The organism is Streptomyces sp. TE5632 (assembly GCF_054061295.1).
In genome coordinates this window covers 457,486-515,156 of the sequence record NZ_JBSSEA010000002.1, presented here as the reverse complement: position 1 = coordinate 515,156, position 57,671 = coordinate 457,486, and the positions used below count along the sequence as shown (strand labels likewise).

The following is a 57,671-nucleotide window of genomic DNA, read 5'->3' as shown; positions in this document are numbered from 1 at the left end:
TCGGCCGCGGCTGGACCGTGGGCCTCGCCCACGAGGCGGCTCTGAAGATGCGGGAGGCCGCCCTGGCGTGGACGGAGGCCTATCCGGCCATGGAGTACCGGCACGGCCCCATCAGCGTCACCACGCGCGGTACGGCGACCTGGATGCTGGGCGACGCACCGGACGGTCTGGCCGCGCAGGTGCGGGACACCGGCGGATCGTGGATCCAGGGCACCCTCGACCCGCTGGCCGAGCTCGTCCGCGCCCAGCGCCTCGCCGTCGCCGTCGCCCAGGCCCGCGGACTCGACCCCGACCGCCCCCGCCACCTCACCCGCTCAGTCGTTCTCGAGCCCTGACCCCCGCCGAAAAGGGCCGGAAAGGGCCGGAAAGGAGCGAACGTGCCCCTCGCCACCACCGGCGAACTCGTCGACCACGCCGTCGCGGCAGGCTCCGCCGTCGCCTCGTTCAACGTCATCACGCTGGAACACGTCGAAGCCGTCATCGCGGGAGCCGAGTCGGTGAACGCACCCGTGGTCCTCCAGGTCAGCGAGAACGCGGTCAAGTTCCGCTACGGCCGTCTGCTGCCGCTCGCCCGCGCCGCCGTCGCCGCCGCCGAACGCGCCGCCGTTCCCGTCGCGCTGCACCTCGACCACGTCCAGAGCGACGCCCTGCTGCGCCAGGCCCCGGACGCCGGCTTCGGCTCCGTGATGTACGACGCGGCCCGGCTGCCCTACGCAGAGAACCTCGCCGCGACCCGGGCGGCCGTCGACTGGGCGCACGCCCGGGGCCTGTGGATCGAGGCGGAACTGGGGGAGATCGGCGGCAAGGGCGGAACGCCGCCGCTGGACGCCCACGCGCCCGGCGCCCGCACCGACCCCGACCAGGCCCGCGCCTTCGTCGCCGACTCCGGCGTGGACGCCCTGGCCGTCGCCGTCGGCACCACCCACGCCATGACCACCCGCACCGCCGCCCTCGACCACGCCCTCCTCGAACGTCTCTCCGCCGCCCTGGACGTCCCCCTCGTCCTGCACGGCTCCTCGGGCCTGCCGGACACCGAACTCACCGCGGCCGTCGGGTCGGGCATCGCGAAGGTGAACATCGGCACCGCCCTGAACGTCGCCATGACCGGCGCCATCAGGGACTTCCTCGCGGCCCACCCCGAAGCGGTCGACTCCCGCGGCTACCTGACCGTGGGCCGGGAAGCGATGACCCGCGCGGTGGCGGACATCATCGCGACGCTGACCCCCAACTGAAGCGGGCCGCCAAGGGTGCTGCGGCGCCGCGCTGCGGCGCTACCGTTTGACGGACTTCAGCACGACGAACTTCGGGTCGCTCGCCACCACTTCGCTGTTCCCGAACAGCCGCCGCAGCTTCACGTGGTAACCCAGATGGCGGTTGCCGACCACCCACAGCTCACCACCGGGGCGCAGGGTACGCCTCGCGCCGGTGAACATGCGCCAGGCCGTCGCCTCGCTGGTCGCCTGGTGGGAGTGGAACGGCGGGTTGTTGAGCACCAGGTCGACGCTGCCGTCCGGCACGCCCGCCAGACCGTCGCCGACCCGGAACTCGGCATGCCCCGGTACGCCGTTGGCACGGTACGTGGCCTCCGCGGACGCCACCGCCTGGAACGACTCGTCGACGAACAGCACCTCGGCCCGCGGGTCGGCCAGCGCCACCGCCGTACCGACGACACCGTTGCCGCACCCGAGGTCCACCACCCGGAGTCCCGTCCGCCCGGTCGGCAGATGCTTCAGGAGGAATCGGGTGCCGATGTCGAGCCGGTCGGCGCAGAAGACCCCCGCGTGGTTGACGACGGTCCGGCCCGAGACCGCGCCGACGCCGTCGGGCAGCGTGTAGCTGTACGGCCAGGGACTGGAGGGCCGGACCAGGGCCGGGTCCGGGGTGCAGAAGACGAGCCGCGCCTTCTTCTCGGCGAGGGAGGTCCGGGTGGGGCCGATGATCCGCTCGAAGAGGTTCAGCGTCGAGGTGTGGATCTCCTTCACCATGCCGGTTCCGACGACGACCGTGTCCTCGTGCACCGCGGGCGCCAGCCGCAGCAACTGGTCCTCCAGCAGCGCCAGACTCTTCGGCACCCGCACCAGCAGCACATCGATCCGGCCCGGCGGCGGGTCCTGCGTGGTGAGCAGCCGGACCGCGCCCGGCTCGACCCCGGCGCGTGCCAGGTTCGCGCGGGTCGCCTCCTGCCCCAGCCAGGAGTCGGTGATCTGCGTCGGCCGGTGCGCGGCGAGCGCCGTGACCAGCGCCCCCCAGCGGTCTCCGACGACCACGACCGTGCCGTCCAGCGGGATCGGCTCCCGGTCGAGGTGGCCGAGGAGGTACTCGTCGGAGGCGTCCCAGGCGCGCAGCCTGTCGCGGGGGTCCTCGGGGAAGCGGGCCAGTACCGGCGCGCCCCACGGAGTCGTCATACGGTCGTTCATCGTGCGACCAGGCTAGCGGAGCCCGGAGTTCCAGCTCAGGCCGTGTCGGGCGGACGGGAGACCTCGGGCGCCGAGTTGCTCCCCCGGACCCGTGCCGAGGCCGCGCACGGCTCGCTCACCACGGGGTCCCGTGCGTGCACGCGGGTACGGCACCACCGAACCACCGAAGCGGGGACCGGCCGGGCGGCTGGGCATCCCGCTCCGGGGCAGCGGCCGGTAGCCCGCCGCCGTTTCGGATCATGGGAGACTCGCCCTCATGAGCGGGAAGGCGGACCCCCGGCCGGCGGGGGAAGGGACCACCTCGAGGACGCGGCTGGACCGGGGACGTGGAGCGCTCGGGCCCGCGTTGGAGCTCGTGCACACCGGACGTGCCCCGACCCGCGCGGTGCTCACCACGGAACTGGGCGTGACGCGGGCGACCGCCGGCGCCGTCGCCGCCGAACTGGAGGCACTCGGCCTGATCAGGGTGGACGCCCGGCCCGGCGCGGCTGCCGGTTCGCAGGGCCGGCCCTCGCACCGGCTCTCGATCGCCGAGGACGGACCGGTGGCACTGGCCGCGCAGGTGCACTCCGACGGGTTCCGGGCCGCCCTCGTCGGCCTCGGCGGCCGGATCGTCGCCACCGCGCCCGGCAGCGAGGTCATCGACGCCGACCCGGCGAAGGTGCTCGGCTCCGTCGTCGCGGCCGGCGCCGAACTGCTCCGCGAGACCGGACGCCGGTGTGTCGGAGCGGGGCTCTCCGTGCCGTCCGCGGTGGCCGAACCCGAGGGGCTGGTGTTCAGCCCGCTGCGCCTGGCCTGGCCCACGGGCGCCCCGGTGCGGGAGATCTTCGCCGAGCAGGTGCGCGCCGCGGGTATCGACGGACCCGCCTTCGCGGCGAACGACGTCAACCTCGTCGCCCTCGCCGAGCACCGGCACGGTGCCGGGCGCGGCGCGCGCGACCTGCTGTGCGTGGCCACCGGCCACCGGGGCGTCGGCGGCGCGCTGGTGCTCGACGGCCGTCTGCACACCGGCAGTTCCGGTCTCGCCCTGGAGGTCGGCCACCTCGCCGTCAACCCCGGGGGCCGTCCCTGCTACTGCGGCAGCCGGGGCTGCCTGGACGTGGAGGCCGACCCGCTCGCCTTCCTCACCGCGGCCGGACGCGAACCCGGTCCCGAGATGTCCCTCCTCAAACAGGCCGACACACTGATCCACGAGCACTACGACGACCCGGCCGTCCGCGCCGCCGTCGCCACCCTCGTCGACCGCCTGGGGCTGGGTCTCGCCGGCCTGGTGAACATCCTCAACCCGGACCGGATCATCCTCGGCGGCCTGCACGGCACCCTCCTGGACGCCGCCCCGGACCGGCTGCGCGCCGTCGTCGCCGACCGCAGCCTGTGGGGCCGCAGCGGCGGCGTTCCGATCCTGGCCTGCGCCCTGGACCACAACAGCCTGGTCGGCGCCGCCGAACTGGCCTGGCAGCCGGTCCTCGACGATCCGCTGGGGGCCCTGGCATAACGGCCCGACCGGTGGGCAGGCGGATGCCCGAGTCGACAGGCGGAACCACGGCCGGACACCGCACAATGATCCACGAAACGTGATCGGCCCAGCACTGACGGGCAGTGCGCGCCGACCGGGCACGGGACACTCGACCCGGACCCGGGACCGGAGCACGAGGCACTGCCCACCGCACAGGAGCGACCGCCCCGACCCGCAGAAAGCCGAGCTCATGACCGACCAGCTCACCGTGACCGTCCTGGGCACCGGCATCATGGGTGCCGCGATGGCCCGCAACCTCGCCCGGGCCGGCCACGCCGTCCGTGTCTGGAACCGCACCCGCGCCAAGGCCGACCCGCTCGCCGCCGACGGCGCGCACGTCGCCGGAACCCCCGCCGAGGCGGTCGAGTCCGCCGATGTCGTCCTGACCATGCTGTACGACGGTCCCGTCACGCTGGAGACGATGCGGCTGGCCGCCCCCGCCCTGCGGCGCGACACCGTCTGGGCGCAGTCGACCACCGCCGGTCTCGAGGGTGTCGCCGAGCTGGCCGGCTTCGCGCGCGAGCACGGCATGCTCTTCTACGACGCCCCGGTGCTGGGCACCCGTCAGCCGGCCGAGGCCGGACAGCTGACCGTGATCGCCGCCGGACCGGCCGAGGGCAGGACCACGGTGACCCCGGTGTTCGACGCCGTCGGCGCCCGCACCGTGTGGACCGGCGAGGACGGGGCGGCCGGCAGCGCGACCCGGCTCAAACTCGTGGCCAACAGCTGGGTCCTCGCGGTCACTTCCGCGGTGGGGGAGACCCTCGCCCTGGCCGAGGCGCTGGACGTCGACCCCGGCGGCTTCTTCGACCTCATCGCGGGCGGCCCGCTCGACATGGGCTACCTGCGCGCCAAGGCGGGGCTGATCCTGGACGGACCGCTGACCCCGGCCCAGTTCGCCGTGACCACCGCCGCCAAGGACGCCCGTCTGATCGTCCGGGCCGGCGAACAGCACGGTGTACGGCTGGACGTGGCCGCGGCCGGCGCCGAGCGCCTGGAACGCGCCGCGGCCCAGGGCCACGGTGATGAGGACATGGCCGCCGCCTATTACGCCAGTTTCGCCGGTCACGACGAGTCCGCCACCTGAGCACCCGGTACGAAGCGTCCGGGGAACCGTCCGACGACCCACCGAGGAGTCCGTAGTGTCCAAGCCCCCGCTGCCTTCCGAGGCCGAGGACCTGCTGCGCCGCCCCAACCCCTGCGTCATGGCCACCCTCCGCTCCGACGGCACACCCGTCTCCACGCCCACCTGGTACGTGTGGGAGGGCGGCCGCGCGCTGATCAGCCTGGACGAGGGCAGGGTCCGCCTGAAGCACCTGCGCCGCGACCCGCGCGTCACCCTCACCGTGCTGGACGAGGACAACTGGTACACCCATGTCACCCTCATCGGCCGCGTCGTCGAACTGAAGGACGACGAGGGCCTGGCCGACATCGACCGGCTCTCCCGGCACTACACCGGCAACGCGTACCCGAACCGGGTCCGGGCCAGGGTCAGCGCCTGGATCGAGGTCGACCGCTGGCACGGCTGGGGCGCGATGAAGGACAGCGACCAGTCGTCCACCTGAACCCGACGGGAGGGGGGAGGGGGGCGGGGAGGGGAGCAGGTGCCGTCGTCCCGGGTACTCCCCGTGGGGTACGCGCGGTGCCGCCGGCCGTACGACGACCCGGTACCCCCTCGGGGACGACTCTCGGAAGTGACGCGTCACCACGACGCGACAGCGCATCCGAGGAGTTGAACGATCATGCAGATCCTGGCGCACTTCGGTGACGGCGGGCCCGGCCCGTGGATCCTGCTCTTCCCTCTGATCTGGGCTCTGGTCATCGGCGGCGGCGTCGCACTGCTGCGCCGCACGGTATGGCGGGGAGGCCGAGGCCCCGGCTCCGGCCGGCCCACCGTGGCGGACGACTCGCCCGTCAAGGTGCTCGGCCACCGCTTCGCCTCCGGCGAGATCGACGAGGACGAGTACTGGCGGCGGCTGTCCGTCCTGGACGAGGAGTTCGGCCGGCACGGCAAGGGCGGTGCGGCATGACCACCGGAGTCACCGCCCGGTCAGCCGGGAACGGCGGACCGGGCGGGCTCCGGTTCGGACCGGTGGCCCTCGACGGCGTGCTCGACGAGTGCGACCTTTGCGAACCGGTGCGCGGCGGGCTCGACGGCGTTGATCCTCGGACACCGCTCCCAGTCCGCGACGGGAATCGCGGACGGCGTCGGCAGCGTGAACCACACGACCTTGCCCGACTCGCCGTCCGGCAGCGCGCCCCAGCTCTCGCTCATCGCGGCCACCATGGCCAGCCCCCGCCCGCAGGTGGCGAGCGGACCGGCGTCCGCCACGACCGGCAGCCGCGGGTCGTGGTCGCGCACCGAGACCTTGAGCCGGTCGAGCAGTACTTCCAGCTCGACCGTGCAGATCTTGTCGGGCTGGGCGTGCCGGTGGACGTTGGACAACAACTCCGTCACACCGAGCGAGGCCCGGTCTATCAAAATGTCCATATGCCAGTAGCGCAATTGCGCAGATACGATTCTGCGGACCTGGCCGATCCGCGAAGGCAGAGCCTGGAGCTCCACCGTGCAGTGTCTGCTTGGGTGAGTGATCACAGCTGCGACTCCCCGGTGTCAGGTCCGGACGGACGTCCGGAAGAACACGGAGTACGGATCCAGCAGGGTGCCCGCGTGACATGACCGCCTGCTGTCGTGGCCGGCGGGCTGGTTCGCAGCGTTATCGCCGGTAAACCCAGAGTGACGTGACAACAGCGTGACGCAGGGCCTGAAGTGGCGCAACTCACGGGCACCTCAGGCGCCGCGGCCCGATGCCCGGCGTACGGCTTCGATGAAGCGGCGGGCCGCGGGCGGTCCCGGCTCGCCCGGCGCCGGGTCGTGGTCACCCAGCGTCAGCAGGTACCGATGGCCGTTGAGGTCGGCCAGGGCCCGGTCCTCGGGTGCGAACCAGGGCCGGGAGGCGCGTACGGCCTGCACCGGCGCGCTGTCGATCTCGGTTCCATGGCTGGTGAGCAACTCGAGCCTGCCGTCGCTGATCCGGACCTGCCCGGCCCGGGTGAGCGACCGCAGCCGCCTGCCGATCCGCACGCCCCTGGCCGTGAACTCCGGCTCGGCCATGCCACCCGCCCCCTTGTGCGCGTCGGTGTACCGGACCGTGTTCCGCGGGCCGGCTCATGTCCAGATCCAGTGTGCCCCCGTCCGGGACCCTGCTCCGCCGGTGCAGTCTGCCCGCCCCCGCCGCCGAGCACCAGTGCACGTGCCCCCGTTCCCCGCGGCGCCCGAAGCACTCGCGCGAATGCGCCCCCACCGCCGCGCCCCGGGCGCCCCCCCGGCAGGGGGCCAAGACGTGGTCCCAGGGTTGCCTTTGAGCCGCTCAAAGAGGTGTTTATGCAGGTGAGGGGCGGTCCCGGGGTGCATATGATCGGTGTGTCGGCCGCGCGGGACGCCGTCGGCGCTCAGCGTAAGGAGCCCTGCCGTGAGTACCCCCCAACAGCCCCCGAGCGGCGTCACCCTCGATGTCGACCACAGCGACCCCGGCTACCGCGACTGGCTGAAAGAGGCCGTGCGCAGGGTGCAGGCCGACGCCAACCGGTCGGCCGACACCCATCTGCTGCGCTTCCCGCTGCCCGAGCGGTGGAACGTCCACCTCTACCTCAAGGACGAGTCGACGCATCCGACCGGCAGCCTGAAGCACCGGCTCGCCCGTTCCCTCTTCCTCCACGGGCTGTGCAATGGCTGGATCCGTCCGGGCCGCCCGGTGATCGAGGCGTCCAGCGGTTCGACCGCCGTGTCGGAGGCCTACTTCGCGAAGCTGATCGGCGTGCCCTTCATCGCGGTCATGCCACGCACGACGAGCGCCGAGAAGTGTCGCCTCATCGAGTTCCACGGCGGCCGGTGCCACTTCGTGGACGACCCCCGCACGATGTACGAGGCGTCGTCCGTCCTCGCGGCGGAGACCGGCGGCCACTACATGGACCAGTTCACCTACGCCGAACGGGCCACGGACTGGCGGGGAAACAACAACATCGCCGAATCCATCTTCCGCCAGCTGGAGTCGGAGCCGTTCCCGGTACCCGAGTGGATCGTCGCCACGGCCGGTACCGGCGGCACCTCGGCGACCCTCGCGCGCTATGTCCACTACATGCAGTACGACACCCGCGTCTGTGTCGCCGATCCGGAGAACTCCTGCTTCTTCGAGGGCTGGACCACCGGCGATCCGGACGTCACCTGCGGCAGCGGTTCCCGTATCGAGGGCATCGGCCGGCCCCGGATGGAACCGAGCTTCCTGCCCGGTGCCATCGACCGGATGATGAAGGTGCCCGACGCGGCCGCCGTCGCCGCCGTACGGGCCCTGGAGCGGGTCATCGGCCGCAAGGCGGGCGGCTCCACCGGCACCGGGCTGTGGAGCGCGCTGAAGATCGTCGCGGAGATGGTGGCCGAAGGGCGGCAGGGGAGCGTGGTGACGCTGCTCTGCGACCCGGGGGACCGCTACCTCGACAAGTACTACTCGGACGCGTGGCTGGCCGACCAGGGCCTGGAGATCGCCCCGTACACGGCAACGATCGAGACGCTGCTGCGCACCGGGGCCTGGCCGGACTGACGGCTTTCGGGCGGCCCGAACGCGGGGTCAGCCGTCCGCGGGATCCGCAGGGTCGCCGGGTTCCCCCGCCACGACCAGGTGCCGCAGATGCTCAAAGACCTCGAGGCGGGCTTCGGCCGGCAGCCCGGAGTCCGTCACCAGCGTGTCCACCTGGTCCAGGGACGCGAACGAACTCAGGCCCACCGTGCCCCACTTGGTGTGGTCGGCGACCACGACCACCTGCCGCGCCGACTGCACCAGACGCCGGTTGGTCTCGGCCTCCGCGAGGTTCGGCGTCGACAGCCCGGCCTCGACCGATATCCCGTGCACCCCCAGGAACAGCAGATCGAAGTGGAGCATCGCGATCGCCTGGTCGGCCACCGGCCCCACCAGCGAGTCCGACGGCGTGCGCACACCGCCGGTCAGCACGACGGTGGCCGCGCCCTGCCGGGGGCCCGAGGTGCGCTGCGCCGTGTGGAAGACGTCCGCCACCCGCACCGAGTTGGTGACCACAGTGAGGTCGGGCACCTCGAGCAGCCGGCCGGCCAGCGCGTACGTCGTCGTGCCGCCGGAGAGGGCGATCGCCGCGCCCGGGGCGACCAGTTCGGCCGCCGCCCGCGCGATGTCGTCCTTCGCGCTCAGCTCCAGACCCGACTTGGCCTCGAAACCGGGTTCGTGCGTGCTGGCCTCGACCAGCGGGACCGCGCCGCCGTGCACCTTCTCCAGGACGCCCTGCCGGGCCAGCGCGTCGAGGTCGCGGCGGACCGTCATGTCCGACACGCCGAGCTTGCGGGTCAGCTCGTTGACCCGGACTCCGCCGCGGCGCCGGACCTCGTCGAGGATCAGGGTGCGCCGCTGCTCCGCGAGGAGGTTCTGATTCTCGCTCACGTACGCTCCGGTCCTTTCGCCGCCAAGCCGTCCGACACGCCGCACACGCCCGGTCCGACTGGCACGTTCTTTCCGTCACCGGTGCGTCGGCGTCCCATCCTCGCATGCCGGTACACGGGCGGCGCACCCGGCTGTTCGCCGTGTACATGCCATTATCGTCCCGCGGGTTCGTCCCGCGGGTCGCCCGAACCTCACCCGGATCGGGGAGATTCCGTGAGAACAGGTGTGAGCCGTTCCGGCAGGGGAGATCCTGCCCGCACGGACGGATCCGACGGCGTGTCACGGGGGAAGTGCGAAGCAGTGGAGCGTGCGCGGGAACACAGACCGGCCGAGGGCGCGGGCGACCCGGCCGAGCAGTCCGGGGAAGCCGGCGCAGCCCTGGAACTCCTGGTCCACGGGGTGGGCGGCACCACCCCGCAGGAGATGCTGAACGATCCGCGCACGGTACGGATCACGGGTGACGACATCGCCGCCGTGTTCCGGCGCGCCGACGACGCCGACGCGGAGCGCCGGCCCGCCGACAGCCGGGACGGCCCGGTCCCCGAGGCGTACGTCTGGTGCAACCTCACCTCCGGCAACGGCACCCGCGCCCTGTGGCTGTTGCTGCTGCCCTTCATGGTGGTCAACCTCGCCCACTGGATGCGCCCGACGGCCCGGGGCCGCGGACGCCTCGTGAGGCTGTACGGACTGCTGGTGCGGCTGGCCGGACTGAGCCTGACGGTGCTGTTCGTCGCGGCCGCCTGCGAGGTCGCCCTGGACCTTGCGGCCTGGCAGTGCGCGGGCACGCACGCGTGCGCCGCGCGGCACTCCTGGCTCGGCTTCCTGTCGCCCGAGGCCTCGGACGGCGGCTGGTGGAGCCTGCCGGGCCGCCGGCTCGCCCTCGCCGCCCTGGTGCCCACAGCCCTGACCGGGCTGCTGTGGTACCTGTCCCTGCGCACCTGGAGCGCGTACGAGTCCCAGCAGCCGATGGCCCACGAGATCGAGCCCGAGGAGCCCGAGGAGGAGGCAGGCCCCACCGCCCTGGGCCGGCCCGGCTTCTGGTACGGCCGTCGCCTGGTCGCCCGGCTGCGCGCCGCGCACACCGCCGCCGGACTGCTCACCGTCGCCGCCGCGGTCGGCAGCGCGGCCGCCCGCCACGACCGTGCTCCCGGCGGCCCCGTGGCGCTGGGTGTCCTCGGCCCGCTCCTCGAAGCGGCGCTGTTCGCCGGAGCGGCCGCCGTGGTGTGGGTGGTCTGCCGCCGCGGCCGCACCGACCGCCGGCTGGACGGCGAACTCGACACCCGCGTGGTGCGCCTGCTGCCCCTTGCCGCGCTCGCCCTGCTGGTCCTGACCCTGGTGTACGCCGGATGGCAGCGCCCCGGCTGGGAGTCGGCGGGCCGGCTGCCCGGCGACGCGACCTTCGGCGCCATCACCCTCGCCCAGGGCCTCCTGGTGATCGTGCTCGCCGGAGTCGCCCACGCCCTGCACCGAAGCGCCCCCGACCGGCGTGCCGCCATGCGGGGACTGGCCGGACCCGCGGTCGCGATGCTGGCCTGCGCACTGGGCGGCGTGATGTCCGGCGGCGTGGCCCAGCGGGTCTCCGACTGGCTGGACGGCACCGGGGCCTCGATCCCCGGCCCACCGGTGGTGCTCACCTGGCAGGCGTCCGTGATCCCACCCCTGCTCGTCCTGCTGCTGGGGCTCTGCGGCTGGCTGGCCCGACGGGCCTGGCGCATCGCCCGCGACGAGTGCGCCACCGTGGCGCACGAGTTCCCGGGTGAGACCGGCGACCCCGCCCGTACCCGGCGGATCGCCTACGCCCGCGCCATGGCCGCCCTCACCGACCGGGCGCCCCGCATCGTCGCCGTCACCTCCGCCGCGACCCTGCTGCTGGGCGCGGGCGCCCTCGTCGGCGCCCTGACCACCGACCGGACGCCCGGCCAGGCCGCACAAGGCACCTACGCCGTGGTGCACGGCGCCGCCGAGACCGCGCAGGCACTGGGTTCCTGGCTGATCGGGCTCGGCTTCATCCTGTTCGTCACCTGGGGCCGGCGCGCCTACAAGGACGCCTCCGCTCGGCGCACGATCGGCATCCTGTGGGATGTCGGCACCTTCTGGCCGCGCGCCGCCCACCCCTTCGCACCACCCTGCTACGCCGAACGGGCGGTGCCGGACCTGACCTGGCGGATCGAGACCTGGACTCGGTCCACCGGCGGACGGCTGGTGCTCTCCGGACACTCCCAGGGAAGCGTCCTCGCCGCCGCCGCGGCCTGGCAGCTCACCCCCGCCACCCGCAACCGCGTCGCACTGCTCACCTACGGGTCCCCGCTGGAACGGCTCTACGGCCGCTGGTTCCCGGCCCACTTCGGACCCGCCGCGCTCGGCGCCCTGCACCAGGAGGTCGACTGCTGGCGCAACCTCCACCGGCTCACCGACCCCATCGGCGGCCCGGTGCGGCTGCCCGGCGACCGCGGCCCCGGGGTGGACCGCCCTCCGCTGGGGGACCCCCTGGCGTACGGCCGCACCGAGGCCCACCCGCTGCCCGCGCCGATCCTCGGCCACTCCGACTACCAGGCGGACCCGGCCTTCGCCGAGGAACGCCGACGGCTGCTGGCCCGGCTGCGGCCGGAGGTCCCGGCACCGCGGCACACGGGAGGACCCGACGGCGGCGTCCGCAGCGGCTCCGGCACGCCGACCGCGTGAGGTCCGTGCCGCATGACGCGCGGCGGCGGGATCAGGGCAGCTCGGGCAGGTCGTCGGCGTAGAGCAGGGTCAGGTCGTCCGTACTCGGTTCCGGCAGCTGGGCGACCCGGCTCGCGTGCCGCTCCACCATCGCCTCGAACGTCTGCCGCGCGGTGCGGCCGTTGCCGAACGCGGGACCCTTGGGGATCTCCGTGAAGTACTTCAGCAGCCCCTCCGAGGCACCCGCCGCCAGCCGGTACTCGTGCTCCTCGGCCTGCTGCTCCACGATGCGCAGCAGCTCCTCGGACCCGTAGTCACCGAAGGTGATGGTCCGTGAGAAACGGGACGCCACTCCCGGGTTGACGGACAGGAACCGCTCCATCTCCACCGTGTACCCCGCGACGATGACCACGACCGCGTCCCGGTGGTCCTCCATCAGCTTCACCAGTGTGTCGATGGCCTCCTTGCCGAAGTCCCGCCCGGAGTCCTCGGGGGAGAGCGCGTACGCCTCGTCGATGAACAGCACACCGCCGCGCGCCTTCTCGAACGCCTCCTGGGTGCGGATCGCCGTGGAACCGATGTGCTCGCCGACCAGATCGACCCGGGAGACCTCGACCAGGTGCCCCTTCTCCAACACGCCGAGGGAGGCGAGGATCTCGCCGTACAGGCGGGCGACCGTGGTCTTGCCGGTGCCGGGGGAGCCCGTGAACACCAGATGGCGCTTGACGGAGGCCGCCTTCAGTCCGGCCTGCTGCCGGCGCCGGCCCACCTCGATCATGTCGGTGAGGGCCCGCACCTCCTGTTTGACGCTCTCCAGGCCCACCAGTGCGTCGAGTTCACCGAGCACCGTCTTCGACGGTCGCAGCTCCTTCTCCGGTTCGACGGCGGGGGCGGGCGGCGCCTGCCCGGCACGGGGTCCGGGAACGGAGCCCAGCAGGCCGGGGGAGTGGGCCACGGTCTGCACGGCCGGCTCCGGTGCCGCCGGCGACGCGAGATGGCCGCTCTCGTCACTGGTGCAGTCCTCCACCACGGGACCGCCCGCGCCGGCCGCTCCGCCGCTCTCGGCGAACTCGTAACCACCGCGCGCGCAGCGCTCCGTGCGGCACTTCCGCAGCGTCGTCCGGCTGCCGTCTATCACATGGAAGCCGTACCCGCCGCTGCCCGTGACCCGGCAGCCCAGGAAGCTGCCGCGGCCACCGGCCGAGACATAGACACCGGCCTCGGCCGGGGAATCGATGGTGCAGCGCTCGACGGTCGGATCGGCGCCCTTGGTGACGATCACGCCGGTCTGCATGCCGTCCAGGGTGCAGTTGCTGAGGGTGCCGCCACTGCCGTGGTCCCGGAACCAGGCTCCCGTGGCCGCCTCCCGGATCCGGCAGTCGTCGAGCTGCGCGGTGGCGCCGTCGCTCACCGACACCGCGGTGTTGCGCACCTGCGACAGGTCGCTGTCGACCACGTCCGCGCGTGAACCGCGGTCGAGGACGAACAGGGCGTCCGGCACGTCGTGCACCCGGCAGGAGTCCAGTACGACGGCCGCGCCGTCACTCACCCACACCGCCGGATAGTCGCCGGTGCTGTCGGAGATCTCGCACTGGTTGGCGTCCGCGCGGGTGCCCGGGTCCCACACCGACAGGCCGTTGCGGCCGAACTGCCGCACGGTGGTACGGGTCATGGTGAGGACGGAGCGGGAACGCAGATCGACCGCGTTCTCCGGGATGTCGTGGATACGGCAGTCGGCCAGTGTCAGTACCGCGTCGGTGTCGAGGGTGACACCGTCGCCGGTGGTCCGGTGCACCTCGCAGTCGGTGAGGTGCGCGGTCGCCCGGCCGGTCACCTGGACACCGCTGCCCCGTACCTCGTAGACCTCGCAACCCACTGCCTCCAGCGCCGAGTTCTCCCCGGTGGCGGTGAGTCCCGAGCCGGCCGTGTGGTGCACGCGGCAGCGCTCGAGCCGGGGGTGCGCGCCCCCGCGCACCGCGACGCCCGCCTGCCCGGCGGCGACGACCTCGCACTCCTCGAACACCCCGCCTGCGCCGTCGAGTACGGCGATACCGACCCCCGCCGGGTTGTCGACCGTGCAGTGGCGGACCGTCGGCCGGGCGCCGCCGCGCACCTCTATGCCGACAGCCGACCGGGTGACCACCCGTACGTCCCGCAGTTCCGGGGCGCCCTCCTCTATCAGCAGGGCCGGCGCCGCGGAGTCCTGCCCCTCCACATGCAGGTCCTGGACCGTCGCGGACGCGCGTACGGTCAGCGGGACCCCGTCCACGGGGGCGATGCGCACCGAGCCGGGCGAGCCCTCGGGCCCGCGCAGGGTCACCGCCCGCTCCACGACGAGGTTCTCCCGGTAGGTCCCGGGAGCGACGGTGAGGATGTCGCCCTCGGCCGCGGCCTCCAGGGCGGCGGCGAGCGACGCGTATTCACCTGTGCGGCGCCGCCATCGCGATGTGCCGGTGTGAGTCACCTGGACCGTGCCCTGTGCCATGGCGTAGCTGTGCCCCCACCTTGTCGTACGCGGGTTTGCCGTCGAATGCTCCGGCCGGACCACCGTAGCGTGCGCACGGCTGTCGCATTGACCAGAGGCACCAGGCCGTCAGCTTCCGGTGCCGGTCCTGCCCCAGTCGGGGCCCGCCCTCTCCCAGGCCCGGTCCAGGCGGACGTACCGGTGGTGGACCATGCGCCGGACGATCAGCCGTCTGACGCACTCGATCAGAACAGCCGTCAGCGGGGTCACGCCGAAGCTGGCGAGCACGGCGTGCGTCGTCGCCGTCGCCGTGTCCATCGGGCGTGCTGTGGGACGGCCCTCGGCGTCGGTCCACAGGGGAAAGCGGTCGTTCGGCCGCGGGTCCTTCAGGCGCGTCGACACCGGGCCGCTGTGCTCGGTGCCGTCGGAGGCGGTCCAGCGGGCGAGGACCCGGGCGCGCGGGTCCTCGCCGACGGAGCCCTCCGGGTCGATGTTCAGTGGAGAGGGGTCCACCTCGCGTATCACCGTGGCCCGCACCTGATGCCGGTTCTCGCGCTGCTCGCGCACGGAACGCTGCAGGACGTCCTCGGTGGCGCCCCCGACGAGAACTCCGGCGACCGGGGCGGCGAGGACGACGAGCAACAGCGCCACGAGCCCCACCCAGCCCTCGGCCAGATCGGTCGGGCGGCACAGCGGGTTGTGCCGCCAGCGCCACAGTCCGCTGATCGCCCGCACCCGGTCGCACCGCCTTCCCACTTCCGTGATTCCCGCTTCCGTGATAGCTCCCGGCGGAGCGGTTCGTGCGAGGTTCCGTGGAAGAGAGAGGGACGTCACCCTTCGCCGCGGCGTCCTCGGTCAGCTGGCGCACCCGGGTCGGCGACAGGCCGGCCGCTTCCGCGGCCTTCCGCACCGGTACTCCCCAAGGGCCTTTCACGAGCGGGAGTCGGCGCGTGAGACGAGGTCGGCGATGCGGGCCCACATCTGCGGCGGGTCGGAGGACATCGGGAAGTGGGCGCGGTGCTCGACCTCGGCGAGTTCGACGCCGCCTTCGGCCAGGGCAGGGAGACAGGACGGGGTGTTGTTCTGCTCCCCGTGCATGAACATCTTCGGTACGGGGAGTCCGAGGGACCGGTAGAGCAGCTTGCCGTGGTCGGAGAGGTCGACCATGGACTCGAAGACGGCCCCGACCGCTCCGGCCCGGACCTTGTGGGGAAGGCCCGACGCGTACAGGGCGCCCGTAGAAGCGTGACCCGCGACGCGTTCGGCGAACCGGGCCAGCAACTCGTCGGGATCGTCGTGGGAGTGGGTGACGATCTGCCGACTGAGGAAGCAGTCCTCGGGTGCGACGTTGCCCTCGATACCGGTGAGGTCCGCGACCCCGCCGGGGTGGCCCTCGGTGAGCAGGAGTGCGGTCGGGCCGCCCACCGAGTGCCCGACGACGTGGCACCGGTCGATCCGCCACGCCCCGCCGTCCGTTGCGGACGGCTCCCTCACGCGACGGCGACCATCGCACTCACCGCCATGGCGACGCGACTGGCCACGGCACAGGCACCGCCGCACGGCTGATCCCGGAGGGCGGGCCCCTGACTCCAGGCGTGGGACGCGGTCGGCGTGCCTACGGGCTGAGTCGACCGGTGTCCCGGTAGAACTGCGCGCCTGCGTGGACCGGCACACAGGGCTTCCGCACCCACGGCTGGGCACTCACCGTTCCTAGTCAGTGAGCAGGAGTGAGTCCTGGACCCGTATCCGGTCACTGCGGACACCCCGAACGGTTTTGGATGTCCTGGTCGCCCGCGTACTCGCCGCGTCCGGCGGCACGGATCGTGTCCGTGGTCCGGGGATGCGGGGACGGGGTCCCTCACGCCCGGGGCACGCCGGTCGGCCTGGACGGTCCGATGCCCGTGCACATCGCTCCGGTGTGCACGAGGCGGTGTCGTCCGTCGCCGGATCCGGTGCCCCTGGGCGCGTCGTCCGATCGCGATGCTCGCCGCATCGTGCCGGGTGGTCTTACGGGTGGGGCCGGCCAGTTGCTTTTGCCAGTGCTGGGCGCCCCACTTGCTGGTGTAGGCCAGGTCCACGGCGATGATCGCGGTACCTGTGGCGTCGGCCATGGAGGCCAGCCGGGCGCGGAGCCTGCCGGTCGGCATGCCGGAGATCAGCTGCCGGAATCGGCGCCTGCGCCCGTGCTTCTCTCTGGTTTTCTCGGCCTGGAAGTCGAGGTCCTCGACCGCGACGGCCTGGACGCCGCAGGACCTGGCCCAGTGCAGCAGCCGCGTGCGGGCGTGCCGTACCTGGGCGTCGCGGTGCTGGGCGTTGCCGGACAGGTCGTAGAAGAACCGGCGTGGCCGGCCAGTCGGGTTGCCGTGGGTGTCCAGGCGCCAGGCGGCGAGGTGGTCGGCGTTGGTGTCCACGCCGATCACGCCGCCGGCGAGGGCGGCTTTGAGGGGGATGCTCTTGGCGGGTGGGATCTGCCAGGAGGCGTCCGCGTACCAGCGCCCACGCCCCGTGTCGTAGTGGATGCGGTAGGCCACCGCCCGGTTGGCCTCCACCCTGTTGGCCCACTCCTGCCCCCGGTGCGGGAACCGCACCTGCGCAGCCAGTACGTACCGGCCGTGCCCGGCGTTCGCCAGGCCGGCGAGCGGGGCCGGGAGCCTGATCGACACTTCGCCCTCGGGCGTGATGCGGACCGTCTCGTTGCCGAACCTCTTGCCCGACTCGCCGTCCGCCTGGAGGAACCAGCGCCCGGCTTGCCACCGCTCACGCCACTCGGCCTCGGTGAGCCGCGCCGCATCGAGGTGGTGGCGGGTGCCCAGCAGGCGTCTGCCGCCACGCACGACGTGCCCCCGGCCCGCTTCCCGGTCGGCCCGAACCTGATCGAGCCGGTCCTCCAGCACACGCAGCCGTCGCGTCTTGTGGAACCACTGGTGCGCGCAGCGGTAGCCGCCCGGGGCCCGCTCGGTGCCCTGCTGGCAGACCGGCAGCGACAGCCGGTGCCGGATCGTGGTGATACCGGCTTCGAGAAACTGCACGTGTGCGGCCTGGCCGCGCCGGGCGAGCGCCCACTGATCATGCGTGGCCCTCGTGATCGACCCGGCCCACCGGGACGACGACTCGGCCGTCAGGCCTTGCTTACGGGCCGCCCAGGACTCGGTGGAGTGCTCCAGCCCCTCCAGGCACCGCGTTTTGAGGTCCTTCGAGGCGAGCGAGCCCAGGTGCGCACCCACCAGGCGCAGAACCTGCTCGTCTTCGGGCGTGAGGTTCTTGAGCCGGGTGCGTACCGCCACACCGGACGGGCCGGGCACGACGAACGGCGCGGCAATCGGGCGGCGGTCAGCCATGTCCGGCGGCTTCCAGTGCCTTGCGGGCGCGGTTTTTCGCCGACCTGCGCCCGTACAGGCGGGCACAGAACGAGGTCAGCACCTCCACCATGTCCCGCACCAGGCCGTCTTCGGCTTCGCCGTCGTCCAGCACCAGCAGGCGACGGCCCGTCGCGGACAGGGCGGCCTCGACAAGCTCGACGTTCATCCGACCGAGCCGGTCCTTGTGCTCGACCACCACGCAGGTCACGTGCGGATCGGCCAGCAGACGCCGGGCCTTGGAACGGCAGCCGTTCATCCCGGAAGCGATCTCCGCCTCAACACGGACGACCCGGTGGCCGGCCTTCGCTGCCCACGCCGACAGCCGAGCCACCTGGCGTTCCAGATCGCTCTTCTGATCGTGCGAGGACACGCGGGCGTACAGGCCCGGACCGCCGACGGCCTCGGGGGTGGCGTTCGCGTCGATGGTCACCAGGATCGTGCGCGGCCCGACCCTCCCCCAGACTCTGCCCGGGGGACCCCCCCCACCCGCCGGTACCGGCAATGTTCCCTCACGGAACCAGCGATACGCGGTCTGCGGATGCACGCCCTGCGTCTTCGCCCATTTCCCATTCCGTCAGATTCACGCTCTGACAACGACACTCACTCATACACGGTTACGCTCACTTATCCGACGTCGAGGACCAGCAGGTGCAGACCCCCGTCGACGAGGGCCGGCACGAGTTCCTCGTTCGCCGCGGCATCGACGACAGCGAACCTCCTGTCCGAAGCCCGAAGGAGCTCATTCGGGTAGGCCGTCCGGAGGCGTCCGGATGGTGATCCGAATGATCAACACGGACGATGGTGCTCGAGTCCCGGCACAGCACCAGGTCCCCTGGTCCACTGCGGGCACCGGATGCTCCGCGACGCCACCGCCAGGTACGTGCCGCGGGAAGCAGTCAGGGGCTCGCCGGACGGCGCCTCACCCGTGCAGTGCCGCAGTGACGGTCGAAGTCGAAGGAGAACCCCGTGGGTCCAGTTGGCGTAGGCCGGTGCCTGTCGGCGGAACTCTTCGCGGTCGGCTTGAGCGTGTGTTCCGGTCGCGGTCCCCGTCAGCGCCTGGTGGACGGCCTGCGGCGTCAGGAGATGATCACGTGAGGACTCCCTCCGGGGCCGGCGTCGGCTCGCGCCTGCGGGCGCTGCTGACCACGACGAGCACCAGGAAGTCACCGGCCGCCATGGCGTTGATCCTGCTGGTCCTCCTCCCGACGGCGCTGCTGCTGGGCTGGTGGGGCCTCGAAGACCTCAGCGAGGCCCTGACCTACACGGGGCGCATCACCGGTGCCATCCTCATTCTGGTCTCAGCCCTCTCGTTGTTGGGCTCCGCCGCGGTCGTGGACCACTGGGGCCGGAACGTCTTCCCCTATTCCGGGATGGTCGCGCTGATCGGCACGGTCGCGGCATCGTTGACCAACACCATGCTCCTGCTCGAGACATTCAGGGACGGCGATTCCACGCTTTACCGGGTGCTGTTCAGCCTGCTCACGGCAGGTTCCGCATGGGCCGTCTTCACGGTGTGGCGGACATCGGTCGTGATCCCCTCTCCGAAGCGGGTGGCCGCGGCAGTGATCGTCTCCTCGGCTCTCGCGGTGGCCAATTTCGGCTACCAGCACCTCTACCAGCCGTCCCAGCACAGTGCCAGGCCCCTCGTCAACATCACCGTGGGAGAGCCTGTGCTGAGCAAGGACCGTAAGAAGTTCGTCGTACCGGTCGACATCAAGATCGAGAACCGCAGCGATATGGGCTTTTACGTGCTCGGCACCGAATTCCACGCCATGGGCGAACGGGTGTCGCTCAGCCGGACGGACCGGCCCCGCGAGCAGTGGCGTGCAGACGCCAAGACGTTCCGTGACTTCCAGGTGCAACATCCGCTCTCCAGAAAGGAGGTCTACCAGCCCGGCCAGTTGGTGTCGGCGCAGCCATGGATGCCTTTCGGGAACTGGATCGAGGCAAACGACGCGTTCGTCACCCAAACGGTTGTGCAACTTCCCATCGACACGCCGTATGACCAGTTGGCGCTCTACGCCTCCGCGCAATTGGCACGCAAGGACCGGCTCGGTATGGACCAGGTCCTGCTGAAGGGGTATTCCTGGGGTGGCGGCAAGGTGCCCCAGTGGGTCAAGGAGGACAAGAGTCTCGACTCCGTCGCCTATCGCGGCCGGGTGTACGAAAACAATGCGGTCGACCGGCACACGATGGACCCCCGCTATGCCACCGTCTATTGGCAGTTCGGCGCGCATGGCGCAGTCTTGTTGGCATCCATCACGCGAAACGGTGAGGAAAGCCGCATCCCGTCCATAGCGGAAAGGCACGAGATGGTGAGCCGGTACGGCTTGGTCACCGCCGAAACGGGTCCGATCAAACGGACGCTCTGGGACATCAAGAAGCAGGGATGACCGGCATGGCCGCACGGCGCACGCGGGAGCGCCGGTCCAGTCGCTCCAGCCACGCCACGAGGGCGAGGGAACTGTTCACACGGTCCCAGGAATGGGAGTCCCCTATGCCGAACTGCGCCTCCCTCACTGCCCTGCACAGCGTCTCGACGTCGAGCATCTCCGCGATCAGCGGATGCCTCGCGGAGCGGCAGAGGTCGATGAGTTCGTCACCGTGTGTCCGCAGGCCGCGGGCGTAGAGCTGGTTGAAGGGGACATTGACGAACCGGCCGCCGATCCGGGGCGGAAGCAGATCCGCCATCGCCTCGCGCAGTACCGCCTTCGGACGGCCCGGTTGGAACGCGGCCTCGGCGGGTAGGCGGCGCATCGTGGCGACGACCTCCGGGTCGAGGAAGGGGTGCGAGAGGAAGAACCCGTCCTGCCGTGCGCGGCGCCAGGACAGCGGGTCGGGAGCGGTGAGGTAATTGGCGGCCTCGTAGAGGGACTGTTCGGGCTTTCGCCCGAACACGAAGCGGCTCTCCGCGATGCCGGCCGCACGGTAGCCGTGAGCCCGCGCGAATCCGGAACGCAGCCATCGGGGGCGGGCGAAGTCACCGAGGCCGCCGAGCACCGTTCCGCGGCGGCGGACGAGCGCCGTGACCCGTTCGGCGGCCAGTGGAAGAGCCGGCTGCACCACGTAGGCGGAGACGATGTCCCACAATCCCCGCTCGCTGCCCGCGGCCCAGTCACGTGCCTGCCTCGTCATCTGCCGGAGCCGTCCCGTACGGGCCAGCCTGTGCAGGTGAAGCGGGTTGGCGTCCACGATCGGATCGGCCCCGCAGCCGGTCAGGAGGGTGTCGCAGCCCAGATCCGCCGCAGCGGCATGGAGCCTGCTCCAGAACGGGGCGCGGAAGGCGTGCGCATGAGGCTCGTCCGGGTCTCCCGCGTGGTGCTGGAAGTCGTCGAAGTCGGCCACGTCGTCGACATCGAGGACCACCGGGCGGGCTGCGGGCGCGTGCCGGCGGATCTCCGCCATCGCCTCGTCTATATAAGGCTGCTCGGCAGCGAGTTCTCCCCTTTTGAAGCGCCCGGCGAGCAGGACGAGGTCCCCGGGGTGGCCCTGTCCCGCGGCCAGCAGACGTGCCGCGAGCAGCGCGACGCTGGTGGAGTCGGTGCCGCCGGAAACATGGCATGCCGTCATCCTGCCCGTACGGCGCCCGACAGCGTCCTCCAATGCGAGGCGCAGGTCCTTCGCGGCCCCGCCGAGGCCGGGTTCAACCGCTGCCCGTACCGGCGGATCGTGGGCTTGACGGACGTGTCGCGGCACCCGACCGCGCATCTGCCCCGTGATCGAAAGTTCCACCACCTCGCCACCGAGTATGCGGTGTACCCCGGCGAAGGGGGTGAGTTCCGAGTGGGGTTGCGCCATGTTCCCGGTCAGGTATCGGCAGAAGTAGCGCCGTTCCGGCTCTGCTCCGCCGCCCAGGTGGCGCGCCGAGGTGCTCACCTCGGTGACACGGCCACCGGACTCCCTGAAGAACAGGGGGATGCGTGCCTGCTCGTCCCGCATCAGCAGGATGCGGTCGCGGCACACCAGGACGGCCGCATAGTCGCCGGTCGGCAGACGCGGTACCGCTTGCGGCCGACCCCAGTCGTCGAGGAGGCCGCGCGCCCCCGCCACGCGCTCACGGACGGAGCCGACCCAGCCGACGACCACCGCGGTCCCGGCCCGTGAGGAAACCGTCGTCACGAGCCCCTGCCGCGCCATGGCCCCGGCTGCCCAGAGCTTCGGGACGCCCCCGTCCCACTCGAGGCGGAGCGCTTCCACGTCACTGCCCTCCGCCGCCGACCGAGAGGACCGGCGCGAACGCGTGCCCGCGCGGATCGGCGTCGGGGATGCACAGGCCGGCCGAAGACGTCCAGGCGTGCAGGGCGAACGGGTGCTCGCGCACCCCGACGTGAAGTACGGCCTTCAAGCCGCGCCGCCGCAGCAGGAGGAAAGCCGTCATGGCCTCGGCCTTGCAGTCGCCGTTGACGAACCAGCTTCTGTGACCGTGTGACTGCACCGCCCGTTTCAGCCGTTCGACGTCCTCCGTGGCAGCGGGGTCCGCGCGGGCGTAATCCGGGGCTGCCAAGGACAGGAGCCGAAGGGCGCGTCCGAATCCCACGGTCCGGATCAGCAGGTGCACTCCGCGCAGCCAGAGCCCGATCGCGACGTCCGACTGCTGCCTCCGGCGGGCCGTCGCACACCCGGCGCGGATGAGACCGGCAACGATTTCGGCGCGTTCCTCGGAGAACCCGTCAGCGAGCTTCCGGATGTCGGCCGTCGCCACTCCAAGGAAACGCGTCCGCCGCCAGTCCGCGATCAGCGCCCCGTCGGACATCCTGGTGACACGGCAATGCGGTGACAGGATCCGCACCATGGCCACCAGGGCATCGGTGTCCTCTGCCACCGCACATCCTCCAAGGTCGGTCTGACCCCGTCTCCGCGGCGGACCCGGTCCGACGTGGGGGCGGGGTCAGGAGTGGTATCCGTGACCGTCGTAGAAGGCTCCGCTGAAGCCCCGGATCATACGGCCGTTGCCGAGAAGGACGAGCCCGTACGGCATACGACGTCGCAACAGTCGGAGAAACATCGCCTACCTCCAGAATCAGGTAGTATCGGTAAATTTCAGGCTACTCTGCCCTGGGCGCCCCGCAACCGGACCGCCGCCACCCGCGCCGCGAAGCGCGAGTGACGTGAACGAGGCCGGGTCCGTCTAGGCGGCTGAGCCGCGGTCGGTGAGGGCGGTGCGGTTGCCGGCCGAGATGGAGCACGCCGGAACAGTTCTCGGCACCGCGGACGCGGCCCACATCCGGCACGCGAACGGCCTTTGGCCGTGCGGGCAAGGCGCCCACTGCGTCGCTGTCGTGAAAGCCAGTCATCCCGGCCTGCTCGAGCAGCGGCCCAAAGGAGGGACGGGCAGTGTGGCGGGATCCGCTCCGGGCGCGGACAGCCGGAGACCGCCGCCGGGCAGGAGGCCGGCGGCGGCCAGGGCGAGGCGTGGATGCCCGCGTGGGGCGACGACCCTCCCCTCGTCGTCGATCAGCATCCAGGGAGCCGCTCTCCGGTCGGTCCCCAGGGCTCCACGGAGACCTCCCGGAGGGACAAGTTCCGGAAAGCCTTGACCGGATGTACGTGAATCGAGTGCAGCAGCGCGTTCCCCATGGAGTCGTCGTGCCGGCCGGCGACGGCGACTCCATGGGGCCGGGCGGTCCGCGGAACGGCTCCGTACCCGGGGAGCGGCGCCCCGGGACGGCTCAGTAGCCGCGGTACTGCTGGTTGTTGTACGGGTCCTGGTACGGGGCGGGCGCCGGCCGCGGGGTCGCGGGGCGCATCGCCTCGTAGCCCGAGCCGGGAGCGGCCGGGCGCGGCGGCTGCGACTGGGGCTGGGGATAGCCGCGCGGCGCGGTCGCCTGCTGCGGGATGTACGCGGCGGCCTGCTGCGGGACGTACGGCGCGTGCGCCTGCTGGAGCGGGGCCGGCTGCTGCGCCTGCGGGTAACCGTAGGCGGGCTGGGAGGGGGCCGCCGGGAGGGCGGGCAACGCCGAGGGCAGCGCCGGGAGATGGCTGCCCGGCACGTCGTAGGCGGAGGGGACCCGGATCGGGGCGATCTGCGGGGTGCCCCGCTCGGCCACGAGCGAGTCGTAGATCGGGGTGTCCGGGAAGGAGGCGGAGTAGTAGCCGCCGCCATAAGTGGAGCGGGGGGAGGTCATGGCCATAAGTTAAGCCCACGATGTGCTGGTTGGGGAGACCGATAAGAGGGTTGTTTTCCGTGTCCTCAGCGACCAGGGATCACTAAAACGGGCGAACTTGGAGGAAACGGCTGTTACTTCGGATGGCCTTCTGGTAAAAGCCGAGTTCCGGGCGGGTTACCGGCTGGTCGTCACTTCTCCGCGCACGCCCCCGTGGGACTTCCCGCGCGCGGGCACTAGGTTGGGCGGACGAGATCCGACGGACGCCGGGTGTGACCTGGCGAGGTGACACGTGATGGGGGCGGGCATGTCAATGTCGAAGGGATCGAACACACCGGTGCCGACCGCGGCACTCAGGGTGGAACTGGGGTGGCGCTCGGGCCCCGGCGTCCCCGACGCGGACGCCTCCGCGCTGCTGCTGGCCGGCGGCAAGGTCCGCTCCGACAGCGACTTCGTCTTCTACAACCAACCCACCCACTCCTCCGGAGCCGTCCGGCACGAGGGCAAGCGGAACACCGGCGGGCAGGTGACCGACACCCTTCTCGTCGACCTCACGCGGGTGGAGCCCGGTGTCGAGACCGTGATCCTCGCGGCCTCCTCCGACGGTGGCGCCTTCGGCCGGATCCCCGACCTGTACATCGAGGTCAGGGACGCCGCGCAGGGCACCGTCGCGGCCCGGTTCGACAGCATGGGCGCGACCAGCGAGAGCGCCTTCGTGCTCGGCGAGTTCTACCGCCGCCAGGGAGCCTGGAAGTTCCGCGCGGTGGGGCAGGGCTACAGCAGCGGACTCGAGGGCCTGGCCACCGACTACGGCATCACCGTGGACGAGCCGCAGCACGCCGCCCCCGCCGCCCCCGCGGCCCCGGCGGCCCCGCCCCCGCCCCCGCCTTCGGCACCCCCGGCCGCCACGCCTCCTTCGGCCCCCGCGGACCGGCCCCTCGCCCCGCCCGCGCCCGCCGCTCCGCCGTCGCCGGTCCGGCTCACCAAGGTGACGCTCACCAAGGAGGCCCCGGCCGTCTCGCTGACCAAACAGGGCGGAACCTCGGGCGCCCTCCGGGTGAACCTCAACTGGCAGGTGCGCAAACAGTTCTCCGGCTGGGCGGGCAAGCTGGGCCGCCCGGTCGCCATGCACTCCGACCTCGACCTCGACCTGTGCGCCCTGTACGAACTCACCGACGGCAGCAAGGGAGTCGTCCAGGCCCTGGGCAACGCCTTCGGATCCCTGCAGCGGCCCCCGTTCATCCACCTGGACGGCGACGACCGCACCGGTGCCGTCACGTCCGGCGAGAACCTCACCGTCAACCTCGACCACCAGCAGTACTTCCGGCGCATCCTCGTCTTCGTCACCATCTACGAGGGCGCCCGCTCCTTCGCCGACCTGCACGCCACGGTCACCCTCCAGCCGCAGCACGGCGCCCCGGTCGACTTCTCGCTCGACGAGTGCACCGTCCCCTCCACGGTGTGCGCCCTCGCCCTCATCACCAACACCGGTGGCGACCTCGTCGTCCAGCGCGAGGCCCGCTATCTGGTGCCCGAGCGGGGAGTGAGCCCCCAGCGCACCGTCGACCACGCCTACGGATGGGGCATGAACTGGACCCCGGGCCGCAAGTGACCCCCGACGGCCGGCCGGCTCAGCCCTCGTCGGGCAGCGCGCCCGGACGCGGGTAGGTGCGGCCCTTCCAGGCCGCACCCCGCCCGCGGTAGTGCCGCACCGCCGAATCGACCGTCATCAGGAGGTACAGGAACGCGGTGAACGGCAACAGGGGAGCGAGCCACAGCGGTTGCCGGTAGTAGCGGAGCATCGGGACGTACGTTCCCGCCATCACCAGCCAGGCCGTCGCACCGACGGCCACGGCACCCCGGTCGCCGGCCGCCAGTCCCGCGACGACGGCCACCGGCGGCACCAGGTACACCAGCGCCAGCCCCACGACCGTCACGGCCAGCAGCACCGGGCTGTGCCGCAGTTGCGCGTACGCGCTGCGCGACACCATGCGCCACAGGTCGTCCAGCCGCGGATACGGGCGCACGCTGTCCACCCGGTCCGCCAGCCCCAGCCAGACCCGTCCGCCGCCGGCCTTGACCGCCCGCGCGAGGGCCACGTCGTCGATGACGGCCTGCCGGATGGCGTCGGGGATCCGCGCCCGCTCGGCCACCTCGGCGCGCAGCAGTACACAGCCTCCGGCCGCCGCGGCCGTCCGTGTTCCGTTCCGCCCGATCCGGCGGAACGGATACAACTGCGCGAAGAAGTACACGAACGCCGGTACGACCAACCGCTCCCAGACGCTCTCCACACGCAGCCGCGCCATCTGCGAGACGAGGTCGAACCCCCCGGTACGGGCTGCCGCGACCAGCCGGCGCAGGCTGTCGGGCGCGTGCGCGATGTCGGCGTCCGTGAGCAGCAGATACTCGGGCGCACGCGCGCGTGCCAGCTCGATGCCGTGCCGCACCGCCCAGAGCTTGCCGGTCCAGCCGTCCGGCGGCTCGCCGGGCGAGCCCACGGTCAGCGGCAGGCCCCCGGGCCGGCCCGCCAGCTCACGTGCGATTCTCCCGGTGCCGTCCGTGCTTCCGTCGTCGACCAGGAAGACCTCCGCCCGCCCGGGGTAGTCCTGGGCGAGCAGCGACGGCAGGCTCGCGGGCAGCACCGCCGCCTCGTCGCGCGCGGGGACGACCACGCACACCGACGGCCACGCCTCGGGCTCCCGCCGAGACGGCAGCCGGACATCCGTACGCCAGAAGAAGCCCTGAAAGAGCAGCAGCCACAGCCAGGCGGCGAGGGACACGGCGGCGGTCCACACTACGGCGCTCACGTGCGCAGTCTGCCCCACGGAAGCGGCCGGGAGCGGCTCATCGTCTATCGTGGCCGGGTGAAGATCGCGCTCATGGACTCCGGAATCGGCCTGCTGGCGGCCACCGCAACGGTACGGCGCCTGCGCCCGGACGCCGATCTCGTCCTCTCCCTCGACCCCGACGGCATGCCGTGGGGCCCCAGGACTCCCCAGGACCTCACCGCCCGCGCCCTGGCCGTCGCCGAGGCGGCTGCCGCACGGCGGCCCGACGTCCTGATCGTCGGCTGCAACACCGCCACCGTGCACGCCCTCACCGCCCTGCGCGCCCGCCTCGAACCGACCCTGCCCGTCATCGGCACCGTCCCGGCGATCAAGCCGGCGGCCGCCGGCGGCGGGCCGCTCGCCATCTGGGCCACCCCGGCGACGACCGGCAGCCCGTACCAGCGGAATCTGATCCAGGACTTCGCCGACGGCGTGACCGTCACCGAGGTGCCCTGCTGGGGTCTCGCGGAGGCCGTGGAGCGCGCGGACGAGAACGCGATCGACGCGGCCGTCGCCGCCGCCGCCGAACTCACCCCGGAGGATGTGACGACCGTCGTCCTGGGCTGCACCCATTACGAACTGGTCGCCGAACGCATCCGGGCAGCCGTGCAGCGCCCCGGCCGGCCGCCACTGGTCCTGCACGGCTCCGCCGGAGCGGTCGCCGCCCAGACCATGCGCCGTATCGGTGAACGGCCTGCCCCCGAGGCCCCGGCGACCGGCACTCTCACGGTGCTGCTGAGCGGCCGCGAGGGCACGCTTCCGCCGGCCGCCCTCACCTATGCGGAAGGCCGGCTGCTGCAGGAGGTCGCCCCCGCCGGGTGAGACCGGTTGCGGGACCAGTCCACGCCCGGTCGGCGCAGTGACGCCGTGCGACCCCGTACCCGCGCGGCGAAACCGAAGTAGCCTCGAGCGCATGAGGGACCACCCCCGCAGTGCCCACCCCCCGTCCCCCCATGTCTGGACCGGCCGCGCGACCAACCGCATGCAGTGGCTCCTGGCACTCATCGGTGCCGCCTGTATGACGCTCGGCATCGTGCTGGCCGTCGACTCGACATGGACGACCGGCGTCGCGCCGCTGGTCATGGCCGTCGTCGGGTGCATCGCCGCCGGGCTGCTGGTCCTGTTCGGCACGCTCGCCTTCGTGCACGTCGCGCTGCGGGTCGACGAGGACCACCTCGAGGTGCGCTGCGGTCACATGGGCGTGCCGCGCCGCCGCATCCCGCTGTCGCACGTCGCCGGAGCCGAGTTCGTACCGCACGTCACCCCGCGGCACTGGGGCGGCTGGGGCTACCGCTGGCGGCCCGAGAAGGGCACGGCGGTCGTCGTACGCCGTGGTGAGGGCCTCGTCCTGAACCTGTGGGACGGACACACCTTCACGATCACCGTGGACGACGCGGAGGCAGCGGTACGCGTCATCCGCGACCGCCTGCACCCGCACCGGCCGGGCCCGGTCCACTGACCTGCCGGGGGGCACCGCGATCCCCGCGGCCGGCAGACGCGGAGCGAACCGTGCCGCCCGGTGGGCCAGGTCCCGGCCGGGCCGCGCTCCGCGGCCGAGCGCTCGTGCGGTCGGCGCCCAGGTCACGCGCCGTAGACTCTCCGAGTGACCGTCACCGCAACCTCCGTCGGCGAGTCGGCCCCGATGCCGCCGCAGACCGCGCCCAGGGCGTGGTCCGGGCGGCTCGCGCGCCTCGTTCCGGCCGCAGCGGCAGCACTCTCCGGGCTGCTCCTCTACATCAGCTTCCCGCCGCGCACCTTGTGGTGGCTGGCGCTTCCCGCCTTCGCCGTCTTCGGCTGGGTGCTGCGCGGGCGCGGCTGGAAGGCCGGGCTCGGCCTCGGCCAGCTCTTCGGGCTGGGCTTCCTCCTGCCACTCCTGGTCTGGACCGGTGTGGAGGTCGGGCCCGGTCCGTGGATCGCCCTCGCCGTGATCGAGGCGCTCTTCGTCGCGCTGGTCGGCGCGGGTGTCGCCGCGGTGTCGAAACTGCCCGGGTGGCCGGTGTGGGCCGCCGCGCTGTGGATCGCGGGTGAGGCGGCACGTGCGCGTGTGCCGTTCCACGGGTTCCCCTGGGGCAAGATCGCGTTCGGGCAGGCGGACGGCGCCTTCCTGCCGCTCGCCGCGCTGGGCGGGACCCCGGTGCTCGGCTTCGCGGTCGTGCTGTGCGGCTTCGGCCTGTACGAGATCGTGCGGGTGACTGCGGACGCCCGCCGTACCGGGACCGTGCGGCGCGTCGCGGCGGCCGTCGGCGCGCTGAGCGTGGCGGTGCCGGCCGTGGCCGCGGTGGCCGCCCTGCCGCTGGTGAGCGACACGGCCGAGACCGGTACGGCGACCGTCGCGGTCGTCCAGGGCAATGTGCCGCGGCTGGGGCTCGACTTCAACTCACAGCGGCGGGCCGTTCTCGACCACCACGCGCGCGAGACGGAGCGCCTGGCCGCGGAGGTCGACGCGGGCCGGGTGGAGCGGCCCGACATCGTGCTGTGGCCGGAGAACTCCTCCGACATCGACCCCTTCGCCAACGCCGACGCGTACGCCGTGATCGACCGGGCCGCCAAGGCGATCGGCGCGCCCGTCTCGGTCGGCGCCGTGGTGGGCAAGGACGGCAGGCTGCTCAACGAGCAGGTCCTCTGGGACCCGGTGAAGGGCCCCGTCGACACCTACGACAAGCGTCAGATCCAGCCGTTCGGCGAGTACCTCCCGCTGCGCTCCCTGGTCGGGGCGATCAACGACGACTGGACGTCGATGGTCCGCCAGGACTTCAGCCGGGGCACCGAACCCGGCGTGTTCACCATGGCCGGAACCGGGGTCGGCCTCGTCACCTGCTACGAGGCGGCCTTCGACTGGGCGGTGCGCGACACCGTCAAGGACGGCGCCCAGCTGATCTCCGTACCCAGCAACAACGCGACCTTCGGCCGCAGCGAGATGACCTACCAGCAGCTCGCCATGTCCCGGGTCCGCGCCGTCGAGCACAGCCGCACCGTCACCGTCCCGGTGACCAGCGGGGTGAGCGCGATCATCATGCCGGACGGGACGGTCAGCCAGAGGACCGGTATGTTCGTCGCCGACTCCCTGGTGCAGGAGGTGCCGCTGCGCTCCTCGCAGACCCCCGCCACCCGCCTCGGCGTCCTCCCGGAGACCGCACTCGTCCTGGTCGCCGCGGGCGGCCTGGGGTGGGCCGTCGCCGCCGGTGTGCGCGGGCGGCGCGCCGGTGACGCGTAGTCGTACGCCCGGCACACACGCCCTGAAGCGCCGCGGAGCGACCCGACCCGCCCGTTAAGGTCGCAGCATGGCTACTCCTGACTTCATCAGCACCCTGCGCGCCTCCGCCGGCCACCAGTTGCTCTGGCTCCCCGGGGTCACCGCCCTCGTCTTCGACGACGAGGGCAGAGTGCTGCTGAACCGCCGGTCCGACACCCGTAAGTGGTCGGTGATCGGCGGCATCCCCGACCCGGGGGAGCAGCCCGCGGCCTGTGCCGTGCGCGAGGTCGAGGAGGAGACCGCGGTGCACTGCGTCGTCGAGCGCGTCGTGCTGGTTCAGGCGCTGAGCCCGGTGACCTACGACAACGGCGACATCTGCCAGTACATGGACATCACTTTCCGCTGCCGGGCCGTCGGTGGTGAGGCACGGGTCAACGACGACGAGTCGCTGGACGTCGGCTGGTTCGCCGTGGACGCGCTGCCGGATCTCAACGAGTTCGGGCGCTTCCGGATCAAGCAAGCCATGGCCGATGCACCCACATGGTTCGACTCCACTGGTTCCGGCTGAACTGTGGGGCGTCACCCTATGGGGCGGGGGAGGGACGCCGCCCAGGGCGCGGTCATGCCGTGGGACAGCGCGGTCGAACGGCTCGTCGAACGGAGGAGATCGCCGAGACGGTGGCGTGTCCGTGCGCTCCGCAGGCGTCCTTCAGGACCGGCACCTCGCTGGTACCGGACGGTGGCCGGACCGTGCACCGAGCCGCCGTCCGGCTCCACCGGCCTAGTTGTCCACAGGGCTGACGAGGCGGCCGCGGGATGAGGAATCCTGAGGCCATGTCCCGCGATCACGTGCAGTCCACCGAGCCCCCGGCCCCCGGTTCGACAGTGCCGAACCGGGCCCGTCCTGACGACCGTTCCGCGTACGGCAGTGCCGAGACACCGTTCCTGGAGCTCCTGGCCCGGGGCGCGTCCGCCGAGGCCTACGAGCAGCCGGTGCTCCTGGCCCGCGCGGAGGGACTGCCCGCCGAGCGGATCGCCGCCCTCGAACAGGCCAGACGGCTCGCCCTGCGCGTCCGCTCCGACCTGGAGGGGCGGCGGCGCAGGGAGGCCGAGCTGTCCGCGCTCTTCGAGACCGCGCACGACCTGGCAGGACTGCGCGACCTGGACGCCGTGCTCCAGGCGATCGTGCAGCGCGCCCGCTCGCTGCTCGGCACCGACGTCGCCTACCTCAGCCTGAACGACCCGGCCCGGGGCGACACCTACATGCGGGTCACCGAGGGCTCGGTCGCGGCCCGCTTCCAGCAGTTGCGCCTCGGCATGGGCGAGGGCCTGGGCGGCCTGGTCGCCCAGACCGCCCGCCCCTATGTGACCGACGACTACTTCCGCGACGACCGCTTCGAGCACACCCTCTCCATCGACACCGGCGTGCGGGACGAGGGACTGGTGGCCATCCTCGGGGTGCCCCTCATGCTCGGGCACACCGTCATCGGCGTGCTGTTCGCCGCGGACCGGCGGGCCCGGGTCTTCGAGCGGGAGCAGGTCGCCCTGGTCGGCTCCTTCGCCGCGCTCGCCGCGGCGGCCATCGACACCGCGAACCTGCTCGCCGAGACCCGCTCGGCCCTCGCCGACCTGGAGCGCGCCAACGAGATCATCCAGGACCGCAGCGGGGTCATCGAACGCGCCTCCGACGTCCACGACCGGCTCGCCGAACTCGTCCTGCGCGGCGGCGGGGTCCATGACGTGGCCGCCGCCGTCTCCCAGGTCCTGGACGGCACCGTCGAGTTCACCGAGGCCGCCACCGCACCGGCCCGGGCCCTCGAGGCGTCCCGCGCGGGAGGACACGCGGTACGGCACGGCCGCGACTGGATCGCCGCCGTGGCCGCGGGCGACGAGCTCCTCGGCGCCCTCGTGCTGCGCGGCCACCCCGGCCTGGACCCGGTCGACCAGCGCACTCTGGAACGCGCCGCCATGGTCACCTCGCTCCTGCTGCTCGCCCGCCGCTCCGCCGCCGAGGCGGAGCAGCGCGTCCGCGGCGAACTGCTCGACCACCTGCTCGACGCCCGCGACCGCGATCCGCGCCTGCTGCGCGAGCGCGCGGCCCGGCTGCACGCCGACCTCGACGCCACCCATGCCGTGCTCAGCGCCCGCCTGGAGGGCGCCGCCGCCGACGCCGACGAGGAGGAGGACGCCCGGCGGCGCCTGTGGGCCGCGGCGTCGCACCTCGCGGCGACCCGCCACGGCCTCGCCTCCGCGCGTGACGGCGGCACCGTCCTGCTGCTGCCCCTCGCCCCCGGTGACACCGCCACCGACCTGGCCCGTCGTACCGCCCGGCACCTGGGAACGGCCGTGCACGAGCCGGTCACCGTCGGCGCGTCCGCCCCGGTCGAGCACCTCACCGCCCGCCCCGACACCGTGGCGGAGGCCTACGCGGAGGCCCGGCGCTGTCTCGACGCCCTGCGCGTGCTGGGCCGCCCCGGCGACGGTGCCGCCGCCGAGGACTTCGGCTTCCTGGGTCTGCTCCTGGCGGGGGAACGGGACATCACGGGCTTCGTCGACCGCACCCTCGGCCCGGTCGTCGCGTACGACGAACGGCGCGGCACCGAACTGCTGCGCACCCTCGACACGTACTTCGCCTGCGGTATGAGCCCTGCCCGTACCAAGGACGACCTGCACGTGCACGTGAACACGGTCGCCCAGCGCCTGGAGCGCGTCGGCCGCCTGCTGGGCGACGACTGGCAGAGCCCGGCCCGCGCCCTGGAGATCCAGCTGGCCCTGCGCCTGTACCGGTTCTCGGCACCGGCGGACCCGTCGGCGCCCGGACGGAGCTGACGGGTGGACCTCTCGCGTGTTACTCGCCGGTACGGAATGATGCCGGGCAACCATCCGTACGGCCGGGAGCTGAGGTAGCGATGACGACTTCCGAGGAACGCGGCGCGGTGCACGCCTTCCGGGACGACGCCCTGGGGGAGCACGACGCCGTCGGTCTCGCCGCGGCGATCCGGCGGGGTGAGGTGAGTGCCGCCGAGGTCGCCCGGGACGCGGCGGAGCGGGTGCGGTCGGTCGAGGCGAGACTCAACGCGGTCCAGACGCACGCCGACGTGCCGGCGCACGTCGGCGGGGCGGGTGGTGCCTTCGCCGGGGTGCCGACATTCGTCAAGGACAACACCGACTACCGGGGGCTGCCCACCGGCCACGGCAGCGCCGCTTTCACTCCGGCGCCCGCGCGGCGGCACGCGCCGTTCGCCCGGCAGTTCCTGAGCACCGGCGTCACGGTGCTGGGCAAGACCCGGCTGCCCGAGTTCGGGTTCAGCCCGACCACCGAGTACGAGGGCGCCGAGCCCGTTCGCAACCCGTGGAACACGGGCTACTCGGCGGGTGGTTCCTCGGGCGGCAGCGCGGCGCTCGTCGCCGCCGGGGCGGTACCGATCGCCCACGCCAACGACGGCGGCGGCTCGATCCGGATCCCCGCCGCCTGCTGCGGACTCGTCGGTCTCAAGCCGACCCGTGGCCGGGTCGTGGCCAATGCACAGGGCCGTCAACTGCCTCTGGACATAGTCTCCGACGGCATCGTGAGCCGTTCCGTGCGTGACACCGCCGCGTTCCTCGCCGCCGCCGAGGCGTACTGGCGCAACCCCGAGTTGCCGCCCCTGGGCCTGGTCGAAGGCCCCTCGGGACGGCGGATGCGCATCGGATTCCTGCTGGACTCGCCGAACGGTGTCCCCTCCGACACCACCACCCGGGAAGCCGTCACCGAGACCGTGGCGACACTCGAACGGCTGGGCCACACCGCGGAGCCCGTGGAGTTGGCCATCGACCCCCGCTTCACCGAGGACTTCCTCACCTACTGGGGGCTGCTGTCGTTTCTCCTCGGCGTCACGGGCCGGACCCTCGGCGCGGACTTCGACCGGCGCCGGATGGACGGCCTCAGCAGGGGCCTGCGCGAGGAATACGTCAAGTCCTGGCGGCGTACTCCGGGCATGCTGCGGCGGCTGAAACGTACCCGGGAGGCGTACGCGGCGGCGTTCCACGGATTCGATCTCGTCCTTTCCCCCGTGCTCGCCCACACCACGCCGCCGATCGGTCATCTCAGCCCGGCCGTCTCCTACCCGGCACTGATCGAGCGGATTCTGGCGTACGTCGCGTTCACACCGGTCGACAATGTCGTCGGTACGCCGTCGATCTCGGTGCCCGCCCCGGGTGCGACGGAGGACGGGTTGCCCGTCGGCATCATGTTCTCCGGTCGCCCCGGCAGTGAACGGACGCTGCTGGAGGTCGCGTTCGCGCTGGAGGCGGACCGCCCTTTCCGACGTGTCCAGGACGTGTGAGCGCGGTCGTCGCGCCTGACGCCCTGTCCGTTTCTGATCGGTTGAAGGTGATCACCTTTCCGGTTGGGCGATTTATGCCGTGACTGTGCCTAATTCGCGAAATGCGGGGTGATGCTCTCTCGTGTCGCGCTAACGTTGGCGGCCGTCGCGGTGTTCGTGGCCGCGACGCCGGGGTCGGGGGAATGCGAGAACGAGTGTGAAAACAATTCTGTTCGTTCACGGAACGGGCGTCCGGTCGAAGCGTGAGCGGGAAGCGCTCGACAAGATCGGGGACGGTTTCCGGAAGGTCTTGCCGGACACCGTGGTGGAGACGTGCTCCTGGGGAGACGTCCTCGGCGTCGCGCCGGCGGACGGGACCGACGCGCCGGACGGCGCGGGACCGGCCTGGTCCCCCGACGGGCCCGGAGTCACCTGGTCGGACGCGGAGCGGGCGGTGTGGGCCCGGCTGTACGACGACCCGTTCTACGAGATCCGGACGGCGGTCCTGACGGCACCCGGTGACGCGTCCGCCACCTCGCCGAGGGCGCTGAATCTGCTGAGAAGCCGCGTACGGGATCTGGCGGACGATCCCGATGTCGGCGAATTGATTCCGGACGGCGAGCCGAGGGAACAGTTCCGTGAAGCCGTCGCGGAACTGCTGCGCGCCCAGGAGTTCGCCGCGGCCCTTCCCTTTCTCGCCGCAAGGGCTTCGCACGACCTGGTCGCGCGGTCCGTCACCTCCGCCTACATCCGCTTCCGCGAACGCGACGACGGTCCCGGCCCCGGCCCCGTTCTCGTCCCCGCCGCGGAACGCGACGCGCTGTGGCGTGTCGTGGAGAAGACCCTGGGCGGAGCCGCCCTCGGCCTGGGCGACAGGGCCCGGGCCGTCGCCTGGTCCACGGCGCAGCACATGGTCCGTCCGGTGGTCCGGCGGCACCGGGGCGCCCTCCTCACCCGCGCCACCCCGGCTCTCGGCGACATCCTGCTCTACCAGGCCCGCGGCAAGCCCCTGCGGACCTACCTGGCGGAGCGGGTACGGGAGATCGGCGGGCCCGTGGTCCTGCTGGGCCACAGCCTCGGCGGCATCGCCTGCTTCGAGAGTCTGGTGGCCCACGACCTGCCCAATGTACGGCTGTTGGTGACCGTGGGCAGCCAAGTGCCCTACCTGTACGGCCTCGACGCGCTGGCGACGCACCGCCTCGGCGCACCCCTGCCGGGCCACTTCCCGGCCCGCTGGGTGAACATCGTCGACCAGGAGGACCTCCTGGCCTTCCCCGCCGACGACCACTTCGCCGGCCGGGTCAGGGACGTCGCCGTCGACACCCGGGAGCCGTTCCCCCGGGCGCACGGCGCCTACTGGACCACACCGCGGGTGTACGACGCGGTCCGCACGGCCGTCGAGGGGTGCTGATCGATGGTCGTACGCGCTCTGGTGGTGTGCCCGGAGACGTACGAGGGCTCGTCGCTGCGGCCCATGTCCGGTTCCCTGGCCTCCGGCGTCCGCTTCGCCTCCTGGCTGGTGAGCCATGTCGCCGAACCGTGTTCCATCACCTTCCTGAGCAACGCCGGACCGCTGCCCGACCCGCTGCCGGCCCGGCTGAAGGCCACCTCGGCCGATCTGGTGGCGGCCGATCTCGGTTCGATGGTCAAGTTCTTCGCCCGGCCCAGACTCCTGGACGGCCTGAAGGAGGCTGACGCCTTCGTCCTCTACTGGATCGGACACGGCACGGTCAGCCGGGAGGGCCGCAGGCACTTCCTGTACCTCCCCTACAACCAACGCGTCGAACTCGAGGACCTGCAACGCGGAATGGCCGGACCGGGCAGACCCGAACGCCAGTTGTTCGTGATCGACGCCTGCCGGGAAGCGGACTTCGCCCAGAGCCCGGACGGCGGCGTCCAGACGCTGGTCACCGCGGACGGCGTCGTACCCCACCCGGACTGGGACCCGCTGGTGCTCTACGGCGCCCGCCACGGCGAACAGGCCCTCTTCGACGAGGGCCGGGGCGGAGTGTTCACCGACCGGCTCCTGGACGAACTGGAAGCGCTGCCGTCCGGCGACCGACTGGACCTGGAACAGATCGAGCAGACCGCGGTCGCCCTCGAGGACCGCTTCTGCGCGGCCTATCGGCAGGAGGACCCGGGCTACGGCCAGATCCCCACCCACTACTGGCTCTCCCGCCGGGGCCTGTCCCTCGTGGACCAGGACTTCCTCCCCGGCGTCGCCGTCACCGCCGCCCAGGCCGAAGCGCTGCGCCGGGCGGTGGAACGGGCCGAACTGACTCCGCTGGAGGAGAGCGGGGTGTGGGAGTGGCTGCACGCCTTCGGCCCGCGCATCGCCGACGACCTGTCCCTGCCGGAGACGGCCGTGCGCGTGACGCGGCTGCCCCACCGTGCGGACGGCGGCCACTGCATCACCGACCTCTGCGCCGTCCTCGCCCGGATCGAGCGGCTGCGGGACGACATGCACCAGTGGTACGCGTCCTGGGCCACGGGCAAGGGCCTGCCGCCGCTGGCGACCGTCTCCGTGCCGCCCGCATCCCCGCGGCAGCGCGGCCACCTGGTGATCGACCTGCAACGCCAGGACGAACTGAGCCACGGCCCGGCGCCCACCGCACCCGCCGAGCCCACCGCGCCGTGGGACGCCCGGGGGCCGAGCTACCGCGCCCAGGCGTGGTTCTACACGGAACACAAGCGTCAACGGATCCGGTTGCAGCGGCAGAGCTGGCGCAAGGACGAGTTCGCCACGCTCGTGGAGCAGATCCACCACAGCGCTCCCACCAAGGTCCGTTCCGCACTCGACGGAGCCTGGGTCGAGTTCATCGTCGACCGGGACCTGTTCGGCCACCGCTTCGACACCCTGCCGAGCTTCGCCGTACCCAGCGGGAAGGCACCGCTGCTGGGGGACAGCGGTCCGGTGGTGCTGCGTGACCGCTGGCGGCACCGCAAAGGCCCCCAGACACTGCGGTGGCAACGTGGGGCGTCCCTCCTCGACTCGGTCCCCGCGGCCCGTCTGCAATGGAGTGTCTGCACCACTTCCTGCGCGACCGGGGGAGCGGAGCTCGCACGGCACGCCCAGGCCGTGGAGACCGCGTTCCTCAGAAACGGTGCCAAGGGCACGAACGGTGCGGCCGAGCCCTACGCCGGGATCGTGCTCTCCCGCCCGCTGACCGAGTCGGCTCACTTCGACCTCGTCGGCACCGCCCTCAACAACGGCGCCCTGCTGGCCATCTGGCCGGACCGGCCCCCGGCCGACGGCTGTGCGCGCGGCGGTGACGACGGCGCGGTCTGCGACGGTGCGTTGGTACGGGAGAGCCTGATGCGAAGACTCGACGGCCGTCCCCTGCACGACCTTCCCGAGATCGTCTTCGACCTGCGCAGCACCGGAGGCGACGAGGGCGGAGTGTTCCGGGACATGGTCGTGCTCTTCGACGACCCGCGTCGTTCTCCGTTCGTCCCGACCTCGGTGACCATGCCCTGACCGGAGCGGCCGGCCCCACGCGGCCGGAGCGACGGTCCCACGACAGAAGGGAAGTGCAATGACGGAAGGGACGGCCACCGGCACGACGGCTCCCGACTGGTGGGTCTACCGGGGGCACTGGGGCGGGCCCCGGACTCCGGGCGGTGCGGTCCCGGACATTCCCCAGCCCCCGCCCTGGCGCTCCTTCGGACTGCGGGCGCTGGTGCCTCCCTGGGCGGAGGCCTCGTTGCGCGAGCGGGACCCCACGCACCGCAGTCTCCCGGTGCCGCCGCCCGGAACCGAGGAGGAGGAGTGGTGGGACACCCAGGGGGCGGTCGCCTACCGCGGCGACCGGGAGGCACACGACCTGGTGAACGCCGCCATCCAGCTCCGCCGGCCCCTGCTGGTCACCGGTCCGCCCGGGACGGGAAAGACCACCCTGGCCTCCTCCGTCGCCCGGGAGCTCGCCCTGGGTCCCGTCCTGCGGTGGGGCATCACCAGCAGGTCGACCCTGCGCGAGGGGCTCTACGACTACGACGTGCTGGGCCGCCTGCACGACATGAACCTGCGCAAGGACGTGCCCGGCCGCCCGCAGGGCGACCGGGCGGAGGGCGATCACGAGGACATCGGACAGTACGTCAGGCTCGGCGCGCTGGGCGACGCGCTGCTGCCCAGACGCCGGCCCCGTGTGCTGCTGATCGACGAGATCGACAAGAGCGACGTGGATCTGCCCAACGACCTGCTGCACGTCTTCGAGACCGGCGGCTATGAGATCCCCGAGCTGCGCCGGGTCGCCGAGTCACCGGTCCACGTGCTCAGTGGGGACGGAAACGCCCGGGTACCCGTGCACGACGGCCGCGTCCGGTGCGCGCAGTTCCCCATCGTCATCCTCACCAGCAACGGCGACCGGGAGTTCCCGCCGGCCTTCCGCCGACGGTGCCTCTTCCTGACCCTCAAACGTCCCGAGGGGACTCGTCTCCACGAGATCCTCCGCGCGCACGTCCCCGAGATGAAGGACCTCTCCCAGGTGGAGGACATCCTGGAACAGTACGAGGGACTGACCACCGCCGGCCGCCAGCTCTCACCGGACCAGCTGATCAACGCCGTACGCCTCAGGCTCACGGCCCAGTTGGGACCGGACGACATGGAGACGATCGCGAACGCCGTGTTCCACTCGCTCTCCGGGGCGTGACACGGTGCACCCGGAGGTCGCGAGGGCACTGCTGGACTCCCCGGCCGGAATCGGGTTGAGCGAAGTCCTCGACATCGCCTGGCTGGCCGCACGACTGCCCCAGGCCGGCGCGCCGTCGACGACGGGCGGCCCGGGCCGCGACCTCCGGCCCACGGGTCCCGCACCGGGCGGCGGGACCCCCGCGCACCACGGTACGGACCCGGGAACCGGTGCCACGGGCCGGGCATCGGGCGACCGGGCGGACATGGGGCTGTGGCTGAGGGACGCCGAGCCGCTGCTCACCGGAGCGGGCGAGATCACCGCCCTGGTCGACGCGCCCCTGCCACCCCGGATGCTGCCCGGCCGCCCGGGGCTGGGCAACGCCCTTCGCCCCCTGCGCCGTACCAGCCCCTCACCCGTACGGACCGTGGTGGACGAGGTGGCCACCGCCGAGTGGGCGGCGGCCACCGGCATGGTCGTGCCGATGGTCAAACCCGCCGAGGAACCGCACTTCGACCTCGCGCTCGTGTGCGACACCGGCTCGTCGATGCGGCTGTGGACGCCGCTGCTGCGCGAACTGGCCCGAGCCGTCGCCCAGTACGGCGCCTTCCGGTCGATCACCGTGCGTCGGCTGGACTCGCGGACCGCCCGCACCGTGCCCTCGGCGGCCGACGGCGGCTCCGGCAGCCTGCGCACGCTGCTGGAGCCCGACGGCAGACGCCTGATCGCCCTGGTCACCGATGGCGTCGGGCCCGGCTGGCACGACGGCCGGATGGCGGAACAGGTCCATCTGCTGTCCTCGTACGGACCGGTGGTGATCGTCCATCTGCTGCCGCGCTATCTGTGGGGGCGCACCGGGATCGACCCGCTGCCGGTGTCCTTCCACCCGGAGACGCAGGGGGCCCGGCCCGGGCGGTTCACCGGCCTCGCGCGGCGGTTCACGCCGGCCGGCTGGTCCTTGGGGGACCTCTGGCCCGATGGCCGCCCGCCCTCCGGTGGCCACCCGCACGCGGTCCCCGTCGTACCCCTCGCGCCCGGACCGTTGAACCGCTGGGCCGCAATGGTCACCGGGGCGTACGACGGCACGGTGTCCGCCTCGGCCTGGATCGTCGCCCCCGGCCCGGAACGCGGGCGGAAAGGCCCTCCCACCGCCCCGGACGCCGCGCCCGGTTCGGGCACCCGGCCGGGCACCGTGTCGGGCGCCACGTCGGACATCGCCCCGGATGCCGTACCGCTGAGCACGGCCACCGCCGGTGAGTTGCTCGACGACTTCGACGCCGTCGCCGGCAAACGCGCCCGGCGGCTGCTGCGCAGCCTTGCCGTGGTGCCGCTGAGCCTGTCCACCATGTGGCTGACGCACATGGTCACCAGCAACTGGCGCAAGGAGCCCTACGACCCCACCCCTTTGGCGGAGGTGTTCTTCAGCGGGCTGCTGCGTACCCGGCGCGCGCGGGAGGGCGTCGGGACACCGGCGGACGATCCCGCCTACGAGTTCACCGGGGACGCCCGGCAGATCCTGCTGGAGAGCATGGACCGGGTCGAAGCGGTGCGGGTCTTCCAGACGGTGTCCGTGTACGTGGCCAGGATGCAGGGCCGTGCCTCGCTCGCCTTCCCCGCGCTGCTGGCCTCCCCACGGGATGCCCGCCTGATCGGTCAGATCGACCCGGAGACCCGCCCGTTCGCGGAGATCGCCGCCCGCATCCTGCGGGGGATGGGCCCTTCCTACGAAGGGGCGGTGCGCCGCATCGAGACGGCCGTCGACGGACTCGACCACCGGACCGGCGAAGCCGCCCCCGCCCCGCCCCCGCGGGTCCCAAAGGCCCCCGTGCCGGCCCCGGCGGCCGACCGTACGCCCTCTCCGGTACCCGAGACCGCGGAGCCCGGGGACGGCATGCGGTCCGGGGACGGCGTGCGGTCCGGGGAACGCGCCACGCGGGAGGGCGCGGCACGGCAGACGAGACACACCATCGCCGTCCTGGGGGCCGCGCACAGCGGCAAGACGACCTTCCTGGCGGCCGCGGGACTCGCCGCCGCGGGCGCGCCCTCGGACCTGGGCCGTTGGAACGTCATCGCCGAGAGCGAGCGGGCCGAGCAGTTCCTCGTGCAGCAGACCTACGCCCTGGCGGTGGCGCGCCAGTTTCCCCAGGCGACGCTGGGCCCGAGTTCGTTCTCGTACGTCTTCCGCGCCGAACTCGCCGGCGGGCGGCGGCCGGAGCGGATCGACTTCGCACTGGACTTCTGCGACGTCGGCGGTCACGAGTACCAACGGGAGAACTACGGCGACAACCACATCCTCGACGCGCACCTGGGCCGCGCCGGGCATCTGGTGATCCTGGTCGACCCCACCGGCAGCGGCCCCCAGGCCGAGTTCCTCGCCCCCCACCTGGAGCGACTGCTGCAGGAGTTCCACGAACAGGGCCGGCTGGTGCGGGGACGCCTGCCGCACCGCGTCGCCTTCTGCGTCACGAAGTTCGACGAGCCCTCCGTCTTCCAGGGCGCCCGGCGCGGCAACTGGGTCGGTCAGAACACGCAGGGGGACCCGTGCGTACCCGCCGTCGACGCGGAGGACTACATCGGCTGGCTGGCAGACCGTTCCGCCTATGTGGCGCGGGCGCGGGCGCTGACGAAGGCGTACTTCCTCCCGGACCACGTGCTCTGGTACGCGGTGTCGGCGATCGGCTTCCACCGCACCCGCGGCGGCACGCTCAACCTGGACGACTGCTCGAACCAGACCCACGACGAACACGGCCTGCCCGCGCTGCGCGGACCCGCCCGGCCGGTCAACGTGCTGGAACCGCTGATCGCCCTGGGGCGCGCCTCGGGAGGGAACTGACATGACCCCCACTCTCCGTCTGCGCGCGCGCTGGGCGGTGCTGTCGAAACCGCCGGGGGACAGCGGCGACTACCGCGTCCTGCGGTGCAGCGACGGCCCCTCGGCCGTGCCGTGGTTCGAACGGGTCATCAGAGCAACGCTGTTCGGCACCCCGCCGCCCTGGTCCACCGCGGGACGCCCCGGCGAGGTGCTCCCCTGGATCTCCTTCGGCGTCTGCGGCGCCGCGGGGGAGGACACCGCGAGCAGGTGGATCACCGTCTCCGTGACGGACTGGAACAGCTTCGCGGAGGCGACCTGGGACTCCTCGGGCCGGCGCTCCGCCACCACCCGGTGCTTCCTGCTGCCCTACGAGGAACTGGCCCGGCACGGGCTGGGACTGGTCTCCCTGTGGAACGCGGTACGGCCGGTACCGCTGCCCACCGAGGCCGACGAGGACCCGGCGCCGGCCCCCGTGCTCCTCACGGCGCAGGCCGACCACATCGAGCGGACCACGCGCCTGGTGGAGAAGGCCGGCTTCGGCTGGACGGCCGCCACCGCCGCCGTCGCACTGGAGGCGCCGGTCGCCCTGCGGGCCCCGGGCGACCGGTTCGCCCTCGACCGGATCGGTGTCATCGACGCCGTCGTCTCCCTGCTGTCCTACGGACACCGGGCCACGCTGACGGCGGCGACCTGGGCCCCCGACGCCACTGAGGACATGCCCTGGATCTGCTACACGAAGGCGTCGTCACCACGGCGGCGTGTCGTGGACGAGGGAATCCCGCCCGAGCCCCTTTCCCCGACCGCCCGCACCCACCTGGCCCGACTGCGGCTGCTGCAGCAGGAACTGGGCACCGACGGCATGCTGCGCGCACTCGCCCTGCGCACCACCCCCGCCCCGTTTCCCGGCGGTGACGGGGCGCGGCACCGGCCGGGCCACGGGGCCGACATCCACGGAGAGGCCTGACCGGTGCCCTCGATGGAGACACTGAAACGTGAGGACCCCAGGCAGCTGGGCCGGTTCCGGCTGCTGTCCCGGATCGGCGCGGGCGGATTCGGTGAGGTGTTCCTGGGCCGGGAGGAACCGGGAGGACGGGACCGGTTCGCCGCGGTCAAACTCATCCGCACCGACGTCGCCGAGTCCGAGCGGCTCAGGCCCCGCTTCCACAGTGAGATCGAGGCCGTCGACCGGGCCGGGGGAGAGGGCATCCCCGAACTCCTGGGCGCCGACCCGGACGCCCGCCGCCCCTGGCTGGCCACGCGGTACATCCCGGGCCCCTCACTGCAACAACTGGTCGACGGCTCCGGCCCGCTGCCCGAGGACACGGTGCTCGTACTCGGCCGCCGCCTGGCGGGCACCCTGGCCGACCTGCACGGCTCCCGGCTCTACCACCGGGACCTGAAACCGAGCAATGTGCTCGTCACCGCTACCCGCCCCTGGATCATCGACTTCAGCCTCGTACGGCTCGCCGCCAAACCCGGTGTGACCGTCACCGCGGACGCCATGGGCAGCTTCCAGTACGCCGCTCCCGAGCAGGCGAGCGGCCTCGGCCGCGCGCAGGGGCCCGCCGACGTCTTCGCCTTCGCCGCGACCCTCCTGTTCGCCGCCACGGGGCATCCCCCCTACAACGGGCACAACCAGTTCGACATCCGGCTGCGGGCCCTGACGGAGCCACCGGACATCACCGGCCTGGAGGACGGCCCGCTGCGTGAGATCGTCACCGCGTGCCTCCGGTTCACCGACACCGAGCGCCCGACGATGGACGACGTGCGCGCCGCGCTGGCCCGCGCGACGGACGCGGACCGCATCCCCTACCCGCCCGCGGCGCTGAGTGTGTTCAGGCGTCACCTGGACGCGCTGCGCTCCCTCATCGGGCCGTGCGCCGACCGCCTGGCGCGGGAGGAGGAGACGGGGGAACGGGAGAGCGGGCGGGCACCGGACGGGACGAGGGAGCGGGTACGGTCGCGCCCCGGGAGCAGGGCGGACCACAGCCTCGCCCCGACGGTGCCCGTCCCTGCCCCTGCCCCGGTGCCCGCACCCGCCGCCGGTGAGCGATGGGTGTGGCACTGCCACGACTGGTTGCGCGTTCCCCCCTGGCTGATGGGGGACATGGTGCTGATCGCCACGGCCGGCGGGGTTCTCTACGGCGTCGAGCACCGGAGCGGGCGGCCCCTGTGGCGCCTGGACCTCGGCGCACCGGTGCGAGGAGGGCTGGTTCCGGCACGGGACGCCGTGGTCCTGGGCGCCGCCGACGGAGCGGTGCACCATGTCCGGCTGGCCGCGGCCGGCCCCGCGCACGCACGGCACCGGTACACCGCGGCGGTCCACGCGGTCGGCTGGTCCGGGGCCCTCGGTGACGACCCGGACCGGCTCTTCGTGGCCGAGGGAACCCGCGTGCACGCCCTCGACCTCCGTTCCGGGGACCGCGGTTGGGCCGTCGAGAACGCCGGAGCGGTGACGGGGCGGCCGGTGGTGGCCGTCGGCAGGGCGGTCTACTGCACCGACCGTGGCCAGGTGGTGTGCCGCCGGATGGACGACGGGAGCCGGCTGTGGAGTGTGCACCTGCGTGCCGCCGGCCCGGCCGGCGTGACGGCGCTCGACGAGGTCGTCGTCGTGCCGGGGGCGGACGGGAGGGTGTACGCGCTCCACCGGGTGACGGGAGAGCACGTGTGGGCCGCGCCGGTCGGCGGCACCGTGCACCTGGCCGCCGTCGGATGCGACGGGGCTGTCGTGGTCGCGACCACGGAAGGGTCGGTGACCGCTCTGGACGCCGGGGGCGGCCGCCCGCTGTGGACGACGTCGGTGCTCGGCGGGGTGGCCCCGTGTGCCCTGGACGTCCTCGTGGACGGTTCGGCCGTGTGCGTCGCCGACCAGGGCGGGATCCGGCTGCTCGGAGCCCACGACGGCCGTCCGCTGGGACGCTGGGAACTGCCCTACGTCTCGGGACTGCGCCCGGTCGAGGACGGTCTGATCGCGGTCGGCCTCGACGGCGCGGTGCGCAGGCTGTCCCTGACCGGCGGCAGGTCTCGGGCCGCGGACTGAACTCCGTCATATCTGCACACCCTGTGATGTACACGCATATCAGGAACGAGAATGAGAGATTTTGCCTTTTCCTCTGACAGAGGGGTGAGGGTCCCACTACGATCGCTGACGCGTTCTCAGCTCACAGCCCGTGACCGGGGGTTCTGTGGTCCGGGGCGGTGGCGGGGACTGCGGTCCGAGGGGGGAACCGTGAACAGCGACAGGTGGCCGGGGACCGGACCGGCAGCCGTGAGCGGTGACCCCGCCCCGGCCCGTGGACGCCGCGCGTGACGAGCGTCCGCCGCGACGGACCCGAGCACATCCGGCCACGGTCCCGGGACGTCGGGCACGACGACGCCACGCAACCCGGCCACTGCCCCGTCTGCTGGTCGGGCGATGCCGGGCGGCGATGTGCGGCCTGCGGCTGGGAGCGGACGACGGCGGCCGTCGGGCCGACGGCGCGGGACGCGGAGATCGCCGCCTGCTGGTCCTGGGACATGGCCGCGGCCGTCCTCGCGACCCGGCACATGACGGCGAGCGGCCGGGCCCGCGGTGTGCCGCCCGGCGGCACCGTCGACACCTGCCTGCGCCCCCTGATCCGCCGCGCCCCCGCAACGGCGCCCGGAGGCAGCCCGCGCTTCCCCCGCCCGCTCGGCTCCCTCGACCCCTTCGGCCCGGGTGAGTGGAAGGACGCCGACCCGGGCAGCCCCACCGGCGCCCTGTCCGTGCTCACCGCGCTCGCGGCCGGAGAGTACGACGCGGTCTGTGTCCTCGGGATCTCCGTCTCCGGGCTGGCCCTGCGGGAGCTGGGCCGCTGCCCGCAGGGGACCGGATGGACGCACGACTCCCCGGGCGGTGACGTACGGTGGCCGGACGCCGTGCCCTGGCTGCCCGCGTCGACGACGGAACGCGCCTTCCTGCTGGCCGGCGGCATCGGCGCCGCACCCCCCTACGGGACCCATGGGGTGCCGCGGGCCACCGACGAGGCGTGGGAGCCCGCAGTCCACCGTGCGCTGGCGACGACGCTGGCCCCCCTGCACGCCGCACGTGCCCAGGGCCGCGCGGTGCCGCTGATCCTCGTCGGCCAGGCCCACGGCTGGCGCTGGCCGGGCTACGCGGCACAGGCGCTGACGGCCAGGGCGCCGGCGGCGGCCCGGATGCTGCTGGACGCCTCCGACACGCGCACCCTGGACGACATCGTGGCGAGCGTCTGCCGTCGGGTTCCGCTGCGGCACGGCTACGCCCTGCTCACCCGTCCCGCCCGCGGTGGCCCGCCGGACCGGCGGACGGCCGCCGAGGCCCGCATCCTCTTCCCCGGCGGTACGACCCTGCCCCGGGAAGGCGAACTGTTCGCCTCCGTCGAGCTGTTGGCGGACACGGACACGGACACGGACACGGATGCGGACACGGATGTGGATCCGCGCGTCGGTGCGGACACCGGTACCGGTGTTCCCGTCGGCCGGAGGGGGGAGGGCGTCTTCGCCCTGCCGTTGGTGGCGGCCAGGGAAGGAGTCCGGACCGAGGACTGGCCGGTGCTGCGCGCCGCACGCGCGAGGGTGCGGCCGGGAGGCCGGACCACCGTCACGGTGGCCCTTGACAGCAACGGGCAACTCCGTTTCACGGAGCCGGAGTCGTTCACCGAGGACCGCAACGGACGGACGCCGTCGCACTCCGCCCGGGCAGCGGGGTCCGCAGCCGCCGCGGCCGATGTGCTGCTGCTGCTCGAACTCGGCGGCACCGAGGACGAGTCCGAGCGCCGCGTCCGCTTCCTGCGGTCGGTGCTCCGGCACCTCGGGAACGCCTTCCCCCCGGACTCCGAGCCCGGCCGCCACGGCGCGAGAGGCGCAACGGGGACGGGCGGTCCGGAAGGCCGGGGCGATCCGAAGGGCCTGCGGGTCGGACTCGTCGGATACGAGGACCACAAGGTGCTTCCCGTGCGCGCGGGACACGGCGGGGGGGCCGTCCTCAGCGTCTGGGGTCCCGGCTCCGCCGAGGCAGCGGCCGAGGCGGTCCGCCGCTTCCCCGTACGGCCCGTACGCCACGACTACGGTGCGCCGCTCGAGGACGCCCTGCACGCGGCCGCCCACTGGCGGCACTGGCGCGACGGGGCCCGGCACCTGCTGATCGTGCTGGCCCGCAGGCCGCCCCATCCCGCCCGTCAGCAGGCCGACCTCAGCCTGCCCTGCCCCGACCGGTACGACTACGAGGAAGCCCTGCACCGACTGCGTACGGTGACCTGCCCCGACCTGACCGTCATCGGCGTACGCGACACGGCGGGCGTGGACACCTCCGGAAGCTGGCGGCCCAGGACCCGCGAGCGGCTCCGGCAGATCTGGCGCGACCTCGGCCGCGACCACCTGTTCACCCTCGGGACACACACACCCGACGACGTCGCCTCGTGCGTCAACGGCACCCTGGGCCACCCCGCCGAAGCCCTCGGGCTGCTGACCGACCCGGCCACCGGACCGGCGGTCCGCGGACCCGCCCACCGCCATGGCGCGCGACTCGGTTCGCCGGCGGTACCACTCAGCCAGAAGGACAGTGAGCACGATGACTGAAAAAGATCCGGACGAGACCCGGTTCCCACCGTCCCTGTCGTCGGCGGATCGCTTCCGGGAAGCCGGGCCGGTGCCGATGGAACACCTCTGGCGATCCGAGATCCGTGCCGCGCCGGTCGAGCAGGACGAGCGGACTGAGAAACCCGATCAGCACGGGGAGGCCGAGGAGGCCGAGAGCGAGCCGGCCCACGCCGCACCCGTCGAGTTCGCCCCCGCCCCGCAGACCAGGGAGGTGTCGACCCGGATCGGCGTCTGGGGCTCCCCGGCCTCGGGCAAGACCACGTTCCTGGGCGCCCTCCGGCTCGCCGCGCTCGACCCGGCCGGGCCGTTCGGACGCTGGCAGGTGGTGCCGTCCGACGACGTGTCGGAGAGGTTTCTGGTGGAGACGGCGCGGAAGCTGGCGATCGACAAGGTCTTTCCCCCGGCCACCCAGGCCGTGCGCCCGTACGCCTGGCGCTTTCGCGGTGACCTGAGCGGTACCGCCTTCGGCAGGCGCCGCCTGTGGCGCAGGCGGCCCGCGAACCGGCTGGAGTTCGAGCTGAGCGTGCTCGACGTGCCCGGCGGCGCCTACGAGGATCTCAGGAGCGACGGCATCGCCGCCCGGAGCATAGACCACCTGGCCAGGGCACAGGGACTCGTCTATCTCTTCGACCCGCTGCGCGAGGCGCAGGACAGCGACTCGTTCGCCTACCTCAACGGCACCCTGACCCGGATCACCCGGCTCTGCATGCAGGAGAACCGGCTGGACGGACCCTATCTTCCGCACCATCTCGCCGTGTGCCTCACCAAGTTCGACGACCCGGAGGTCTTCGACCGGGCCCGGCGCGGAGGCTGGACCGACCTCGGGCCGAACGGCGTGCCCGTGGTGTCCGACCCCGCCGGTTTCTTCGACTGGCTCGCCGACGACCTGCACGGCAGCACCATGCGACTGGTGGGGCAGACCCTGCGTGCCAACTTCCATCCCGCGCGCCTCCACTTCTTCACCACCTCGGCGATCGGGTTCGGCACCATGCCCGGCGGATCCATCGACCTGCGCCGCTTCGGGAACGTCAACGTCGTCGACGGGGAGTACCGCATCGTGGGCCCGCTCCGCCCGTACAACGTCATGGACCCGCTGGTGGCCCTGCTGCTCGGCATGCGGAACGGGAGCCGTCCGTGAACGACACGTTCACCGTGAAGGCATGGTGGGCCTGGTACAGCAAACAGGCCGGCTCACTGGACGAGTACGACGTGCTGCGCTGCACCGGAGGAGCACGGCGCCGCGCCACGTTCTCCGACTACATCACCGACGCCGGCCTCGGCAACCCGCCCTCCGCGGCGGCCACGCGCGACCGGCTGCCCTGGGTCTCCGTGGTGGGCCTGTCCTTCACCGACCAGCAGTGGACGGGCATCTCCGTGATGGAGTCCTCCACCCTGCGCGACGGCGCGAACCGGGACATCACGCCGACGCGCTACGTGCTGCTCGAATCCGCCGAACTGGTGCGCCGACGGGTGGAGTACGTCACCCTGTGGGACGCCGTGGCCTCCCTGCGTCTGCCGCCGGAGCACGACGAGACCATCCCGTTGGAGGTGCCCGCTCCGGCCGGCAACGGCCTGCTGGAGGGGTTGGAGACCATCGCCGACCATGTGCCCGGCACCGCCGGCGGCAGCGACCGGCGGCGGGCCGCGGCCGTGCACTGGGCCGTGGCCGTGGCCGCGCTCCTGCTGCAGGGCGGTCCCGTCGTCATCACCGGCGGCGGCTCCCTCGGCGCGCGGGCCCGGCTGGCCGTGTTCGACGCGATCGTCGGCTTCCTGCCGTACGGGGTACGCGGCGGGCTGGCCGTGGGCAGTTGCGTCGACGGCGGTGACGAGCCGCACACCCACCTGGCTTTTGGACCGGCGCACACGCCGTCCGCCCGCTGCGTCGAACTGGGCACCCTCCCGCAGGTTCCGGCCGGAGCCCCGGAGGAGTACCGGCGACGGCTCTCCCGCCTGATCGAGGGCCTGGGATGCGACGCGGTCACCGCCGGCCTGCGCGAGTTCGACGCCTCCGTCGCACCGGCCGACCCGGGGGCCGTCCTGGGCGTCCTCGACCGGCTCGACCCCTTCCGCGCCGCGGTGCACGCCGTGGAGGCCGGGAAGCAGTCCGTGCAGCTGGTGACCAGAGGGCTGAACAGCCTGACGGACGGCGAGGAAACGGACTCCGAGGGCTTCCTACGGCTCGTCAGGTGCGGGATCGACTACGCCGTCGAACCCGGGGGCCGGGAGGTGCACGACGCGCTGAGCCGCCACTGGGTGCACGAGAAGACGGGACCGCGGGTGTCCGCGTTGATGGCGGAAGCCCTGCTGAACGTGGTGCTGAGCGGTGTCTCCGCCGCCGCGGACAGCACCTCGTGCCGCGCCAGGCTGGACGAACTCTGGCGGCTGGTCGAACTGTGCCGCAAGGAGGCCGAGGTGCTGCTGCTGCTGCCCGGGAGCGGGGGACCGGCCGATGTGCAGCGCCTGCGGTACGCGGCCGACTGCCTGTGCCTGCTGGGCCCGGGCAGGGTGGCCGACGGCCGGGCCGACGCCGTGCACGTGCTCCGGGACACGCGCCGGCTCACCCGTGCGGTGCTCGTGCGGGAATCGGCCGACCCCAGGCGGCTCGCGGACTGGCTGACCCTGCTCGAGCCCACCGCGCACGAGGCCCCCGCCTGGCTGCGGGCCTGGGCGGTGCTGGCGGTGGGCGAACGGAAGAAGGCGGCCCTCGTCGAACCGCGTCCCACCGTCGAGGACGCCCTCCACGTGCTCACCGCCACCGTCCGTTCGAGGCAGCCCGACTGGACGGCCGAGGCCGTCCGGTGGCTGTGGCCGCAACTGTGTTCCGTCGCCGCCGGGCGAGGGGAGAGCGGACGGACGGGGGACGACGGAGCCACCTCCAGGCTTTCCTTCCGGGGCCGGGGCGGATCGCGGAAACCCTCGGCCCGGACCCCGGAGCACCCGGGCGACCCCGCGGAGCCGGGGGACCCGGCGGGCCGGCCGGACGCGCGCGGCGCCTTGCGGACCCTGCTCGCCACCGACACGGACGTGTGGCAGCACTGCCGGGCGCGGGCCGACGTCCTGAGCTGCCTGCTGGGCGCCCCGGCCGCCGGGCCTCCGTGGCGGGAGTCGGCGTGCCACGCCTACGCACAGAGCCTGCACCGCATCCTCCGGGAGGAGGGGCTGGCGCCCTTCCTGGCACTGCTCGTGGAGGAGCTCGCCACGCCGGTACTCGGCGAACCCTGGGGCAAGGAGGGCGAGTCCACCGTGCTGACGGTCCTGCTGCGGGTGCCGGACGAGGCGGCCGCGGAGAAACTGCGCCGCCGCGTCGACGCCCGGAACGGGGCATGGCGGCGACGGCAGGACGCCCTGGAGGCGGACCGGGCCGTCCAGGCCCGGCGCCTCGCCGATCAGGAAGCCGCCCAGAACACCCAACTGCGGGCCGCCCGGCAGACACAGCGGGACCAGGTCGTGCACCGGGCCGCCCTGGAACGGCACACCGGGACCGGGACCGGCTCCGAGGCCGGCACCGGGACCGGCGCCGGCGGGGCGGCCGTACCCCGCGAAGGCCGCGGGCGCCCGCCCGTCATCGGCACCGGCAACCGGACCGGCGACGGACCCGACCCCCTGGACGTCCTCGCCGGGGCCGTCCGACAGCTCCGCTCCCCCCGGGACATCGCGGTGGTGTGGGCGCCCTTCACCTTCGACCTGGACTCCGGCGCGGGCCGCCGGGCGCTCGAACTGACCGGCCGCTGGTGGGAGAGGGCCCCGGAGGAGGAACGCGGCGCGCTCTTCGGCCACCTGGAACGCACGCTGCTCACCGATCACCAGTGCAGCGTCGACGTCACCGCGGACATCCTGCACGAGATCAGGAGCCTGATCATGGCCGGCCACGCCTCCGGCCACAGCGGCGGCGGATGGCTGGCCGGGCCGGTGTTCCGAGAGGCGAAGCGGGAGCTCAGGGACCGCCGCTCCCGGGTGCGCGAGCTGCGGCGGATACGGCTGATGTCCGTCTTCAACCTGGCACCGAGAACGCCGCGCAAGCACAAGAAGTGGAACAGAGGGAGCAGCGACCGATGAACGACAACCCCACCCGGCCGGCCCGGCGCGCACTCGTCGCGGCGCTGGCCACCGCCTTCCTCACCCTGGGGCCCGCGCTGAGCCCGCTCGCCCCCGCGCGGGCCGCGGACTCCGGTGATCTGGAGCAGTTCCTGGACACGGTGGTGGGCACCCGCGGGGCCAGCTACGCGATCGCCGTCGACACCTCGCAGTCCATGGCGAACGGCGGCTCGTACGCGAAGGTCCGAGCGGTGCTTCCCACCTTCCTGAAGTCCCTGCACCCCGAGGACCTGGTCTGCCTGATCCCCTTCAGCGACGGTGCGCGCACCTGCGAGATGGTCTCCCGCGACGAGGCGCTCGCGGAACTCGACGAGGCGCTGCCCGCCACCCCCGACGGCTCCGCGTCGAACTTCGGGCGCGCCTTCGAACAGGCGCTGGACGGCCTGCAAAGAGCCGGCACCGACGTCGGCGGGGTACTGCTGCTGTCCGACGCGCAACTGCACGCACCCGACGACCCCAAGTACCGGGACTTCTCCGCGAGCGGCTGGTCCGACCTGCGCAAGCAGGCCTCGGGACTGCCCGCCGACCGCACCCTGACCGGCTACGGAATCGCCCTGGCCCCCGGCGCCGAGGTCGAGGACGTCCTGGCCAAGGTGTTCCCCGGCTACCGGATGCTGGACGAGTCGGGGTCCCGGACCCGGGCCGCGATGACGGCGGCTCAGGACGACACCCGCCTGCGGCAGGCCGACCTCGCGGTGGCCGGGGACCGGGGCAAGGGGGTGTCCGTCTCGTGGCCGGACAGGCCGGAGAGCGGGCCGGTGCCGGCCGGATCCGACCTCCGGGTACGGCTGACCGCCACCACCGACGCGCTGCCCGTGCACATCGGCGACCTGCGGATCGAAGGGCTCCCCGAGGGCGTCGAGCCGGTCGGTGAGCTGCCCCGCTCGGTCGACCTCAAGCCCGGAGAGTCCCGCGACATCGACCTCGCGCTGAGCTCCGCCACCGCCCGTCGCAAGGGGTGGGGGAGCGGCCCCAGGACCGAGACCTGGCACCTGTCCGTCGACGGCCGGGTGAGTACGCCGGTGACGCGGGCCGCCGAGCGGTTCGTCGACCGGCCGGCCCGGCTGGCCGCGTCCCCCGCCGGGGAATCCCTGGCGGTGCGGGGGACGGCACAGGTCTCCGTCGACCCGGTGCGCTGGGCCGCCCTGCTGGGCGCCCTCCTGCTGGCCGTCGCCCTGGTGACCGTCCTGCTGTTGCGCCGGTACCGCCCGGTGCGGGGCCTGGTGTCCGCCGAAGGGGTCGACGCCCGGCAGCAGGTGCAGATCCCCCTGCAGGGACGCCGTGAGGTCACCGCGGACCTCTCCCCGCTGCTGGAGAGCAACGGATCGGTGAGGATCAGGAGCGTCCCAGGACCGCTGCGCGAGCAGCCGCCCATCCTCCTGCGCTGCCGTACCGCCGACCGGCCGGAGCGTGAGATCGTCTGTTCCCCCGGCGAGACGGTGCTGTTGTGCGGCATCGAGTTCCACTACGCGCCCCTGCCCGCGCAGCGCGGATGAGCGGAGCGCGTTCCCGGCGGCAGCTCTGGGCGAGCTCTGCCGCCGGGCGGCCCGTGCCGCTTCGCCGGGTGGCGTGGCACCACGGCTCACCCGGGTGATCCGCACACGGCTCAGCCCCGAGGCCGCCGGCTCCGCGGCATGCGCGGCATCGGCGGCCTCGGGGCTGTTCGGTTCGCCCGCTCAGGAGCAGGCGCCGCGCTCCCAGTGGTAGAAGCACTGCGCCATGGCGTCCTTGGGGCTGCGCCACGTCGCGGGGTCGTACGGGCTGACGTACGCCTCCAGTTGCTCACTGATGCCGCGGAACTCGGGGTGCCCGGCCACCTTCGCGATGGCGGGTGCCGGGTCCTGCTCGGACTCGATGAGGTGCAGATACACGTCGTCACCGAACTGGAAGAGCCTGCGGCGGTTCACCCCGACCAGGTGGGGGAGCTCGCCCCGGTCGGAGGCGGCGAACACGTCGGCGATCCGCGGCGCCGAACCGGGCGCCATACGGGCGACGATGAGTGCGTGGTGCATCGACGGTCCTTTCCGGGTGGGTCGGCGGTCAGCCGGACGTGACGGACGCGCCCTTGCGGTCGCGGGCGGCCTGCTCGATCCGGTCCCGGATGAGCGCCATCTGCGTACGCGAGTTGCGGTTGATGTTGTCCGTCATCCAGTCGTCGTCGACCGGGGCGTCGGGCTTCATCGCGAAGTCCTGAGTCCAGCGCATCTGGACGCCGCCCGGGAGCTCCTCGTACTCCCACAGGATGTCCATGTGGGCGAAGGGTCCCGTTTCGACGCGACGGGCGCGCACACTCCGGGTGGCGCGGTCGGGAGTGCGCTCGGAGACCCAGCTCCACACCTTCCCGTTGTCGTCCGGGTGCATGGTCAGCCGGAACGTCGTGGTGTCCCCCTCACGGGAGAGCACCTCGACGGACGCGTACTCGCTGAACAGCCGCGGCCAGTTCTCGAGGTCGTTGGTCATCTCCCAGACGAGGTCGAAGGGAGCGTCGACGGTGATGCTGTTCTCGGTGTGTCCTGCCACTTCAGGCTCCAGCCTTGAGGGTGCTGTTGACGAGGTCGAGGAACTCCCGGGGCGTCCTGCAGCGCTCCGAGTCGGGGGGAAGCGACCCGCTGTACCGGTTCTCCAGCTCGCCGACGATGCCGAGCAGGCCGAGCGAGTCGAGGCCGAAGGAGTCGAAGGGGGACTCCGCCGCCTGCCTGAGTTCCGCGGGGTCGACGGTGATGCCGGCCGCCTTCTTCATCAGGGCGGCCAGTTCGTCGAAGGTCACTTCGGTGGTGATCATGGGTTGTCTGCTCCTTCCCCGCCCGGCGCTACCGGGCGGATTCGCCACCGCGGCGCACGACCAGCGCCGCGTTGGAGCCCATCAGTCCCCTGCTGAGAACGAGGGCCGTGCGCAGCTCGGCGGGCCGAGCACGCGACATCACCAGGTCGAGGTCGTGGCAGATGTCGAACACATTGGGTGTGGGCGGCACCTGGCCGTGTTCCATGGCGAGCACCGCGGCCACCGTGTCCAGCACGGGTGCCGCGCAGTGGGCCCGGCCGAAACCGGTCTTGGGCGCCGTGACGGGCACCCGTGTGCCGTGCGTGCCGAGTGCGTCGGCGATCGCCAGCGCCTCGGCGCGGTCCGCCTCCGGGACGCCCATGGCGTCGGCGAACACCACATCGATCTCCTCCGGGGCCGCGCCCGCCTCGTCGAGGGCGCCGCGGATCGCGCGGGCCAGCCCCTCCCGGGACTCCTCCCAGCGGGACGCACCGGTGAAGGTGGCGGCATGGCCAGCCACGGTGGCCCGCACCGGCGCCCCGCGTCCGCGGGCGCGTTCCTCGTCCTCGACGACGAGCAGGGCGCCACCCTCGGCGGGCACGAACCCGCAGGCGTCCGAGGTGAACGGACGGTAGGCCAGGTCCGGGTCCTCGGCGGTGCTGAGCTCGGGGTAGCCGAGCTGGCAGACCATCGAGTAGGGGGCGAGGGGTGCCTCCGCGGCGCCGACGATCATCGTGTCGGTGCCGCGCCGGACCGCCCCGGCGGCGTGCGCGAGGGAGTCGAGCCCGCCGGCCTCGTCGCTCGCCACCACCCCGCACGGGCCCTTGAAACCGCCGCGGATGGAGATCTGGCCGGTGCTCGCGGCGTAGAACCAGGCGATGGACTGGTACGGGCCGACGAACCGCGGGCCCTGCCCCCAGAGTTTCTGCAGCTCACGCTGCCCGAACTCGCCGCCGCCGGAACCGGCCGCGGTGACCACGCCGATGGAGAACGGCTCCGCGGGATCCCCGTTGCCGAGCCCGGCGTCGTCGAGGGCGAGGGCGGCCGCCGCCATCGCGAAGTGGCTGAACCGGTCGGTCTGGACCAGGAAACGGTCTTCGATGAGGGCCGTCGGGTCGAAGGCCCGGACCTCGCCCGCCACCCGCAGCGGCAGATGCCCGCACCCCTCGCGGGTGATCCGGTCCAGCACGCTGATGCCTTCGCTGACGGACTTCCAGTAGGCGTCGGTCCGCAGTCCGCCCGGCGCGATCACACCGATGCCGGTGATGGCCGCGCGGCGGAGGCGTTGAGTGCGTTGAGTGCGCTGAGTGCTCATCGGGTCCTCCCACCCGGCCCGGTCAGCAGCACCGCGGACTGGAAACCGCCGAATCCGCTGCCGACGGAGAGCACGTTCCTCAGCCTCCGCGGACGGGCGGTGCGCGGCACGTAGTCCAGGTCGCACTCGGGGTCGGGGGTCTCGTAGTTCGCCGTCGGCGGTACGACCTGGTGCTTCAGGGCGAGCACACAGGCGACCACCTCGATCGCGCCGATCGCGCCGAGCGAGTGCCCCACCATCGACTTGATGGAGCTCATGGGCGTCTCGTGGGCGTGGGCGCCGAGGGACCGCTTCACCGCGGCCGTCTCGTGCCGGTCGTTCTGCCGGGTGCCGGAGCCGTGCGCGTTGACGTAGTCGATCAGTGTGGGGTCGAGACGGGCCTGGTCGAGCGTGCTGTCGATGGCCCGCGCCATCTCCAGACCCTCGGTGGTCAGACCGGTCATGTGGTAGGCGTTGCCGTACGTGGCGTACCCGCTGATCTCGCAGTGGATCTCCGCGCCGCGGGCCCGGGCGTGCTCGTACTCTTCGAGGACGAGGACCGCCGCGCCCTCGCCCATCACGAAGCCGTCGCGGCGGGCGTCGAACGGCCGGGAGGCGTGCTCCGGATCGTCGTTGTTCGGCGAGGTCGCCTTGATGGCGTCGAAGCAGGCCATCGTGATCGGTGAGATCGGGGAGTCCGACGCCCCGGCGATGCAGACGTCGGCCCGGCCCTCGGCGATGGTGTGGAAGCCGTAACCGACCGCGTCGAGGCCGGAGGTGCAACCGGTGGAGACGGTCTGCACGGGGCCCCGCGCGCCGAACCGCTCGGCGACGACCGAGGCGAGGGTGCTCGGCTGGAACGCCATGTGCAGTTTCGGGTCGGCCTGCCGGTGGTCCACGTCCCAGCGCGTGCCGTGCTCGCTGACCTGCACGTAGTCGTGCTCCAGCCGGGTGGTGCCGCCGACCGCGCTGCCCAGCGACACCGCGGTGCGCCAGGGGTCGCCGCCGGCGGCGTCGAGCCCGGAGTCGCGGACCGCCTCGTCGGCGGCCACCGCGGCGAACTGGATGTACCGGTCGGCGTGCTGGCACAGATCCGGGTCGAGGCCGTGGGCGAACGGGTCGAAGTCGCACTCGGCCGCTATCCGGGAACGAAGACCGCTCGGATCGAACAGGGTGATGCCGCGGGTCGCGGTGCGGCCGGCTGCGAGCAGATCCCAGAACGCCGTCGCTCCGGTGCCGCCGGGAGCGACCACACCGATACCGGTGACGGCCACTCGCCGGGTCATTTTATGGCCTCACTGCGATCGGCCGGCCGTTCCTGCCCCGGTCCGGACACACCCGGCCCGCCCACGGTCAGCTGGGGACCGGCCACGGAACCGGCGTTCTCCTCGGTGTCGACGTGACCGAGACTCGGGTGCGGGGCGAGCGGACCCAGATGGAACACCATGCGGGCCTCGGCGTCGGAGACGTTGCGGAAGCGGTGCCGCATGTCGATCGGGATCATCAGCCCCTGATCGGCCCGGAGCGCGAACGGTTCCCCGTCCAGGTCGACTTCGAGGGCGCCGCTGACGACGTAGACGAACTCCTCGGAGTACGGGTGGTAGTGCTCGCCGATGCGCTCGCCGGGCTGGATGACGGCCAGTCCCATGAAGCCGCTGGTGGAACCCACCGTGGCCGGGGTGAGCAGGGTTCTGAGGTCGCCCCCGCGCCGTCGGTTGGGTTCCGTCTCGCTCAGGTCCACGATGCGTGGATGCTGTTTGGACATGGTTGGTACCTCCGGGTGTGGCGGGGACGTCCGGGCGCGCGGGCCGCGGACGTCCCCGCGGTTTGCCGTCAGGAATCCGCCGCGCTGCGGTCGGTGACGGGCAGCATGTCGGCGTGCGACAGCAGCCGGTTGATGTTGCGCTCCGAGTCCAGCGGGCCCTCGACGCCGACCGCGGCGCCGTTCAGGAGCCGCTCCAGCTCCGCCGCCTTCCCCGCGCCCTTGATGCCGAGCGCCGCGAGGGGGTCGAGGTCGAGGTCGCCGGTGGCGTCGATCAGACGGACCACGACGTTGTCGCGCTGGAAGACGGTGCTCGAGTACACCGGGCCGTCCGGCTCGTCGGCCGCGACCTCGTCCTGGTGGGAGAGGAACCGGGCCAGTTCCTCCCCGCGGCCCTCGACGGCCGGGTA

General features: G+C 72.7%; 45 protein-coding genes and 2 pseudogenes (2 of these 47 only partly in view). 26 read left to right on the top strand and 21 right to left on the bottom strand.

The window, feature by feature from the left end; genetic code table 11:
• Positions 1 to 335, top strand: the final stretch of a protein-coding gene (locus ACVW19_RS04410) for an SIS domain-containing protein (protein ID WP_457456736.1). 547 nt of this gene lie to the left of the window's left edge; 335 of the gene's 882 nt are visible here — the last part of the coding sequence; its start codon lies beyond the left edge, outside the window; the stop codon is at positions 333 to 335.
• A gap of 42 nt (positions 336 to 377) precedes the next feature.
• Positions 378 to 1,232 (top strand): class II fructose-bisphosphate aldolase, encoded by an 855-nt coding sequence (locus ACVW19_RS04405; RefSeq protein ID WP_457456734.1) that lies wholly within the window; start codon positions 378 to 380, stop codon positions 1,230 to 1,232.
• 39 nt (positions 1,233 to 1,271) lie between these two features.
• Here ACVW19_RS04405 and ACVW19_RS04400 read toward each other — a convergent pair whose 3' ends face one another.
• Positions 1,272 to 2,405, bottom strand: coding sequence for a methyltransferase (locus ACVW19_RS04400; RefSeq protein ID WP_457456732.1), 1,134 nt, complete (start codon positions 2,403 to 2,405; stop codon positions 1,272 to 1,274).
• A 268-nt stretch (positions 2,406 to 2,673) separates the two neighbouring features.
• Between ACVW19_RS04400 and ACVW19_RS04395 the strand changes: the two genes are divergently transcribed.
• The 4 genes from ACVW19_RS04395 to ACVW19_RS04380 all read left to right on the top strand — a co-directional run bounded on the left by ACVW19_RS04395 (position 2,674) and on the right by ACVW19_RS04380 (position 5,963).
• Complete coding sequence (locus ACVW19_RS04395; RefSeq protein WP_457456730.1) at positions 2,674 to 3,912, top strand: ROK family protein; 1,239 nt, start codon at positions 2,674 to 2,676, stop codon at positions 3,910 to 3,912.
• A gap of 211 nt (positions 3,913 to 4,123) precedes the next feature.
• On the top strand, positions 4,124 to 5,020 hold the full coding sequence (locus ACVW19_RS04390; RefSeq protein ID WP_457456729.1) for an NAD(P)-dependent oxidoreductase: 897 nt from the start codon (positions 4,124 to 4,126) through the stop codon (positions 5,018 to 5,020).
• A gap of 55 nt (positions 5,021 to 5,075) precedes the next feature.
• A complete protein-coding gene (locus ACVW19_RS04385; protein ID WP_457456727.1) occupies positions 5,076 to 5,498 on the top strand; it encodes a PPOX class F420-dependent oxidoreductase in 423 nt (140 codons plus the stop codon).
• A 177-nt stretch (positions 5,499 to 5,675) separates the two neighbouring features.
• Positions 5,676 to 5,963, top strand: a complete 288-nt coding sequence (locus ACVW19_RS04380; RefSeq protein ID WP_457456725.1) for an SHOCT domain-containing protein — start codon at positions 5,676 to 5,678, stop codon at positions 5,961 to 5,963.
• Positions 5,964 to 5,983: 20 nt separating this feature from the next.
• On the opposite strand, the gene ACVW19_RS04375 is transcribed toward ACVW19_RS04380, so the two are convergent.
• Together ACVW19_RS04375 and ACVW19_RS04370 are read right to left on the bottom strand one after the other, a co-directional pair.
• Positions 5,984 to 6,529, bottom strand: coding sequence for an ATP-binding protein (locus tag ACVW19_RS04375; protein WP_457456723.1), 546 nt, complete (start codon positions 6,527 to 6,529; stop codon positions 5,984 to 5,986).
• Positions 6,530 to 6,724: 195 nt separating this feature from the next.
• Positions 6,725 to 7,048, bottom strand: a complete 324-nt coding sequence (locus tag ACVW19_RS04370) for a hypothetical protein (protein ID WP_109382788.1) — start codon at positions 7,046 to 7,048, stop codon at positions 6,725 to 6,727.
• A 358-nt stretch (positions 7,049 to 7,406) separates the two neighbouring features.
• Here ACVW19_RS04370 and cds1 point away from each other — a divergent pair, with 358 nt between their 5' ends.
• Positions 7,407 to 8,531, top strand: coding sequence for an L-cysteine desulfhydrase Cds1 (gene cds1 / locus ACVW19_RS04365; protein ID WP_457456721.1), 1,125 nt, complete (start codon positions 7,407 to 7,409; stop codon positions 8,529 to 8,531).
• Positions 8,532 to 8,558: 27 nt separating this feature from the next.
• On the opposite strand, the gene ACVW19_RS04360 is transcribed toward cds1, so the two are convergent.
• The gene (locus tag ACVW19_RS04360) at positions 8,559 to 9,398 is read right to left on the bottom strand and encodes a DeoR/GlpR family DNA-binding transcription regulator (protein ID WP_457456719.1); all 840 of its coding nucleotides are present in this window, start codon (positions 9,396 to 9,398) and stop codon (positions 8,559 to 8,561) included.
• Between the two features lie 300 nt (positions 9,399 to 9,698).
• Between ACVW19_RS04360 and ACVW19_RS04355 the strand changes: the two genes are divergently transcribed.
• Entirely contained in the window at positions 9,699 to 12,080 is a 2,382-nt protein-coding gene (locus ACVW19_RS04355; RefSeq protein WP_457456718.1) for a hypothetical protein, read from the top strand.
• Between the two features lie 31 nt (positions 12,081 to 12,111).
• On the opposite strand, the gene ACVW19_RS04350 is transcribed toward ACVW19_RS04355, so the two are convergent.
• From ACVW19_RS04350 to ACVW19_RS04330, 5 genes and pseudogenes are all read right to left on the bottom strand, one after another.
• Positions 12,112 to 14,544, bottom strand: a complete 2,433-nt coding sequence (locus ACVW19_RS04350) for a right-handed parallel beta-helix repeat-containing protein (RefSeq protein WP_457456716.1) — start codon at positions 14,542 to 14,544, stop codon at positions 12,112 to 12,114.
• A gap of 108 nt (positions 14,545 to 14,652) precedes the next feature.
• The gene (locus tag ACVW19_RS04345) at positions 14,653 to 15,258 is read right to left on the bottom strand and encodes an Rv1733c family protein (protein ID WP_457456973.1); all 606 of its coding nucleotides are present in this window, start codon (positions 15,256 to 15,258) and stop codon (positions 14,653 to 14,655) included.
• A 195-nt stretch (positions 15,259 to 15,453) separates the two neighbouring features.
• Positions 15,454 to 16,017 carry an alpha/beta fold hydrolase gene (locus ACVW19_RS04340; RefSeq protein ID WP_457456714.1) on the bottom strand — a complete coding sequence of 188 codons (564 nt, stop codon included), beginning with the start codon at positions 16,015 to 16,017 and terminating at the stop codon, positions 15,454 to 15,456.
• Positions 16,018 to 16,233: 216 nt separating this feature from the next.
• Positions 16,234 to 17,861 (bottom strand): annotated as a pseudogene (locus ACVW19_RS04335) (IS200/IS605 family accessory protein TnpB-related protein).
• Positions 17,854 to 18,426, bottom strand: a complete 573-nt coding sequence (locus ACVW19_RS04330) for an IS607 family transposase (RefSeq protein ID WP_457456712.1) — start codon at positions 18,424 to 18,426, stop codon at positions 17,854 to 17,856. The pseudogene ACVW19_RS04335 and the gene ACVW19_RS04330 overlap by 8 nt, the downstream one beginning before the upstream one ends.
• 631 nt (positions 18,427 to 19,057) lie before the next feature.
• Here ACVW19_RS04330 and ACVW19_RS04325 point away from each other — a divergent pair.
• Positions 19,058 to 20,275 carry a hypothetical protein gene (locus ACVW19_RS04325; protein ID WP_457456710.1) on the top strand — a complete coding sequence of 406 codons (1,218 nt, stop codon included), beginning with the start codon at positions 19,058 to 19,060 and terminating at the stop codon, positions 20,273 to 20,275.
• Here the strand turns inward: ACVW19_RS04325 and ACVW19_RS04320 are convergent.
• The 4 genes and pseudogenes from ACVW19_RS04320 to ACVW19_RS04305 form a co-directional block, all read right to left on the bottom strand.
• A complete protein-coding gene (locus tag ACVW19_RS04320; RefSeq protein ID WP_457456708.1) occupies positions 20,259 to 22,079 on the bottom strand; it encodes an asparagine synthase-related protein in 1,821 nt (606 codons plus the stop codon). The two genes, ACVW19_RS04325 and ACVW19_RS04320, sit on opposite strands and share 17 nt — an antisense overlap.
• A 1-nt stretch (position 22,080) precedes the next feature.
• Entirely contained in the window at positions 22,081 to 22,704 is a 624-nt protein-coding gene (locus ACVW19_RS04315) for a lasso peptide biosynthesis B2 protein (protein WP_457456706.1), read from the bottom strand.
• Positions 22,705 to 23,205: 501 nt separating this feature from the next.
• Positions 23,206 to 23,459 (bottom strand): annotated as a pseudogene (locus ACVW19_RS04310) (MOSC N-terminal beta barrel domain-containing protein); the annotation flags it as partial.
• A gap of 92 nt (positions 23,460 to 23,551) precedes the next feature.
• The gene (locus ACVW19_RS04305) at positions 23,552 to 24,007 is read right to left on the bottom strand and encodes a DUF6643 family protein (RefSeq protein ID WP_457456704.1); all 456 of its coding nucleotides are present in this window, start codon (positions 24,005 to 24,007) and stop codon (positions 23,552 to 23,554) included.
• A 292-nt stretch (positions 24,008 to 24,299) separates the two neighbouring features.
• Here ACVW19_RS04305 and ACVW19_RS04300 point away from each other — a divergent pair, with 292 nt between their 5' ends.
• Entirely contained in the window at positions 24,300 to 25,598 is a 1,299-nt protein-coding gene (locus tag ACVW19_RS04300; RefSeq protein ID WP_457456971.1) for a TerD family protein, read from the top strand.
• A gap of 19 nt (positions 25,599 to 25,617) precedes the next feature.
• Here ACVW19_RS04300 and ACVW19_RS04295 read toward each other — a convergent pair whose 3' ends face one another.
• Positions 25,618 to 26,811 (bottom strand): glycosyltransferase, encoded by a 1,194-nt coding sequence (locus tag ACVW19_RS04295; RefSeq protein ID WP_457456702.1) that lies wholly within the window; start codon positions 26,809 to 26,811, stop codon positions 25,618 to 25,620.
• Between the two features lie 39 nt (positions 26,812 to 26,850).
• Here ACVW19_RS04295 and ACVW19_RS04290 point away from each other — a divergent pair, with 39 nt between their 5' ends.
• The 16 genes from ACVW19_RS04290 to ACVW19_RS04215 all read left to right on the top strand — a co-directional run bounded on the left by ACVW19_RS04290 (position 26,851) and on the right by ACVW19_RS04215 (position 52,940).
• Positions 26,851 to 27,636, top strand: coding sequence for a glutamate racemase (locus tag ACVW19_RS04290; protein ID WP_457456969.1), 786 nt, complete (start codon positions 26,851 to 26,853; stop codon positions 27,634 to 27,636).
• A gap of 91 nt (positions 27,637 to 27,727) precedes the next feature.
• Positions 27,728 to 28,273, top strand: coding sequence for a hypothetical protein (locus ACVW19_RS04285; RefSeq protein WP_457456700.1), 546 nt, complete (start codon positions 27,728 to 27,730; stop codon positions 28,271 to 28,273).
• A 144-nt stretch (positions 28,274 to 28,417) separates the two neighbouring features.
• Positions 28,418 to 30,028: an apolipoprotein N-acyltransferase gene (gene lnt / locus ACVW19_RS04280; protein WP_457456698.1), complete on the top strand. Its 1,611-nt coding sequence runs from the start codon at positions 28,418 to 28,420 to the stop codon at positions 30,026 to 30,028.
• A gap of 67 nt (positions 30,029 to 30,095) precedes the next feature.
• On the top strand, positions 30,096 to 30,575 hold the full coding sequence (locus ACVW19_RS04275; protein WP_109382217.1) for an NUDIX hydrolase: 480 nt from the start codon (positions 30,096 to 30,098) through the stop codon (positions 30,573 to 30,575).
• A 266-nt stretch (positions 30,576 to 30,841) separates the two neighbouring features.
• Positions 30,842 to 32,836, top strand: a complete 1,995-nt coding sequence (locus ACVW19_RS04270) for a helix-turn-helix domain-containing protein (RefSeq protein ID WP_457456696.1) — start codon at positions 30,842 to 30,844, stop codon at positions 32,834 to 32,836.
• Between the two features lie 80 nt (positions 32,837 to 32,916).
• Positions 32,917 to 34,332 (top strand): amidase, encoded by a 1,416-nt coding sequence (locus tag ACVW19_RS04265; protein ID WP_457456694.1) that lies wholly within the window; start codon positions 32,917 to 32,919, stop codon positions 34,330 to 34,332.
• Positions 34,333 to 34,621: 289 nt separating this feature from the next.
• A complete protein-coding gene (locus ACVW19_RS04260) occupies positions 34,622 to 35,722 on the top strand; it encodes a hypothetical protein (protein ID WP_457456692.1) in 1,101 nt (366 codons plus the stop codon).
• Between the two features lie 3 nt (positions 35,723 to 35,725).
• Positions 35,726 to 37,789, top strand: a complete 2,064-nt coding sequence (locus ACVW19_RS04255) for a caspase family protein (RefSeq protein WP_457456691.1) — start codon at positions 35,726 to 35,728, stop codon at positions 37,787 to 37,789.
• A 58-nt stretch (positions 37,790 to 37,847) separates the two neighbouring features.
• Positions 37,848 to 38,960, top strand: a complete 1,113-nt coding sequence (locus tag ACVW19_RS04250) for an AAA family ATPase (RefSeq protein ID WP_457456689.1) — start codon at positions 37,848 to 37,850, stop codon at positions 38,958 to 38,960.
• A 4-nt stretch (positions 38,961 to 38,964) separates the two neighbouring features.
• Positions 38,965 to 41,772 (top strand): SAV_2336 N-terminal domain-related protein, encoded by a 2,808-nt coding sequence (locus ACVW19_RS04245; protein WP_457456687.1) that lies wholly within the window; start codon positions 38,965 to 38,967, stop codon positions 41,770 to 41,772.
• Between the two features lies 1 nt (position 41,773).
• On the top strand, positions 41,774 to 42,715 hold the full coding sequence (locus tag ACVW19_RS04240; protein ID WP_457456684.1) for a hypothetical protein: 942 nt from the start codon (positions 41,774 to 41,776) through the stop codon (positions 42,713 to 42,715).
• A 12-nt stretch (positions 42,716 to 42,727) separates the two neighbouring features.
• Entirely contained in the window at positions 42,728 to 44,791 is a 2,064-nt protein-coding gene (locus ACVW19_RS04235; protein ID WP_457456682.1) for a protein kinase domain-containing protein, read from the top strand.
• A 266-nt stretch (positions 44,792 to 45,057) separates the two neighbouring features.
• A complete protein-coding gene (locus tag ACVW19_RS04230) occupies positions 45,058 to 47,328 on the top strand; it encodes a hypothetical protein (protein ID WP_457456681.1) in 2,271 nt (756 codons plus the stop codon).
• Complete coding sequence (locus ACVW19_RS04225) at positions 47,321 to 48,487, top strand: hypothetical protein (protein WP_457456679.1); 1,167 nt, start codon at positions 47,321 to 47,323, stop codon at positions 48,485 to 48,487. Before ACVW19_RS04230 ends, ACVW19_RS04225 begins: the two co-directional genes overlap by 8 nt.
• Positions 48,484 to 51,405 carry a hypothetical protein gene (locus ACVW19_RS04220; protein ID WP_457456677.1) on the top strand — a complete coding sequence of 974 codons (2,922 nt, stop codon included), beginning with the start codon at positions 48,484 to 48,486 and terminating at the stop codon, positions 51,403 to 51,405. The genes ACVW19_RS04225 and ACVW19_RS04220 overlap by 4 nt, the downstream gene beginning before the upstream one ends.
• Positions 51,402 to 52,940, top strand: coding sequence for a VWA domain-containing protein (locus tag ACVW19_RS04215; RefSeq protein ID WP_457456676.1), 1,539 nt, complete (start codon positions 51,402 to 51,404; stop codon positions 52,938 to 52,940). The genes ACVW19_RS04220 and ACVW19_RS04215 overlap by 4 nt, the downstream gene beginning before the upstream one ends.
• A gap of 180 nt (positions 52,941 to 53,120) precedes the next feature.
• Here ACVW19_RS04215 and ACVW19_RS04210 read toward each other — a convergent pair whose 3' ends face one another.
• The 7 genes from ACVW19_RS04210 to ACVW19_RS04180 all read right to left on the bottom strand — a co-directional run.
• Positions 53,121 to 53,456, bottom strand: a complete 336-nt coding sequence (locus tag ACVW19_RS04210; protein ID WP_457456674.1) for a TcmI family type II polyketide cyclase — start codon at positions 53,454 to 53,456, stop codon at positions 53,121 to 53,123.
• Positions 53,457 to 53,484: 28 nt separating this feature from the next.
• The gene (locus ACVW19_RS04205; protein ID WP_457456673.1) at positions 53,485 to 53,964 is read right to left on the bottom strand and encodes an SRPBCC family protein; all 480 of its coding nucleotides are present in this window, start codon (positions 53,962 to 53,964) and stop codon (positions 53,485 to 53,487) included.
• A gap of 1 nt (position 53,965) precedes the next feature.
• Entirely contained in the window at positions 53,966 to 54,226 is a 261-nt protein-coding gene (locus tag ACVW19_RS04200; RefSeq protein ID WP_109382202.1) for an acyl carrier protein, read from the bottom strand.
• Positions 54,227 to 54,254: 28 nt separating this feature from the next.
• On the bottom strand, positions 54,255 to 55,520 hold the full coding sequence (locus ACVW19_RS04195; protein WP_457456671.1) for a ketosynthase chain-length factor: 1,266 nt from the start codon (positions 55,518 to 55,520) through the stop codon (positions 54,255 to 54,257).
• Entirely contained in the window at positions 55,517 to 56,785 is a 1,269-nt protein-coding gene (locus tag ACVW19_RS04190; RefSeq protein ID WP_457456669.1) for a beta-ketoacyl-[acyl-carrier-protein] synthase family protein, read from the bottom strand. The genes ACVW19_RS04195 and ACVW19_RS04190 overlap by 4 nt, the downstream gene beginning before the upstream one ends.
• Positions 56,782 to 57,264 carry a cupin domain-containing protein gene (locus tag ACVW19_RS04185; RefSeq protein ID WP_457456667.1) on the bottom strand — a complete coding sequence of 161 codons (483 nt, stop codon included), beginning with the start codon at positions 57,262 to 57,264 and terminating at the stop codon, positions 56,782 to 56,784. The genes ACVW19_RS04190 and ACVW19_RS04185 overlap by 4 nt, the downstream gene beginning before the upstream one ends.
• 68 nt (positions 57,265 to 57,332) lie before the next feature.
• Positions 57,333 to 57,671, bottom strand: the final stretch of a protein-coding gene (locus ACVW19_RS04180; RefSeq protein ID WP_457456665.1) for a SchA/CurD-like domain-containing protein. The gene runs 819 nt beyond the window's last position; only the last 339 of its 1,158 coding nucleotides appear in the window; its start codon lies off the right edge, out of view; the stop codon is at positions 57,333 to 57,335.

Coding starts and splice junctions, on each gene's coding strand:
- ACVW19_RS04400 (WP_457456732.1), bottom strand. CDS start 2,405: ATGACGACTCCGTGGGGCGCGCCGGTACTGGCCCGCTTCCCCGAGGAC.
- ACVW19_RS04395 (WP_457456730.1), top strand. CDS start 2,674: ATGAGCGGGAAGGCGGACCCCCGGCCGGCGGGGGAAGGGACCACCTCG.
- ACVW19_RS04390 (WP_457456729.1), top strand. CDS start 4,124: ATGACCGACCAGCTCACCGTGACCGTCCTGGGCACCGGCATCATGGGT.
- ACVW19_RS04380 (WP_457456725.1), top strand. CDS start 5,676: ATGCAGATCCTGGCGCACTTCGGTGACGGCGGGCCCGGCCCGTGGATC.
- ACVW19_RS04370 (WP_109382788.1), bottom strand. CDS start 7,048: ATGGCCGAGCCGGAGTTCACGGCCAGGGGCGTGCGGATCGGCAGGCGG.
- ACVW19_RS04350 (WP_457456716.1), bottom strand. CDS start 14,544: ATGGCACAGGGCACGGTCCAGGTGACTCACACCGGCACATCGCGATGG.
- ACVW19_RS04325 (WP_457456710.1), top strand. CDS start 19,058: ATGGCGTTGATCCTGCTGGTCCTCCTCCCGACGGCGCTGCTGCTGGGC.
- ACVW19_RS04305 (WP_457456704.1), bottom strand. CDS start 24,007: ATGACCTCCCCCCGCTCCACTTATGGCGGCGGCTACTACTCCGCCTCC.
- ACVW19_RS04300 (WP_457456971.1), top strand. CDS start 24,300: ATGTCGAAGGGATCGAACACACCGGTGCCGACCGCGGCACTCAGGGTG.
- ACVW19_RS04285 (WP_457456700.1), top strand. CDS start 27,728: ATGAGGGACCACCCCCGCAGTGCCCACCCCCCGTCCCCCCATGTCTGG.
- ACVW19_RS04275 (WP_109382217.1), top strand. CDS start 30,096: ATGGCTACTCCTGACTTCATCAGCACCCTGCGCGCCTCCGCCGGCCAC.
- ACVW19_RS04270 (WP_457456696.1), top strand. CDS start 30,842: ATGTCCCGCGATCACGTGCAGTCCACCGAGCCCCCGGCCCCCGGTTCG.
- ACVW19_RS04265 (WP_457456694.1), top strand. CDS start 32,917: ATGACGACTTCCGAGGAACGCGGCGCGGTGCACGCCTTCCGGGACGAC.
- ACVW19_RS04255 (WP_457456691.1), top strand. CDS start 35,726: ATGGTCGTACGCGCTCTGGTGGTGTGCCCGGAGACGTACGAGGGCTCG.
- ACVW19_RS04250 (WP_457456689.1), top strand. CDS start 37,848: ATGACGGAAGGGACGGCCACCGGCACGACGGCTCCCGACTGGTGGGTC.
- ACVW19_RS04240 (WP_457456684.1), top strand. CDS start 41,774: ATGACCCCCACTCTCCGTCTGCGCGCGCGCTGGGCGGTGCTGTCGAAA.
- ACVW19_RS04235 (WP_457456682.1), top strand. CDS start 42,728: ATGGAGACACTGAAACGTGAGGACCCCAGGCAGCTGGGCCGGTTCCGG.
- ACVW19_RS04225 (WP_457456679.1), top strand. CDS start 47,321: ATGACTGAAAAAGATCCGGACGAGACCCGGTTCCCACCGTCCCTGTCG.
- ACVW19_RS04215 (WP_457456676.1), top strand. CDS start 51,402: ATGAACGACAACCCCACCCGGCCGGCCCGGCGCGCACTCGTCGCGGCG.
- ACVW19_RS04210 (WP_457456674.1), bottom strand. CDS start 53,456: ATGCACCACGCACTCATCGTCGCCCGTATGGCGCCCGGTTCGGCGCCG.
- ACVW19_RS04200 (WP_109382202.1), bottom strand. CDS start 54,226: ATGATCACCACCGAAGTGACCTTCGACGAACTGGCCGCCCTGATGAAG.
- ACVW19_RS04195 (WP_457456671.1), bottom strand. CDS start 55,520: ATGAGCACTCAGCGCACTCAACGCACTCAACGCCTCCGCCGCGCGGCC.
- ACVW19_RS04190 (WP_457456669.1), bottom strand. CDS start 56,785: ATGACCCGGCGAGTGGCCGTCACCGGTATCGGTGTGGTCGCTCCCGGC.
- ACVW19_RS04185 (WP_457456667.1), bottom strand. CDS start 57,264: ATGTCCAAACAGCATCCACGCATCGTGGACCTGAGCGAGACGGAACCC.